General features: G+C 41.2%; 58 protein-coding genes (2 of these 58 cut by a window edge). 23 read left to right on the forward strand and 35 right to left on the reverse strand.

The features are described from left to right. Positions 1-317: the 3' portion of a hypothetical protein gene (locus tag Q0993_RS06400; RefSeq protein WP_299530911.1), read on the forward strand. Its footprint begins 79 nt before the window's first position; the window shows 317 of its 396 coding nt (coding positions 80-396); the start codon falls outside the window, past its left edge; it ends in the stop codon at positions 315-317. 17 nt (positions 318-334) lie between these two features. Next, positions 335-724, forward strand: a complete 390-nt coding sequence (locus Q0993_RS06405) for a hypothetical protein (protein WP_299530913.1) — start codon at positions 335-337, stop codon at positions 722-724. A gap of 194 nt (positions 725-918) precedes the next feature. Here the strand turns inward: Q0993_RS06405 and Q0993_RS06410 are convergent, their stop codons facing one another. Then, entirely contained in the window at positions 919-1,842 is a 924-nt protein-coding gene (locus Q0993_RS06410; protein WP_299530914.1) for a LysR family transcriptional regulator, read from the reverse strand. Positions 1,843-1,961: 119 nt separating this feature from the next. Between Q0993_RS06410 and Q0993_RS06415 the strand changes: the two genes are divergently transcribed. From Q0993_RS06415 to Q0993_RS06440, 6 genes are read left to right on the forward strand one after another with little or no spacing between them, the layout of a single operon-like run. Further along, entirely contained in the window at positions 1,962-3,395 is a 1,434-nt protein-coding gene (locus Q0993_RS06415) for an NADP-dependent isocitrate dehydrogenase (protein WP_299530915.1), read from the forward strand. After that, entirely contained in the window at positions 3,358-3,720 is a 363-nt protein-coding gene (locus Q0993_RS06420) for a hypothetical protein (protein ID WP_299530917.1), read from the forward strand. The genes Q0993_RS06415 and Q0993_RS06420 overlap by 38 nt, the downstream gene beginning before the upstream one ends. 46 nt (positions 3,721-3,766) lie before the next feature. Beyond that, positions 3,767-4,729, forward strand: a complete 963-nt coding sequence (locus Q0993_RS06425; RefSeq protein WP_299530919.1) for a sodium-dependent bicarbonate transport family permease — start codon at positions 3,767-3,769, stop codon at positions 4,727-4,729. A 35-nt stretch (positions 4,730-4,764) separates the two neighbouring features. Then, positions 4,765-5,328: a DNA-3-methyladenine glycosylase I gene (locus Q0993_RS06430; protein ID WP_299530921.1), complete on the forward strand. Its 564-nt coding sequence runs from the start codon at positions 4,765-4,767 to the stop codon at positions 5,326-5,328. Continuing rightward, positions 5,318-5,902, forward strand: coding sequence for a hypothetical protein (locus Q0993_RS06435; RefSeq protein ID WP_299530923.1), 585 nt, complete (start codon positions 5,318-5,320; stop codon positions 5,900-5,902). The genes Q0993_RS06430 and Q0993_RS06435 overlap by 11 nt, the downstream gene beginning before the upstream one ends. Then, positions 5,883-6,569: a DUF2490 domain-containing protein gene (locus tag Q0993_RS06440; RefSeq protein ID WP_299530925.1), complete on the forward strand. Its 687-nt coding sequence runs from the start codon at positions 5,883-5,885 to the stop codon at positions 6,567-6,569. The genes Q0993_RS06435 and Q0993_RS06440 overlap by 20 nt, the downstream gene beginning before the upstream one ends. Here the strand turns inward: Q0993_RS06440 and aat are convergent. From aat to Q0993_RS06465, 5 genes are all read right to left on the reverse strand, one after another. Beyond that, entirely contained in the window at positions 6,540-7,220 is a 681-nt protein-coding gene (gene aat, locus Q0993_RS06445; RefSeq protein ID WP_299530928.1) for a leucyl/phenylalanyl-tRNA--protein transferase, read from the reverse strand. The genes Q0993_RS06440 and aat overlap by 30 nt on opposite strands. Positions 7,221-7,239: 19 nt before the next feature. Further along, positions 7,240-8,619: a TIGR00366 family protein gene (locus Q0993_RS06450; RefSeq protein ID WP_299530931.1), complete on the reverse strand. Its 1,380-nt coding sequence runs from the start codon at positions 8,617-8,619 to the stop codon at positions 7,240-7,242. A gap of 86 nt (positions 8,620-8,705) precedes the next feature. Next, positions 8,706-9,083 (reverse strand): DUF3127 domain-containing protein, encoded by a 378-nt coding sequence (locus tag Q0993_RS06455; RefSeq protein ID WP_299530933.1) that lies wholly within the window; start codon positions 9,081-9,083, stop codon positions 8,706-8,708. Between the two features lie 37 nt (positions 9,084-9,120). Further along, the gene (locus Q0993_RS06460; RefSeq protein WP_299530935.1) at positions 9,121-9,924 is read right to left on the reverse strand and encodes a hypothetical protein; all 804 of its coding nucleotides are present in this window, start codon (positions 9,922-9,924) and stop codon (positions 9,121-9,123) included. Continuing rightward, a complete protein-coding gene (locus Q0993_RS06465) occupies positions 9,921-10,802 on the reverse strand; it encodes a flavin reductase family protein (protein ID WP_299530937.1) in 882 nt (293 codons plus the stop codon). The genes Q0993_RS06460 and Q0993_RS06465 overlap by 4 nt, the downstream gene beginning before the upstream one ends. Before the next feature lie 109 nt (positions 10,803-10,911). Here Q0993_RS06465 and Q0993_RS06470 point away from each other — a divergent pair, with 109 nt between their 5' ends. Both Q0993_RS06470 and Q0993_RS06475 read left to right on the forward strand, forming a co-directional pair. Continuing rightward, positions 10,912-12,060, forward strand: coding sequence for a PAS domain-containing sensor histidine kinase (locus Q0993_RS06470; protein WP_299530939.1), 1,149 nt, complete (start codon positions 10,912-10,914; stop codon positions 12,058-12,060). Between the two features lie 3 nt (positions 12,061-12,063). Then, positions 12,064-12,420, forward strand: coding sequence for a hypothetical protein (locus Q0993_RS06475; protein WP_299530941.1), 357 nt, complete (start codon positions 12,064-12,066; stop codon positions 12,418-12,420). Here the strand turns inward: Q0993_RS06475 and Q0993_RS06480 are convergent. Both Q0993_RS06480 and greA read right to left on the reverse strand, forming a co-directional pair. Beyond that, the gene (locus Q0993_RS06480; RefSeq protein WP_299530942.1) at positions 12,410-12,799 is read right to left on the reverse strand and encodes an HIT family protein; all 390 of its coding nucleotides are present in this window, start codon (positions 12,797-12,799) and stop codon (positions 12,410-12,412) included. The two genes, Q0993_RS06475 and Q0993_RS06480, sit on opposite strands and share 11 nt — an antisense overlap. 38 nt (positions 12,800-12,837) lie before the next feature. Then, on the reverse strand, positions 12,838-13,314 hold the full coding sequence (gene greA / locus Q0993_RS06485) for a transcription elongation factor GreA (protein WP_299530945.1): 477 nt from the start codon (positions 13,312-13,314) through the stop codon (positions 12,838-12,840). A gap of 135 nt (positions 13,315-13,449) precedes the next feature. Here greA and Q0993_RS06490 point away from each other — a divergent pair, with 135 nt between their 5' ends. Further along, on the forward strand, positions 13,450-13,887 hold the full coding sequence (locus tag Q0993_RS06490; RefSeq protein WP_299530947.1) for a hypothetical protein: 438 nt from the start codon (positions 13,450-13,452) through the stop codon (positions 13,885-13,887). A 9-nt stretch (positions 13,888-13,896) separates the two neighbouring features. Here the strand turns inward: Q0993_RS06490 and Q0993_RS06495 are convergent, their stop codons facing one another. After that, a complete protein-coding gene (locus Q0993_RS06495) occupies positions 13,897-14,871 on the reverse strand; it encodes a Gfo/Idh/MocA family oxidoreductase (RefSeq protein ID WP_299530949.1) in 975 nt (324 codons plus the stop codon). A gap of 42 nt (positions 14,872-14,913) precedes the next feature. After that, a complete protein-coding gene (locus Q0993_RS06500; protein ID WP_299531136.1) occupies positions 14,914-17,079 on the reverse strand; it encodes a TonB-dependent receptor in 2,166 nt (721 codons plus the stop codon). Between the two features lie 423 nt (positions 17,080-17,502). Between Q0993_RS06500 and Q0993_RS06505 the strand changes: the two genes are divergently transcribed. Next, on the forward strand, positions 17,503-19,974 hold the full coding sequence (locus tag Q0993_RS06505; protein ID WP_299530951.1) for an ATP-binding protein: 2,472 nt from the start codon (positions 17,503-17,505) through the stop codon (positions 19,972-19,974). On the opposite strand, the gene Q0993_RS06510 is transcribed toward Q0993_RS06505, so the two are convergent. The 8 genes from Q0993_RS06510 to Q0993_RS06545 all read right to left on the reverse strand — a co-directional run bounded on the left by Q0993_RS06510 (position 19,949) and on the right by Q0993_RS06545 (position 26,669). After that, positions 19,949-21,322: a sigma-54 dependent transcriptional regulator gene (locus tag Q0993_RS06510; RefSeq protein ID WP_299530953.1), complete on the reverse strand. Its 1,374-nt coding sequence runs from the start codon at positions 21,320-21,322 to the stop codon at positions 19,949-19,951. The two genes, Q0993_RS06505 and Q0993_RS06510, sit on opposite strands and share 26 nt — an antisense overlap. Before the next feature lie 451 nt (positions 21,323-21,773). Next, complete coding sequence (locus tag Q0993_RS06515) at positions 21,774-22,076, reverse strand: hypothetical protein (protein ID WP_299530955.1); 303 nt, start codon at positions 22,074-22,076, stop codon at positions 21,774-21,776. A 431-nt stretch (positions 22,077-22,507) separates the two neighbouring features. Beyond that, complete coding sequence (locus tag Q0993_RS06520; RefSeq protein WP_299530957.1) at positions 22,508-22,828, reverse strand: hypothetical protein; 321 nt, start codon at positions 22,826-22,828, stop codon at positions 22,508-22,510. 218 nt (positions 22,829-23,046) lie between these two features. After that, positions 23,047-24,597 carry a DUF4301 family protein gene (locus Q0993_RS06525; RefSeq protein ID WP_299530959.1) on the reverse strand — a complete coding sequence of 517 codons (1,551 nt, stop codon included), beginning with the start codon at positions 24,595-24,597 and terminating at the stop codon, positions 23,047-23,049. Then, positions 24,594-25,157, reverse strand: a complete 564-nt coding sequence (locus Q0993_RS06530; protein WP_299530962.1) for an ATP-binding protein — start codon at positions 25,155-25,157, stop codon at positions 24,594-24,596. Before Q0993_RS06530 ends, Q0993_RS06525 begins: the two co-directional genes overlap by 4 nt. Then, positions 25,112-25,750 carry a nicotinamide riboside transporter PnuC gene (gene pnuC / locus Q0993_RS06535; RefSeq protein ID WP_299530965.1) on the reverse strand — a complete coding sequence of 213 codons (639 nt, stop codon included), beginning with the start codon at positions 25,748-25,750 and terminating at the stop codon, positions 25,112-25,114. Before pnuC ends, Q0993_RS06530 begins: the two co-directional genes overlap by 46 nt. Beyond that, on the reverse strand, positions 25,734-25,994 hold the full coding sequence (locus tag Q0993_RS06540; protein ID WP_299530968.1) for a thiamine-binding protein: 261 nt from the start codon (positions 25,992-25,994) through the stop codon (positions 25,734-25,736). The genes pnuC and Q0993_RS06540 overlap by 17 nt, the downstream gene beginning before the upstream one ends. A 45-nt stretch (positions 25,995-26,039) precedes the next feature. Then, a complete protein-coding gene (locus Q0993_RS06545; RefSeq protein ID WP_299530970.1) occupies positions 26,040-26,669 on the reverse strand; it encodes a 4'-phosphopantetheinyl transferase superfamily protein in 630 nt (209 codons plus the stop codon). Between the two features lie 83 nt (positions 26,670-26,752). Between Q0993_RS06545 and ahcY the strand changes: the two genes are divergently transcribed. Beyond that, complete coding sequence (gene ahcY, locus Q0993_RS06550; RefSeq protein ID WP_299530972.1) at positions 26,753-28,069, forward strand: adenosylhomocysteinase; 1,317 nt, start codon at positions 26,753-26,755, stop codon at positions 28,067-28,069. Between the two features lie 186 nt (positions 28,070-28,255). On the opposite strand, the gene Q0993_RS06555 is transcribed toward ahcY, so the two are convergent. The 3 genes from Q0993_RS06555 to Q0993_RS06565 form a co-directional block, all read right to left on the reverse strand. Further along, positions 28,256-28,789, reverse strand: a complete 534-nt coding sequence (locus tag Q0993_RS06555; RefSeq protein WP_299530974.1) for a lipid-binding SYLF domain-containing protein — start codon at positions 28,787-28,789, stop codon at positions 28,256-28,258. Positions 28,790-28,890: 101 nt separating this feature from the next. Next, a complete protein-coding gene (locus tag Q0993_RS06560) occupies positions 28,891-29,646 on the reverse strand; it encodes a LytTR family DNA-binding domain-containing protein (RefSeq protein WP_299530976.1) in 756 nt (251 codons plus the stop codon). Between the two features lies 1 nt (position 29,647). Beyond that, positions 29,648-30,724, reverse strand: a complete 1,077-nt coding sequence (locus tag Q0993_RS06565) for a sensor histidine kinase (protein ID WP_299530978.1) — start codon at positions 30,722-30,724, stop codon at positions 29,648-29,650. Positions 30,725-30,970: 246 nt separating this feature from the next. Between Q0993_RS06565 and Q0993_RS06570 the strand changes: the two genes are divergently transcribed. Beyond that, entirely contained in the window at positions 30,971-33,355 is a 2,385-nt protein-coding gene (locus Q0993_RS06570) for a TonB-dependent receptor (protein ID WP_299530980.1), read from the forward strand. A gap of 162 nt (positions 33,356-33,517) precedes the next feature. Then, the gene (locus tag Q0993_RS06575) at positions 33,518-34,357 is read left to right on the forward strand and encodes an SDR family oxidoreductase (protein WP_299530982.1); all 840 of its coding nucleotides are present in this window, start codon (positions 33,518-33,520) and stop codon (positions 34,355-34,357) included. Here Q0993_RS06575 and Q0993_RS06580 read toward each other — a convergent pair. The 6 genes from Q0993_RS06580 to Q0993_RS06605 form a co-directional block, all read right to left on the reverse strand. Then, entirely contained in the window at positions 34,343-35,353 is a 1,011-nt protein-coding gene (locus Q0993_RS06580; RefSeq protein ID WP_299530984.1) for a phytase, read from the reverse strand. The two genes, Q0993_RS06575 and Q0993_RS06580, sit on opposite strands and share 15 nt — an antisense overlap. Positions 35,354-35,429: 76 nt before the next feature. After that, positions 35,430-38,294: a TonB-dependent receptor gene (locus Q0993_RS06585; RefSeq protein ID WP_299530986.1), complete on the reverse strand. Its 2,865-nt coding sequence runs from the start codon at positions 38,292-38,294 to the stop codon at positions 35,430-35,432. A 167-nt stretch (positions 38,295-38,461) separates the two neighbouring features. After that, a complete protein-coding gene (locus Q0993_RS06590; RefSeq protein ID WP_299530988.1) occupies positions 38,462-40,057 on the reverse strand; it encodes a tetratricopeptide repeat protein in 1,596 nt (531 codons plus the stop codon). Between the two features lie 132 nt (positions 40,058-40,189). Continuing rightward, positions 40,190-40,450, reverse strand: a complete 261-nt coding sequence (gene rpmA, locus Q0993_RS06595) for a 50S ribosomal protein L27 (protein ID WP_299530989.1) — start codon at positions 40,448-40,450, stop codon at positions 40,190-40,192. A gap of 24 nt (positions 40,451-40,474) precedes the next feature. Next, positions 40,475-41,035, reverse strand: a complete 561-nt coding sequence (gene rplU / locus Q0993_RS06600) for a 50S ribosomal protein L21 (protein WP_299530991.1) — start codon at positions 41,033-41,035, stop codon at positions 40,475-40,477. Between the two features lie 133 nt (positions 41,036-41,168). Beyond that, the gene (locus tag Q0993_RS06605; protein ID WP_299530993.1) at positions 41,169-41,624 is read right to left on the reverse strand and encodes a DUF4199 domain-containing protein; all 456 of its coding nucleotides are present in this window, start codon (positions 41,622-41,624) and stop codon (positions 41,169-41,171) included. Positions 41,625-41,799: 175 nt separating this feature from the next. Here Q0993_RS06605 and Q0993_RS06610 point away from each other — a divergent pair, with 175 nt between their 5' ends. Next, a complete protein-coding gene (locus tag Q0993_RS06610; RefSeq protein ID WP_299530995.1) occupies positions 41,800-43,119 on the forward strand; it encodes a pitrilysin family protein in 1,320 nt (439 codons plus the stop codon). 1 nt (position 43,120) lies between these two features. After that, the gene (locus Q0993_RS06615; protein ID WP_299530997.1) at positions 43,121-45,184 is read left to right on the forward strand and encodes a pitrilysin family protein; all 2,064 of its coding nucleotides are present in this window, start codon (positions 43,121-43,123) and stop codon (positions 45,182-45,184) included. A 55-nt stretch (positions 45,185-45,239) separates the two neighbouring features. On the opposite strand, the gene Q0993_RS06620 is transcribed toward Q0993_RS06615, so the two are convergent. Beyond that, positions 45,240-45,992, reverse strand: coding sequence for a head GIN domain-containing protein (locus tag Q0993_RS06620; protein WP_299530999.1), 753 nt, complete (start codon positions 45,990-45,992; stop codon positions 45,240-45,242). A 167-nt stretch (positions 45,993-46,159) separates the two neighbouring features. Between Q0993_RS06620 and Q0993_RS06625 the strand changes: the two genes are divergently transcribed. From Q0993_RS06625 to Q0993_RS06635, 3 genes are all read left to right on the forward strand, one after another. Continuing rightward, a complete protein-coding gene (locus Q0993_RS06625; RefSeq protein ID WP_299531001.1) occupies positions 46,160-46,534 on the forward strand; it encodes a hypothetical protein in 375 nt (124 codons plus the stop codon). An 83-nt stretch (positions 46,535-46,617) separates the two neighbouring features. Beyond that, entirely contained in the window at positions 46,618-47,643 is a 1,026-nt protein-coding gene (locus Q0993_RS06630; protein WP_299531003.1) for a transporter, read from the forward strand. A 91-nt stretch (positions 47,644-47,734) separates the two neighbouring features. Then, positions 47,735-48,127 carry a hypothetical protein gene (locus tag Q0993_RS06635; protein ID WP_299531005.1) on the forward strand — a complete coding sequence of 131 codons (393 nt, stop codon included), beginning with the start codon at positions 47,735-47,737 and terminating at the stop codon, positions 48,125-48,127. Positions 48,128-48,154: 27 nt separating this feature from the next. Here Q0993_RS06635 and gldD read toward each other — a convergent pair whose 3' ends face one another. The 4 genes from gldD to mutY are packed head-to-tail and all read right to left on the reverse strand — an operon-like array spanning position 48,155 to position 51,585. Continuing rightward, positions 48,155-48,709 carry a gliding motility lipoprotein GldD gene (gene gldD / locus Q0993_RS06640; protein WP_299531007.1) on the reverse strand — a complete coding sequence of 185 codons (555 nt, stop codon included), beginning with the start codon at positions 48,707-48,709 and terminating at the stop codon, positions 48,155-48,157. After that, entirely contained in the window at positions 48,699-50,027 is a 1,329-nt protein-coding gene (locus Q0993_RS06645) for a gliding motility-associated protein GldE (protein ID WP_299531010.1), read from the reverse strand. Before Q0993_RS06645 ends, gldD begins: the two co-directional genes overlap by 11 nt. 25 nt (positions 50,028-50,052) lie before the next feature. Then, positions 50,053-50,523 carry a single-stranded DNA-binding protein gene (locus tag Q0993_RS06650; protein ID WP_299531012.1) on the reverse strand — a complete coding sequence of 157 codons (471 nt, stop codon included), beginning with the start codon at positions 50,521-50,523 and terminating at the stop codon, positions 50,053-50,055. A gap of 27 nt (positions 50,524-50,550) precedes the next feature. After that, entirely contained in the window at positions 50,551-51,585 is a 1,035-nt protein-coding gene (gene mutY / locus Q0993_RS06655; RefSeq protein ID WP_299531014.1) for an A/G-specific adenine glycosylase, read from the reverse strand. 127 nt (positions 51,586-51,712) lie between these two features. On the opposite strand from mutY, the gene Q0993_RS06660 reads away from it, so the two are divergent. The 3 genes from Q0993_RS06660 to Q0993_RS06670 all read left to right on the forward strand — a co-directional run bounded on the left by Q0993_RS06660 (position 51,713) and on the right by Q0993_RS06670 (position 54,343). Continuing rightward, positions 51,713-52,003 (forward strand): HU family DNA-binding protein, encoded by a 291-nt coding sequence (locus Q0993_RS06660; RefSeq protein ID WP_120710341.1) that lies wholly within the window; start codon positions 51,713-51,715, stop codon positions 52,001-52,003. 256 nt (positions 52,004-52,259) lie between these two features. Then, positions 52,260-53,807 carry a ribonuclease E/G gene (locus Q0993_RS06665; protein WP_299531017.1) on the forward strand — a complete coding sequence of 516 codons (1,548 nt, stop codon included), beginning with the start codon at positions 52,260-52,262 and terminating at the stop codon, positions 53,805-53,807. Between the two features lie 50 nt (positions 53,808-53,857). Beyond that, entirely contained in the window at positions 53,858-54,343 is a 486-nt protein-coding gene (locus tag Q0993_RS06670; protein WP_299531019.1) for a regulatory protein RecX, read from the forward strand. A 60-nt stretch (positions 54,344-54,403) separates the two neighbouring features. Here the strand turns inward: Q0993_RS06670 and Q0993_RS06675 are convergent, their stop codons facing one another. From Q0993_RS06675 to Q0993_RS06685, 3 genes are all read right to left on the reverse strand, one after another. Further along, the gene (locus Q0993_RS06675) at positions 54,404-55,264 is read right to left on the reverse strand and encodes a cupin-like domain-containing protein (RefSeq protein ID WP_299531022.1); all 861 of its coding nucleotides are present in this window, start codon (positions 55,262-55,264) and stop codon (positions 54,404-54,406) included. 78 nt (positions 55,265-55,342) lie between these two features. Beyond that, positions 55,343-56,437, reverse strand: a complete 1,095-nt coding sequence (bioB, locus tag Q0993_RS06680; RefSeq protein WP_299531024.1) for a biotin synthase BioB — start codon at positions 56,435-56,437, stop codon at positions 55,343-55,345. A gap of 100 nt (positions 56,438-56,537) precedes the next feature. After that, a protein-coding gene (locus Q0993_RS06685) for a beta-ketoacyl synthase N-terminal-like domain-containing protein (RefSeq protein ID WP_299531026.1) crosses the window boundary here: on the reverse strand, positions 56,538-57,671 show its 3' portion. 45 nt of this gene lie beyond the right edge of the window; only the last 1,134 of its 1,179 coding nucleotides appear in the window; its start codon lies beyond the right edge, outside the window — the gene reads right to left on this strand; the stop codon is at positions 56,538-56,540.

The following is a 57,671-nucleotide window of genomic DNA, read 5'->3' on the forward strand; positions in this document are numbered from 1 at the left end:
TGGACGACTACCAAAAAATTGAGACCTCCTATGCCTCTACCATACATGAAATACAACTTCCCGCAGAAGAGGTGATGGCCATAATGGGCGGTTTGAACGATTGGGACGGAATGAACAACTATTTTAACATATTTGGGAGTAAACTAATTGTTGAGCGTATGGATATAAACAGTGATGGATCCAAACAACTTACGCTAAGACGTGAAGATGGTAGGGATTTTTATAATCTATTCCAGACTATCACCGCAAAATTAATTCCTATTGCAGTAGAAACCAATTCGGACAATATAGACCTCAAGACCTATAATACGCAATAACCTAAATTCAATATAATATGAAAGCAGTAGTATTTTCCCTAGTATTTATGCTCGCAGGTTTTACGGCCATGGCACAGGACACTAGCGATTTGGTCGAAATTGGCGATGTTATGAGCATTAACGTTCCAGAAAATGGAAATTTTGAACACATTCATTTTCCTCGAAAAAATGTTATAATTAAAAGAGGTGCCATAGCTGATATGAAAAGTGTTCATGGAAACGAGGTATTGGTTACCAACATCAAGATAAAAAGTAACGGAAATACCGTAGTTACCTTAAAACGCAAAAATGGTCGAAAATTTTTCAAACATTTCCCGTCCGTAAAAGCTGATTTGGAAAATGCATTGACCAAAGGCGAACTAAAAATTGACGATTCTTCCGAAAAGGATGAAATTGCCAGAAGATAGATAGCACTTAATTTTGTTCTCTCAGAGCACCGGCCCACTCACAATCGTATTCGCTAGACGGTTTTGGTCCCAAGGCCGGTGCTTCTATTTACAAAGGTTTCCAAAATCATGGAAATATTTTCTTTATTATCCTTATACCGCTTTATGCCAGACGGAATGTCTTGGTATATTCAATATGTCAGAAAAAGGAAATGCTAATATTCTCCAAACCAATTAAATTTTTTCTCAATTATTTTTGTTTTGGTCTCTTCAATATGTTCCAAAAAAGCCTTTGCCACCGGAGATAGTTTTTTAGAACTTAACCAAACCAAATTCCATGTTGTTATTATGGGAAGCCCTTTCACGGGAATAATCTGAAGGTCTCCATTGCTCAGCTCGTTCTTAATTCCAATCAAGGGCATTATGGAACTTCCCAAACCGGCAAGTACGGCCTGCTTTACCGCCTCATTGGATGTAAGTTCCATCTTCTTACGTATAGAAAATCGATTCTGGGTAATAAAATTTTCCATAGCGCCCCTAGTGGCCGAACCCGGTTCCCTAAAAATCAAGGGGATTTCCTCAAAAAGTTTTTTTCCTTGCCCATGATTTTGTGAGATCATTCCAGATGAGCTAACAAAAAACAGCTTGTTCTCCATAAGTTCCACACGATCTATTTTTAATTTTTTGGGGAGAACGGATACCAAGGCAAAATCTACCTCGTTTTGCTCCAGGCTTTCAACCACTTTGGTTTTGTTGGTTACATCCATTATCAAATCGATTCCCGGATGTTTTTTCATGAATTCCGAAAGAAAGTAGGGGATAACATATTTTCCGGTAGACACTACTGAAATTTTCATACGACCGGCTAGTTGTCCTTCGTAAAATAAGGTTTTATAGTTTATGGCATATACTTCGTTCAGAATTTTCTCTGCCGCTTCGGCTATTTCCTTACCGAAATCCGTGATAAACAATTTACGTCCAACTACTTCGGTAAGGGGAAGTGAAAACTGGTCTTGAAAATTCTTAAGCTGAATGGAAACCGCGGGTTGCGTAAGGTGCAGTTCCTCGGAAGCCTTGGTAATACTTTGTGTTTCAGATATTTTAAGAAATATTTTAAGTTGATGCAGCGTATAGTTCATAATAAAAATTAATATAATTCATAATAAATATAAATATTAATTTATCAATAATGGTGTTATTTTTGCTGCCAATAAATACAATTTAAATATTTAAAAATCTCGAAATCCTTAAAAAACGTATGGACAAAATTACAGTAGCAAAAGGTGATGGTATTGGACCGGAAATTATGGACGCAACCTTGGATATACTCATAAACGCGGGCGCACAGCTGGAGATAGATGAAATAGAAATCGGGGAACAGGTATATCTTGCTGGAAATACCGCTGGAATTGCCCCAGAATCTTGGGAAAGTATTCGTAAAAACAAGGTTTTTCTAAAGGCACCAATAACTACTCCCCAGGGCGGAGGATATAAAAGCCTCAATGTAACCACTAGAAAATCCTTGGGACTATATGCCAATGTGCGCCCCTGTAAGAGCTTACATCCGTTTATCAGCACCAAACATCCCGATATGGATGTAGTTATTATTCGAGAGAATGAAGAGGACCTTTATGCCGGTATAGAGCATCAACAAACGGATGAGGTAGTTCAATGCCTTAAACTGATAAGCCGCCCAGGATGTGAAAAAATAGTACGCTATGCCTTTGAATTTGCAAAAAAGTACCATCGAAAAAAGGTCACTTGTTTTACCAAGGACAATATTATGAAACAAACGGATGGTCTGTTTCATAAAGTTTTCGATGAAATCGCCGCTGAATATCCGGAAATAGAGAACGAACATTGGATCGTAGATATAGGTGCCGCTAAAATGGCGGATACACCGGAGTTGTTCGATGTAATCGTAATGCCGAATCTTTACGGGGATGTCCTCTCCGACGTTGCGGCCCAAATAACAGGTTCCGTAGGTTTGGCAGGTTCTGCCAATATAGGCGAGGAGTGCGCCATGTTCGAAGCCATCCACGGTTCGGCACCACGTAGGGCAGGTCAAAACCTAGCCAATCCGTCTGGGTTATTACAGGGAGCCATAATGATGTTAAACCACTTGGGACAAACGGATATAGCCGAGAAGGTTCAAAATGCTTGGCTATGTACCATGGAAGAAGGCATTCATACCTATGACATATACAAAGAAGGAATAAGTACAAAAAAAGTAGGCACCAAAGAGTTTGCAAAAGCGGTAATCGCCAATCTGGGCAAGACGCCCAAAACATTGGCCAAGGTAAGCTATGAAAAAGGGTCGCCTTTAAATCTACCCAAATACGAGCGTAAACCTCTTGCGGATAAGGTCTTGGTAGGGGTAGACCTATTTGTGCATTGGCCCGGTTTCGACGCCAACGAAATTGGGCAAATATTGCAGAAGTTAGATAATGAAAAAGTAAAATTGACCATGATTACCAATAGGGGCATAAAAGTGTGGCCCCGTGGGTTTAAAGAGACTTTTTGTACCGATCACTGGAGATGCAGGTTCTCCGCAGAGTCCGACCAAATGGAAAAGGATGAAATTGTTAGGCTTATGGGCGATGCCGTAAAGCATAATATCGATGTCATCAAAACTGAAAACCTTTATCAATTTGATGGAAAGCAAGCTTTTTCGTTGGGCCAAGGGCAATAGTAGCAAATATGGCAAACCCAATCCTCGGGAAGAAGAATGTGTTCCCCCCGAGGATGAGGGTGCCATAAAACTGGTACAAGGTGTTTTCTCACCTGTGGAGGCGGCCGATGTGCTTTTATCATTGATTAATGATAAAATCAAGTTTCACACCGTCCAAGCACTCAACCTGCAAAAAGGCTATCAAGAAGACATCTCGCATTCCGAAGAACGCATCAAGGAATTAAAGGAAGCAAAAAACATGGTAAAGAATCTTGTGGTAAAAGCCCATAAGGAGGGTATGAAATTGGAAATAAGCAGCCCCATAAAAATCAGCCTTACCAAGTAATTCCCGTAAACCTTATTTTTGCGCTTAATAATCAACGACCACCTAAATGGATTTACATCTATTGGTAGATAATCTTACCAATCCCGCACTTCTTTTTTTCTTTTTAGGCATTATTGCCGTACAGCTCAAAAGCGATTTGGAAATTCCACCTAATTCCTCAAAATTCATTTCGCTCTATCTCATGTTCTCCATTGGCTTCAAAGGCGGACTCGAGCTTTCGCATAGTGATTTGGATATGGAAATATTGTGGTCCCTGCTTTTTGGGGTATTTCTGGCCCTTTTCGTCCCTATATATGCTTATTTCATCCTACGTCGAAAATTCAATGTCGCCAATTCGGGAGCCATAGCAGCGGCCTATGGTTCCGTCAGCGCAGTGACTTTCGTAACGGCCGTTTCCTTTTTGGAAATCGAACAAATAGGGTTCGGGGGGCATATGGTGGCGGTAATGGCCCTAATGGAGGCGCCTTCAATTATTATTGGGGTCTTGCTAATGGCGTACTTTCAAAAGGACAAAAAAAGTGCGGTGAAGCTTAACGGTGTGCTACATCATTCGTTGACCAATGGTAGCGTACTTCTTATTTTGGGAAGTTTGGTTATTGGTTTTTTGGCCAGTGATCAGCAGGCCAGGGGCATAGAGCCTTTTACCACGGATATTTTTAAAGGATTCTTGGCGGTATTCTTATTGGATATGGGCATAAGTAGTGGAAAAAAACTAAACGATTTTCTTAAAAAGGGATGGTTTGCTTTTTTCTTTGCCATCATAATTCCCCTAATAAATGGATGTATTGTAGCTGTAGTCAGTTCAACTTTTACCGAAAGTGTGGGCAATCGGTTTTTATTCGCTATTTTGGCAGCAAGTGCCTCTTACATAGCGGTACCGGCGGCAATGCGTTTAGCTGCACCCCAAGCCAATCCTAGTCTCTATCTACCTATGGCACTTGCCATTACCTTCCCCTTTAACATCACCTTGGGTATGCCCCTTTACCTTTACATTGTCCAAACGTTTTGATCTAATACCTATCTTTGGTTGAAAGTTGAACCCCTATGGAAAAACACAGATGCGGCTGGTGCCTGGGAGATGACCTATACGAAGCCTATCACGACTACGAATGGGGCGTTCCTGTAAAGGACGATGACACCTTATTCGAGTTTCTGATATTGGAATCCTTTCAAGCCGGTCTCAGCTGGATTACCATCCTTAGGAAACGCGAAAACTTTAGAAAGGCCTTCGATAATTTCGATTACAAGAAAATAGCTGCATATGACCAAAATAAAATCAATGCCCTTCTACAAGATTCCGGTATCGTAAGAAACAAACTAAAGATACATGCCACGATTACCAATGCCCAAGCCTTTATGGAAGTACGGCGAGAATTTGGAACTTTCAGTGATTACATTTGGGGTTTTGTAGATGGAAAGCCTATTAAAAACACCTTTAAAAGTTATAGGGAGGCCCCAGCTAATACAGCACTTTCCGATGCCATTAGCAAAGATTTGAAGAAAAGGGGCTTTAAATTTGTAGGTAGTACCGTGGTCTACGCCCATATGCAGGCAACAGGCATGGTAAATGATCACGAAACCCAATGTTTTAGGTATCATGAGGTATAACATCCTTTTCTTGTTGGTCTTTATTATGGGTCTTTCACCATGTTTTGGGCAGGCCAAATACGAACGGGAGTTCCGTATCTTGAAAAAACAATTCCCTGAAAAAGCCCTGAACTATATCTCCGAAGAAATACAAGGGGCGAAAAGGGTGCGGTTTTACAAGGAAATAGATAGCGCCAAAATCAGTTTTGAGGCCAAGTTCAAAAAAGACAAACTCAACTATAGTATTGAGTTTGATGAAAATGGAAAACTTGAGGATATAGAAATTACCATACAACAGATAGACATTCCCAATTCGAGCTGGGCAAACATCCAAGAATACCTTAGTACAGGTTTTAAAAAATCAAAAATCAGAAAAATACAGCAGCAATATCCCTTACTAGATGGGGAATCCCCTGAAACTACCATCAAGAATGCATTTCAAAATCTATTGCTTCCTTCCATAAACTATGAATTGATCGTAAATGCAAAAAAAGAAAAGGAATATGAACAATTCGAAATTCTCTTTGACGCAAAAGGAAATCTGCTGAAACTAAGAAAGTCGCTGCCACCAAATTATGACCACGTACTCTATTAAACCAATATGTGGAGGCCTTGCATTGCTATTTTTTCAATCTATAGCTGCACAGAATTTTACCGGTTATTGGAAGCCGGAAGTAGCGATCAATTATAAAGTCGCCACCAATTATTCCCATAACTTTTCACTTGATGTTCGCAATTATACATACCGCAACGACAATCTTCAGCTACGTTCCCGTCATTTGGATATCGCCCATTTTTCCAAATTGGACATTGGTAATAGCCAAAGTTTGGCTGTTGGGATACAATATAGATTTAGAAATGTTTTTGAAGACCAGGAGCAAAATGAACTTCGGTTTACCCAGCAATACAATATTACCCACCAGCGTGGTACTGTAAGATTTGGAGATCGATTACGAACGGAACAACGAATAACACCAGCTAGGACCATATACCGATTTAGATACCGATTTGCCCTGGATTTTGCGTTACAAGGTGAGAAGTTGGATATCGGCGAACCCTACTTTGTTGCTTCCACCGAAAGCTTGCTTAGTGTAACCCGAGGAAGTGGACCGGAATGGGACCAAAGGATTACTACCAATATTGGTTGGTTGTTGAGTGCCCATACCAAATTTCAGACAGGTTTGGAATACCGACTGGAAAACTATACGCAAAACACGGAAAATGTGCTTTTTCTATTCTCTTCCCTGATTTTTTCCTTGTAAAATCCTAATAAAATCCGTGCGGGACATTTCTTCGGCACCTAAACTTTCCAAATGATCCGTATGTAGTTGACAATCGATTAGATGGTAATTTTTTGAATGGAGCTCCTGTGCCAAATGTATAAACGCAAATTTGGAAGCGTTATCCACGACACTGAACATGCTTTCACCACAAAAAACGTGTCCTAGATCCACACCATATAATCCGCCTACAAGGGTACCCTTTTCCCAAACCTCATAAGACTTGGCATACCCTTTTTTATGAAGTTCCGTATAGGCGGTTCTCATATCGTTGGTTATCCAGGTACCTTGTTGATTTGCCCGTCTTACCGTTGCACATTGGTGAAGTACATCTTCGAAGCAGGTATTTTTGGTCAATTGAAACCTATCGCTGTTCAACACCTTACGCATGCTTTTGGAAATCCTTATCTTCTCCGGGAAAAGTACCATTCTTGGATCTGGGCTCCACCATAAAATCAAGGAATCTTCATTAAACCACGGGAAGATTCCACTTTGGTAGGCCAGTAAGAGCCGTCCAGGGGACAAATCACCCCCTACGGCCAGCAATCCCTCTGAATTGGCGTGCTCAACCGAAGGAAATTCCAGTCGCTCCGTCAGAAAGAACAAGGGGTTATGCTCCCTATCCTTTTGCATAACTCATTTTATTTCAAATTTACGCAAAAATGAGTAGTCCCAAAACATAGATACAGCTTCCTACCAACATAAAAATAACGGTATAGGGCAATATTTCCTTAGCCTTAAGCTTAGTTATACCCAGTAAGGGCAAGGCCCAGAAGGGCTGCAGCATATTGGTAATCTGATCGCCATAGGCCAAGGCCATGATCGCTTTAGGCAAAGGTACGTTTAGATGCAATGCGGATTCAAGGACCAAAGGCCCCTGTACAGCCCATTGTCCTCCACCACTAGGAACAAAAATATTGACCAGACCTGCACTGAAAAAAGTAAAGATAGGAAGTGTTGTTCCATTGGAAATGGATACGAAAAAGTCCGAAATCCCGTGTATCATTCCACTACCGGCCATAATGCCCATGATACCAAAATACAAAGGAAACTGAATAAGGATCCCCGTTATATCCCCAATGGCCGACTGTAGTGCATGCAGAAAACTGTGGAAACTACCGTGCAAAATCAATGCAAGGCCCAGCATAAAAAAATTGAGCATATTCGGTGTTATGTTCAGGGTCTTGAGCAATGGTGTATACTGAACAGTGAAGGCAACCAGAATCAATACTCCAAAGGCTATTGACAGCCATTTGGCATAATCAAGTCTCTCAGCTCCCTTTGGTTTCCTATCCGGTTCCATTGGGAAGTGATATACGGGCAAGTCCAAATTTGTAGGCTTCGTGATCCTACCCATCCTAAAGGCAATAAGGGAAATAGCAACGACTACGATCATAAAAACAATAAGGTTCCAGCTACTGAAAATAGTTTGGGATGTGGAGAGGGTATCGGGTAATTCTGAAAGAGCCCGTGAATTCAATATATTCTCCATCAAACTCCGTAAATGTCCAGCCTCGGATACCTTTATCGGTGCGGAGCCGCTGATTCCTCCATGCCAAACCATTAGACCAACATAACCACATGCCCCAATCAACGGATAATTTATAGGGATACGGTTCCGCTGGGCGTGCTCTCCTACTTTTCGGGCCAAAATTGCTCCAAAGATGAGCCCAAGACCCCAATTGAAAAAAGAAACCAACATGGTTGGTAATGCTACCCATAAAGCTGCATTGGATGGGTTCGTAACAAAACTTGTTAATCGAAGAATAAGCTGTTCCATAGGTTTACTTAACACCAAAACATGCCCAAGGACCAAAATCAACATCATCTGATAGGCAAATACCAAGAGTCCGTTATTCCAAACACCACTTTCCCAATACCTAAGTATCGTAACCCAATGTTTTTGATCAGAGGTACTTTCCGTAAACAATAAAGCCATTAAAATGGTGAAAAGGGTAAGCAAAACGGCAATCGTAAAAGGAGATGGGAGGTATTTTCGAAAGACACGTTCAATGATACCAGTAAAGCTCATTAGCTGAAAGTAAGTAAAATGAAGGGAAAATAAAAGACCGGCCTAATTTTGAAAACCTGGCCGGTCCTAGAAATAAGATTTGATCTTTAAAAGGGCAAATCGTCGTGATCTTCCTCATTGAGATTGTCCACTGGTTCAAACGCCTCTACAGGAGGTACAGGGGGCATTTCAGGGTTATTTTCATCAGATTGTAAACTTTCTATACGCCATCCCTGTATGGAATTAAAATATTTTACTTCGCCTTGGGGGTTGGTCCACTCCCTTCCCCTAATATTAATACTTATCCTTACCGGTTGCCCAACATTAAAACTGTTCAACAAATCGGTCTTATCCTGTATGAACTCTACCAAAATATGTTGGGGATATTGTTCTTCGGTGGTTACCACTACTTCCCTTTTCCTAAAACCGTTATTGCCAAAGGTCTTTGTTTCACCCACCATTTTAATTTTTCCTTGTATTTCCATAATTCCTATTGTTTTTATAGTGTTACTTTACTAGAGCCTATTTTGGAATTCCCATAAGATAGGTCCCCTTCTTTTTGCCTTTTTTAGTTTTGGCATATCCTTTTTCCCAAATGTAATTCTCTTTTTTTAACCCCTCAAGTAATTTATCCAAATCTGCTAAGGTATACATTCTTGGAAGCGAAGCCTGTCCATCCCATGCATAACATATTGGAATAATCGGTATTATATATGTAAACACAAGCTGCCTCCAAGTGAGAGGTTTTACAAAGGGGGTCATAAAAAGAACCATAACCACAAGGATAATGAGACCAATGGGTAAAAATACCCACCAAACTAATAGCGGAATATTATTTTCCCCCAACTCATAAATCAATAAAGGTTGGTGGTTTTCTTGGGCAGACTCCAATATTTTTCTGGCCTCCTTGGGTGGCATGTGGTGAAAACTATTGACCATAGTTTTAAGTCCTTCCGGAGCTGTGGCAATGTCAGTGGCATCTACCGAATGTTCATAATAACTGATTCCTGTTTTAGGAGTGTTATTGAATCTTTGGATAAACTCTTTGTTGGGGTATAAATCAGTCATCATCAATTCTACATGTTCCAAACCTTCTTTTGTATGTAAAATTTTTAATACTTCGGGCATGGCTCCTCCCGAACCTGAACCCATATCTACTATGCGCCATATTTTTTTGTCATGAATTATACGGGCAATCAAGCTGGCCAAGGCCTCCGAAGTCCCCATCATCCTCTGCAACACCACTATCAAATTGGTCATACAGTTCCTAAGCCAATTCGGAAACCAGCTAAAATCTTCAAATTCAAATAGTTGGATTCTTTTCATAGGGCCAATAAGATTTTCCATGCGGAAAGCACATCATTCTTGTTCAAATACCCCTGCGCCATTGTATGTAGTTTGTTAATATCTTGATTATCCACAATGGATTGCAACTCTACATGGCCCTGCTTAAAAGCCACCACTTCCTCAAAAGATGGAATTTGTTGCACGTTCCCCAACTTCCCTAAATCATTTCCGGTAAGTATTTTACTAAACCGGATATTCTCCGGAATTTGGTCCACACCCATACCCAAGGTTGATAGGGGTTTTGGAACCTCAAAAAGTCCCGTTACCGCTCTAGTGTACCAATTGCCTCCCATACGCGCTACCTGATCTATCTTATACGGATCTATATTTTCATTTTCATCCAAAACGGAGGAATCTATATGGATTTTTACGACTTCCGAGAAAATCAGATTTCCAGCACCGCCATCCCTACCCAAGGGTTCTACTTTCTTTACCTTACACTCAAATTGTACCGGTGATTCAGCCACTCGATAAGGCCCTACCAGATCGGATTCCAACATCGTAAGACCGGCCTTGACGAACTCGTTCTCCCCTTCGGCATATTCTGTACTTGCCAAGGACATTTGGTGCACGGTGTTATAATTCACAATGTTGATGACCACCTCCTTTACCTTTAAAACATTTTCCAAGGTATGCTTGGTGGTATTGTCCCTGACCCTGCGGGCCGGCGAAAAAATCAAGATTGGAGGATTGGCGCTAAATACATTAAAAAAACTGAACGGCGACAAATTTGGTCTTCCTTCATTATCTTTTGTACTGGCAAAGGCAATAGGCCTAGGGCCTACAGCCCCTAATAAATAACCATGTAATCGATTTGTAGAAACCTCTCCTGGAAGTATGGAAACTATTTCCGCCATTGTTGTACAAATGTAGCCAATTTACGACCCACTTAAAACACACGCATAAAGTCTTTGCACACCATAGTTTGCCAAATTGCGTTATCTTTAAAGATAATAAGCCCGTTGGATGAATTTTAATCCGAAAAAGAGAACGCCCAACCTCATTTTATTGATTTCTGCCTTTGTAATCGTAAGCCTTATCCTGTGGAATACCAATAGTTTTTTCAAAAAATTTAAGGAAGAGGAACGATCAAAGATGGAAATCTGGGCCACCGCTCAATCCGAGCTTTTACAGTCCTCGGAAAATATGGATTTGGGCAACCTCACCATTAAAGTGTTGCAAAACAACTCTTCAACACCTATGATCTTGGTGAACAAGGACGGTTCTATAAAAACGAACAATATGCCCGAGGACATGGTCAAGGACTCCTTATACCTAAGGGGAAAGATAAAAAAGTTTGAGAATGAGAACACTCCAATTCTCATAGACCAACAAGGGGAACATCTCGCGACCCTGTATTATGGAAATTCAGAAGTATTGAATAAATTGAAATATTATCCCATAGCCTTACTGCTAATTATCTTTTTGTTTGCAGCGGTCATATTCTTTTTCTTTAAAACGAACAAAGCCTCGGAACAAAATAAGCTCTGGGCGGGTATGGCCAAGGAAACGGCACATCAGATAGGCACGCCCCTTTCCTCCCTCTTGGGATGGAACGAATTGTTGAAGAATGAAAGTATAAACCCCGATATCCCCCTAGAAATTGAAAAGGACATATCCAGATTGGAAACCATCACGGAACGTTTTTCCAAAATAGGTTCCCTACCAGAATTAAAACCCCATGATATTGTTAAAGAGACCAGGGACGCTTTTGAGTATTTAAAACGAAGAAGCTCCAAACTCATCCATTTTTCCTTCAATACTAAAGTAGATACGATATCCGTTCTGCTAAACCCTTCACTCTATAATTGGACCATTGAGAATCTGGTAAAGAATGGAATCGATGCCATGAAGGGTCGAGGGAATATTGCCTTGGAGATAATACCTGATGGCAAATACGTAAACATATTGGTTGCGGATACGGGCCATGGCATTCCAAAAAGTGATTACCAAACCATTTTTAATCCAGGTGTAACCTCCAAAAAGAGAGGATGGGGCCTAGGTCTATCACTTGTAAAAAGAATTGTGGAAGAATATCACCAGGGGAAAATAAAAGTCCTTTCTTCCAATAAAGAGGGCACAATAATGCAGATATCTTTAAGAGTAAATCAATAGATTATGCCAAAAGAAAAGTTAGTGACCATAAAGGAAGCGGACATAACCAACAATTGTCCTGAATGTTTTAGTCAGGATATGAAAATTACCTTTTTTCAAAAGCATACCTACGGTAGATTAATCCATAGAACCACCAATGAAGTTACCCACCAAATTAAATGTAAAAAATGTAGTTCCATAATCTATCCGGTGAGTTGGACGGATGATATTGAAAAAATTTTCGATTATTATCAAAAAATGGCTACACCGCATAAAGCCTCGATACGGTTTACTTCGTTATTCTATGTGCTTCTACTTGTTTTGGTTTTATTGGTGGGAGCAGGGATGTATTTATTTATGGAAGGAAGTATCACATTTTAGAACGAATGCTTTCCGCAGTGGCCTCAAATTCCTCCGGGGTCAATACTACCTTATTTTGAAAGGTGGCATCCTGCATTCCCTGCAAGGGAATCAAATGCACATGTACATGGGGTACTTCCAAACCAATTACGGTTAACCCCACTCTTTTACAATCTATGGCCGCTTCAATGGCTTTACCTACCCTTCTAGAAAACGCCATTAGGCCCATATAGGTTTCCTGATCCAAATCCATAATTCTGTCCACTTCCTTTTTGGGAACACAAAGCGTATGGCCTTTAGAGTTAGGGTTGATGTCCAAAAACGCAAAGTAGTTTTCGTCCTCGGCTATCTTGTAACAGGGAATTTCTGCATTGATAATCTTGGTGAAAATACTCGGCATATAGTTTATCTATAAGATTTTAAACCAAGCAGGTCTTATTAATCTCTGCTAATCTCTAAAATATCAAATTTTAAGGTGCCATTTGGAACATTAATCTCCGCAACATCACCCACTTCCTTGCCCAACAATCCTTTTCCAATGGGTGAACTTACGGATATCTTTCCCGATTTCAGATCCGCCTCGCTTTCGGCAACCAAGGTATATTTCATTTCCATACCATTCGCCTGATTCTTCAATTTTACAGTGGACAGCACCAATACTTTTGAAGTATCCAGCTGCGATTCATCAATCAATCGGGCATTGGCCAAAGTCTCTTCCAGTTTAGATATCTTAAGTTCCAACAATCCTTGGGCCTCCTTTGCCGCATCGTATTCGGCATTTTCGGATAAATCTCCTTTATCCCTGGCTTCTGCAATGGCTTGTGATGCCTTAGGTCGTTCTATATCCTTAAGTTGACTCAGTTCTTCTCTTAATTTTTTAAGTCCTTCTGCTGTATAGTAAGATACGCTACTCATAACCTCATCTTTTATTAAATAAGAAAATCCTCTACTTAGACCGCGATGTACCCGGCTTTTTTTAGAGAGGATTTAACGCAAAGATACATAATTTTTGTTCAACTTTGCGTTCATTATATAAATAGGTCTTACGTTATGATGCGCATTTGGAGCATTGTTTTGATTATATTTCTACTATCCTGCGATAGCGATCCTACAAATAGGAATCCATTCCTGCAGGAGATAGGATTCCAGTTTGACATTAATCTGAACCTTCCCTTATACAGTCCACTAACCAATGTGGGAAACGCGGTTTATATTGGCACTGAGGGTGTAGGGATACGGGGCGTTTTCGTAATCAACGTGGGGTTTGACCAATTTAGGGCCTTTGAGGCCAATTGCCCCAATCATGCACCGGACAGTTGTTCTACGATGGAAATGGAAGGACAGACAGCTATTTGCCCTTGTAATGATTTCGAATACAGTTTGTTTACCGGGCAGCAATTAAATAGACCGGATGATGGCAATCGGTATTTTGACATGTTGGAATATCGTGCTTCCTTTAACGGCACTACCGTTATCATTTCCAACTAAGTGTCCAATTTATACCGCCCCAAGAATTTTATCCATAACCCAACTGGTATGTAGTCCGGAACTTCCCAAGGAGGGATGTACAGATTCCCCGAACAAATGACTCTTCATATAAGCGACGTGATATTTCTGAATATGCTTGGGGTTGTCAATTTCCAAGGTTTCCTTTCCTTGTACATTCTCCAATTCCAAAGGATTGTCCTGAAAGATAGAGAATGAAATCTTCCCTTCGTCTCCTATAATTTCAACCGAATCCTTATGGGCATAGCTTCCAAAATTCCAGTTCCCGTAGCCAGTTATACCACTTTCGTGTTCCCAACAGGCAGTGATGGCATCCTTGGCCGAGTATAACCCCTGCTGGTTCAAGGCCACTCCCTTGGCCTCCACAACCGGGCCCAATAGATGACAAAACAGATCCAAACCATGACTTGCCAAGTCATCGAAATAGCCTCCTGGGGCAATTTTAGCGTCGGTACGCCAATTGTAGCTGTTGCTCCTATCCAAATCAGAAGCAGGTTTTGAGAGTTGCCACTTTATGGTTCTTACCGCACCGATAAGGTGGCCATCCAACCAGTCCTTTACCTTTTCAAATCGTGGAAGCGACCTCCTGTAGTAGGCAATAAACAATGGAATGTCCTTCTTTTGGAAGGCCTCGTAAATGTCCAGACTATCCGAATAACAAGGTGCCATGGGCTTTTCTATACAACAAGGTTTTCCCACCTTGGCAACTTTTAGCGCATAGTACTTGTGCGAATCTGGAGGGGTAGCGATGTATACGGCATCAATTTTATCATCCAAAATAAGACTATCGGCATCCGGGTAAAACTTGGGCACGCCGTGTCGTTTGGCATAATCCTTGGCTTTTTCAACATCCCTGCGCATTACCGCAGCTAGTTCAAAGCCCTCCGTATTTTGGTATGCCGGTCCGCTTTTGACCTCTGTAACATCACCACAACCTATAATACCCCAACGAACACTTTTCATCATAGCTTATTGTTTGTAAAACAAAAGTACAGGTTTATAAAGAGTCTAAAAACGTGCCGTGGCCCCCAATAAAAAATTAATCCCTGCCTGTGGGTAGAATCCGGCACCCTCAATTGTGGTTGTGCTTCCCGAGGAGTCATCATCGAAAGTGAAAAAAAAGCCGTTGGAGACAATATCCTGATCAAAGATATTATTTACCAATCCTGAGAAGGTAATACTTTTAAGAAAGGTATTTATTTCCCATACGTATTGAACGTTCAAATCGGTCTGGGAATACGCTTCAAGTACTGAGGCGTCGCTATCTATATTGCCCATGTATTGTTTGCCGACATACTTTGTCAATGCAGAAATCAACCACCTTTCCGTAGGGGCAAAACCCAACTGATTTCCAATGACCAGGTTCGGCGAATAAGCAATATTGGTATTGCCCAAATCCCGGAGAACCCCATCTCTCTGAAATACAAAATCTAGGTTCTTATTGGTGCTTAAAGCTATGTTGGGCCTTAACCAAAATTTATCTCCCATTTGAACATTAGCGTCTATTTCCAATCCCAAACGATAGCTATCCCCTACGTTCGCACGCAAGGGGGCGCCTACGTCATTGAGTTCCCCGGTAAGCACCAATTGATCTTTATAGCGCATATAATAGACATTGGTATTTAACTGAACATTTGGTGAAACATAGCGCCAGCCCAGTTCAAAATCATTGAGTTTTTCAGGTCTGGGATTCCCATTTTCATAATCATTTCGATTAGGTTCCCTATTGGCCCTGGCATAGGAAAAATAGAAATTGTTATTTCTGTCCAAATCATAGGTCAATCCCACTTTGGGATTAAAAAAGTTAAAAGTATCATCAACAAGTCCAGTTTCCTCCCCATTGGCCTCATACCTAACTCTCCTGTATTGCATATCCCCAAAAAGGCTCCATTGTTGGTGTAGTTTGTAATTGGCTTTGGCAAAAACGTTAAAATCGGTTTTAATGGACGTATCGTCATAATACCGATCCCGAATTTCACTATTGGAAGCAAAACGGGCCCAAATGACCTCTCCAAAATGATCTCCCTCATATTTGTTCCATCCTCCCCCAAGGATTACATCCCACTTGTTCTTCTTATGGTTTACGGAAAATACGGTTCCATAAAAGTCGTTATCCAGCCAACGCCTCCGGATCAGGTCCGTCGTATTCACTTCTTCGCCATTGACCGTAAGCGGTTCAAATCCATAGGTGGCAAAATCATCGTCTTCCCGAAACTGTTCAAAGAATCCCCTTCCACGTGTATAATGCAAGGCAAGATTGGTACTCCAATGTTCCGAAATGCTTTCGTTCCATAGCAATTGCGCATGGTCTTGTTTATAGTTGTCCACTTCATTTTCATAAAATTGGGTAGTACCATCTTCATCGGTATACATCCCGGCCGGGTTAAATGTTCTATTGGTGCGTAATGTCTCGGCGTCGACACCGAACCACGATTGATAGGTTATTTCATGTCCTCCAAAAAGCAATGCCTTAATCAAAGTATTGTCATCTTTGAAGGCGCCCTGTAAAAAATAGGAATCAAGTTCCGAAGAGGCGCGATCCACATAGCCATCCGAGATAATTCTGGATAGGCGTGCAGAAATTTCAATTCTATTGTTCAACAATCCGGAGCTAAACTTAATGTTGTTCCGCAATGTGGCGAAGCTTCCTATTGAACTGGAAATTTGTCCATACGCTTCTTCAGAAAATCCATCGGTCAATAGGTTTAGGCTGGCCCCGAAGGCCCCGGCCCCATTAGTGGAGGTCCCCACACCCCTTTGCAATTGCAAACTTTCGGTAGAGGAAGCAAAATCCGGCATATTTACCCAAAAGGTTCCCTGCGATTCTGCATCGTTGTATGGAATTCCGTTAATGGTGACATTGACCCGGGTTGCATCACTCCCCCTAACACGTATTCCGGTATAGCCTATCCCGGCACCGGCGTCGGAAGTGGTGACCACAGAAGGAAGAAAGTTCATTAAAATGGGGATATCCTGCCCCAAATTTCTTGGTGCGACCTCCTCCTTGTTTAAATTGGAAAAAGTGACCGGCGTTTCCTTGGTTACACGAATCGCCGAAACAAAGACCTCGTCCAGTACTATCTTCTTTCCTTCCAAGGAATCTGTTGGGTTTTGCTGGGCCGAAACGACCCTACTAAGCCCAAAGAGGACAACTGTTGTGAATACAATTTTCATGCGATGCTTCCTATTATTTGTAAGGGATCGCATGTAACCGCTATTTTGGAAAGCGGCAGGTAAAAATTTAGAATAAAGCAGTTTCATCCGTACTAAAAAATTAGCGACGAATAAAAGGGGTTGTTATTCTGTGTTAAACTTGATTTTTGTTCAATTAAGAACGAAAGAAATTCCAAAAAAGCGACTCGCGCATTCCTTGGCAGCATTACCCGCCCAGGTTCATTGGGTATAATCTCAGCTTATCCTGAACTCTTAAAGGTTTCCCTTCTTAAAATTTTTCCAGGAGTTCGCACCCCTTTGAGATGGAACAAACTTACAACTCAAACCACACATATCATAATCTTTGGAACAATTAACGTGGTACAATAAACCCTTACCGGAATTTATACGTATTTATAGTCCCTAAGGGTGTTACGTTGCTATATGGACAAATCCAAGAATAGGTTTACGTTTAAGGTTGCCATCAGTTACTTGATGTTATGTGTACTTGCCTTGGTAGCAGGATACTTTATCTATTCTGAGATACAGGTTTTGATTAATGATGAAACCGCTGTTAAAAGTGATATCAAGTTATTAAGGACAGGGGCCTTGGTCACTCAAATTTATGAAGCGGAAAGCCTTTCCAAGTTAGCATTGCAGACCAAGACCCAACAGAATTTCAATGCATACGCCAAAAAAATCGATTCCGTTTTCCTTGAAATAGATTCCCTAAAACAACTAGCCTTTGATCCTTCCCAAAAAGCGAAATTGGATAGCGTAAAATTATTACTGAAACAGAAGGCAGCCAATAGTGATGAACTTCGTAGCTTAAAAGTAAAAAATGATAACAACCGCTCAATAGACAATGTAATCGAGGAGTTCAGGAAAATGGAGGCCTCTTTCGGAAAACTCACGGTGTACAATTTTGAGAAGCATCCTGAGAAACTCTCCCCGTATAAGCTGAAAGTATTGGAAGACTGGGTAGCCTACTTGAACGAAAACATTCCCGCGGACACGTCTTCCGTTCCCGACTCCGAAAGAATTGATTCGGTTCTCAATGCTTCCAAAGTTCTTTTGGCAGAGGCCAAAATGAAAGATGCAAAGACACAACGTTTCCTGGCCCAAAAGGAAAATGAAATTAATCGTACCGATATAGAGCTCTCCCAACAACTACGCAATATTGTTTCCGCTTTGGAGCAAGAAATAGTGATGAATACCTATAACGACGCTTTAAAAAAGCAATCCGCCTTGAGGAAGAGCATTCGCTTGGCCGGTTTAGCAGCCTTATTGGGCTTCATTGTTGTTGGGTTTTTCACTTTTTTGATCAATCGTGATTTTTGGAAGGTACAGACCTACAGGCAGAAATTGGAAAAAGAGAAAAAATATTCCGAGTCCTTGTTAAAAAGTAGGGAACAATTAATTTCCACAGTTAGCCATGATCTGCGAACCCCTTTGAACACCATACAAGGGTATGCTGAACTTATGGAAAATACGGAGTTAACCCAAAAACAAGAGGGGTATTTAAAAAATATAACCTCCTCTACCGGTTATGTAGGGAATTTGGTAAACGATCTTTTGGATTTTTCAAAATTGGAAGCGGGTAAGTTAAAGATTGAAAAAATCCCCTTTATGCCCGCATATCTTATCCAAGAAACCGCCGAAAACCTTCAGGCTCTTTATGCACATAAAAAGGTAGGGCTAAAGCTTGAAATAGATGCTTCACTAAAAAAAACGGTATTGGGCGATCCCTTCCGCCTGCGTCAAGTACTTACCAATCTTATTGCAAACGCCTTTAAGTTTACAGAAAAGGGTCATATACGGGTTAAGGCCCATACCTTTAAGGAAGGTAAGGAAATCATTATAGCGCAAATATCGGTCACGGATACCGGCATGGGGATTCCCAAGGAAAAGCAAGGGCTTATTTTTAAGGAATTTACGCAGGCCGATACCGATACCGAAAAAAAATTCGGCGGTTATGGCCTGGGACTTACCATATCCAAAAAGTTGACGGAATTGCTTGACGGTTCATTGAGTTTGGAAAGCAAGATAGGCCAAGGTAGTACATTTACCCTTAAGCTACCCCTGCAAATAACGCAGCAGAAATTAGGTTCTGCAGAGCAAAAAATTCCTGACTTGGCATCCAACCTCAGTATCTTGATAATCGACGACGATACCGCTCTTTTAGGTATGTTAGGTGAACTTATGGAAAGTATGGGAATCCATGCTCATACCTTTACCAACTTTCAATTCGTAAAAGAGGATTCCCCTTTGATTTATGATCTGGTTTTGACAGATATACAAATGCCCCGAACAAACGGTTTTGAAGTCTTAAACAGGTTAAGGTCCGGAAAATACAAACATTATAAGGGCCAACCCGTTATTGCCATGACGGGCAGAAGGGATTTTAAAATCGACACCTATACCTCTAAGGGGTTTGACCAAGTTCTACGAAAGCCTTTCTCCAAAGATGAACTTGTTACTGTCCTGAAATCAAAGGGTATGGACACTAAAAAAGCACCCGTTATAAATACTAAAAATCCTTCTGAAAAAGAAAAAACCGAAAATTATAGCTTAGCCACCATTCATTCTTTTTTGGGAAAAAATGAAGGTGCCATTTTTGAAGTATTGCAGACATTTTTAAATGACACACGAATCAACATGGGCCTATTGGACGAAACTATCAAAGAACGGGATTACACTCGTCTAAATCACGTTGCCCATCGTATGTTACCTATGTTCAGACAGCTTAAGGTGGACAAATGTGTGTCCTTGTTGGAGAAATTTGAAATGGCGACCCAAGATTCTATAAACATCAACGTCCTCCATAACGATTTCCTTTTGTTAGAGGAAAAAGTACGCCTATTGCTATATGAAATGGAGAATAAGTTGATTACAAGTCCAAGTTATAGTGGTTGATTTTGTTGTAAAGTGTTTTACGGGTAACCTGTAGCAATTTTGCGGCTTTTGACTTGTTGAAATTGGTCTTTTTCAATGCTTTGATGATACGGTCCTTCTCAAAATCGGATTTAGAAAAATTTTCGGCCTTTATCGAACTATTACGGGCAGGCCCTAAAACCTCTTTAGGCAAGGTTTCCATCCTTACCTCATCACCAACCGTTAAAAGTACCGCCCTTTTGACTACATTTTGAAGTTCCCTTAAATTTCCCGGCCAATGGTACTGTTGAAAGGCCTCCCACACTTGCGTTGAAAAGCCATGAACTTCCTTGTTCAAATTTTCATTGGCTTTGGCCAAAAAATGGTCCGCAAACAAAATCAAATCCTCAAACCGTTCTTCCAAGGACGGGATTTGAATGGAAAACTCGTTTAACCTGTGATACAGGTCTTCCCTAAAGTTTCCCTTTTGAACGGCAAGCGTCAAATCTTCATTTGTAGCTGTTATGATACGAACATCCACATGGGTTTCCTTGGTACTGCCTACCCGTCTTATCTTCCGCTCCTGTAGAGCTCTTAGTAGTTGGATTTGATTTTCATAAGAAAGGTTCCCTACCTCGTCCAAGAACAAAGTACCTCCGTTGGCTGCTTCAAAGTTTCCGATTTTGTCCTCAACGGCCCCAGTAAAACTTCCCTTGATATGACCAAAAAATTCACTTGTGGCCAGTTCCTTTGGAATGGCTCCACAATCCACGGCCACAAAGTTGTAATCCTTGCGCTTACTGGCATTATGTATCGCCCGGGCGGCGACCTCCTTACCCGTTCCACTGTCGCCCGTAATCAATACGGACATATCGGTGGGTGCCACCAGTTTAATATAATCATCCAACTTTTTTGAAGCATCACTGACTCCCAATATGGTCTTTTGATTTGAATTCCTCGACCTTTTGGACGATGTTTTTTTTTGACCGGGTTTTTGTGCACTTGAACCATCATACTCAACTATATGTGCTTTTGTCTTCAATGCATTCTCAATGACCATAATAATTTCCTCAGGAGTAAAGGGCTTGGAAATATAGTCATATGCACCCTGCTTCATGGCCTTTACCGCGGTGCCCACTTCCGCATAGCCCGTCATAAGAATTACAGGGATTTTGGGTTTTACTTTCTTAATATCGGCCAATAAATGTAGTCCATCAGAATCGGGCAAACGCAAATCCGTTAAAATAACATCAAAATCAGTGGATTTAAACTTTTTCTTGGCATCAGTGGCGTGGTAGCAAATTTCCACTTCATACCCTCTTTTGGTCAAAAACTTCTGTAGCATTTGGCAAAAGGCAGCATCGTCCTCGATGATCAAGATGTTTGGCATAAAAAAATTCTTGTATGCTATATGTACGTAAAAATAGCGTAAGAAAGCTGTTTGTCCTTTAAAATTATCATAAATTGATACAAGAATTTAGGGGGGAAATCAGCAGCTCGGCTTTGGTTTTGCTACTCTTTTGCAGCAATCTCTTTCATCGGCAGAATCCTTTCATTTAGAAGGTCAATCTATCAACTTCTATTTTTCATCCTGAGGAAAGAAATGTGGGAACTATTAGGTGTCTACAGGTAAATTAAGTTAAAGTTCTTTGAATATAATCCTCAAAAAAGGGCATTCTGAAGACCAAAATCAATTCTGTAGCAACCATTGGGGAACAGGGTACTTGAAGAAAAAATTTGCTGATTCCTAGAAACGGGTTGGCTCAAATAGAAAGGGGTCGTACAATGACGACCCCTTTCCGACCAAACCAACTTGATACAAAACAAATAACTCAAGTTATTTACATTTCGATCCAGTTACCACTTTCATCAGCATACAAAGTTCCTGAGGTTCCATCCTCCAAGGAAACTTCAAGCTTGTATTGTTTCGATTCGTTGACGTAAGCCTTGTCTATGGTAGCCGTTGGGTAATTTTTGGCTACTGCAGCGGTTACCGCCTCCGGTAATTCACTAGCTGCGATTTCCGAAAAATCATCCTGGGTTGCAACAGCCTCGGAAGTATCTATCTGGGCTTCGGCAGTATCCTGGGCAAAAGCTGTTAGACTTCCAAGAGACAATGCTAAAACAAAAACTAATTTTTTCATGATTTTCAAATTTTAGTGCTATTACTAATTAAACATGAATTATATAGGGAAAAAATGATACCAGAATCCAATTAAATATTTAAAATACTCACAATCAGTTAATTAAATAGAATTAGACCTAGCGAGCACTGTGTAATTTTGGGTATTCATTTTGTGAACCGTGTAAAACATACACGAGAGTTTCAATTTGTGAATGAAAAAATCTTAGGTTCAAAGTGGTTCTTGACAGTGTTTTTAATTTATTCGGAAGTTATGCGCCAAACTTCAATAAGATTCGGTCTTCTCATTGCATAAATACCCCTTTTTAAGGAAACGACTTACATGGTACAAGTATCAATACCCAACAAAAATCCCTAGCGATAAGGCTAGGGATTTTAAAACCAAACTAAGCGATATATTAATTAACTCTATGGATATAATACGTGCTTAAATTACATCTCTATCCAGTTGCCTTCGGCATCCGCATACAACTCAACTTGTTCACCGTCCTCTTTGGCTACCTCAAGTTTATACTGGGACTGATCGTTCATATAGGCCTTAACTACAGAAGCTCCGGGATGTGCAGCTTCCAAAGCTTGGGTGATAGCTTCCGGTAACTCTTCCAAAGCCACTTCATTAAAACCATCTTGGGCCTCAATAGCTTCTGTTGCAACTTCTTCCAAGTTTGTGGTTGCTTCTTCAATTACCTCTTCTTGTGCAAAAGCAGTCATGGTTCCAAAGGCCATTACTGCTACCAACATTACTTTTTTCATTTTCTTGTGTTTAGATTATGTATTTGTTTTGTTAACTGCCTATAGCAAAGAGAAAATAGTGCCAAGGTAGAGGGTAACCAAAAAAATGACACAACTATTTGAAAAACAGTATTTTGAAAAATATTACATCTCAACACAATTGTGTATCGGTGTATAAAAACTCAAGAAAAGTGTATAAGATTTACACACATTTTCCATTTTGGTTTTGTCGCTATGATTTAATGGGTTTGGTTTACTTGGTGTGAAGGTTTTAATAAATCGTTTACTGTTTTAACCGGGTTAAAGGTGGACAATGGCACTTCGACGAATATAGTATTCCAAAAGGCCATGGCCCCGTTCCATAGGCCTGGAAGTTCCAAGGCTTTTAATTCCCTGCCTTCCTTTGTCTTATTTGTAATAAATCCCTGTTTTGAGTCTACAAAATTCAGTAAATTATACTTTGTTCCCTTATGATCCTTAATACCACAGACTAAATCCACAGGGTTAAAATGAGTGGAGTTCCTAAAAATGGCTAATTGGTCACTGTTATTCATATCTACTTGGGCGGATTCAACAATTTGTAGAGAGACCGTATCGTATCTATCCCGAATCCAGAACGGACCTCCTCCCGGCTCTCCTTCATTTTTGACCATACCACAAACACGTATCGGTCGGTTTATTTTGTCCTTCAGTATCTTAACCTGACCGGTTACCTCCAAGCCTGAAAAATTATCGGAAAACCGAACGTTTAGCCGGCTGGTCAAAAAATCCTTTATTTCACCTAGTTTTTCTTTGTCATGTGGGTCTCCATCCAAAAATCTAGCATATTCAAATACCTTTTGTTGAACCTCCAATAAAACTCCTGCCAATGTTTTTTTGCTGTCCGATACTTCCTCCAAGGCTTCTGGAACAACCACGTTATCTATATTTTTAATGAAAATGATATCGGCATCCTGTTCGTTCAAATTTTCAATCAGTGCCCCATGTCCGCCAGGTCTGAATAACAACGAACCATCAGTATTACGAAATGGGTTATTTTCCATATCTACGGCTATGGTATCTGTAGAAGGCTTTTGATAGGAATATCCGACCTGAAAGGAAGTGTTTGTCTCAACCGATACCCTCTCCTTAACCGAACTGAATTCTTTTTTGAACATTTCCTCGTGCTGTGGGGAAATCGTAAAGTGTAGATTCGCGTTACGCTCGTTCCTGGCATAGTTGGCGGCTTCCGTCAAATGCTCCTCAAAAGGGGTAGCCACATATTCCCCGTAATTATGGAATGGCAAAAGCCCTTTGGGGTAAAAACCATAATTAAGGGTATTTTCGGACATCATTTCCCTAACGAATACGTATATTTCCTTCCCTTTGGTATTTGCCTTTTCTATTATTCTGTTTCGTACCAAATCATAAAACGGAAGGTCTTTTAAGCCTTCCGAAAACTTTTTAAGGTCGGTATCCTCGTTCCGCTCAAGATAAGCCTCCAAGTCTTCATGGCCAGGGTCATAGACATCCAAAAAATTGAACAAAGCCTTAAACATCCGGGAAGCCGCCCCTGAGGCAGGCACAAATTTCAATAAGGTAAGCACCTTGCTGTTCTCTTCAAAATAGCGAACCAGTCGGGTCTGCTCAGCTTCGGAAAATTTGGAAATCCCATCTCCTATTACAGCCGCCTTTTCCAAGCGAACAAAAGGAATTCCTTCCTTAAAAGTCTTAATCTGATCTACTACAGTTTCCTTTGTAATTCCTTTATTCTCCAGTTGTTCCCAGTCCTTTTCCGAAAGCTGTATCATTTATCCAATAAATTATCTATGTGTTGTATGGCGGTCGACAAACGTGTCTTCCTATCTCCTTTTAGAATCACAAAATTACGGTTATATTTTTCTAAAGTTTCCTTAAAATAAGCAAACATTCGTTCTCGTTCATTGGGCTTGTCCCTAAGGTCATCCCCAATCCAGGGGACATCGATATAGGTCAAGAAATAAAGATGGTAGGAGTTTTTTAATGCATACTTTTCGAGCAATGGATCACAATGCCCAACATAATAGGCTTCGGAATATACTTTGGTCTCCAACAAATCCGTATCACAAAGAAGAACTTTTGTCGCTTTTTTGGTCAGTTCGTTTTCAAGCTTCATTTGACCTTCGGCAATGGGCAACAAGTCCTTGGGTTCACAGGTCTTACGCTCCTTGTTCCACTTGTCCTGTAGATATTCCCGTGCATATTCGGGCACCCATACGGTATTATAGTGTCTTGCCAACTGTTCCGACATAGTTGTCTTTCCAGTAGATTCAGGGCCATACAGCACTACTTTAACAATGTCCGAGGGCTCTTGTTCAAGTTTTTCTTCCATGAGAAATATCCGAAAATGGCAATTATGGTTAAGATGAAAAACAGTATAGCACTAAAGATAAGTCCTTTGTACAAATAAAGCGGAACGGTAATGATGTCACCGATAATCAAATAGATCCAATTCTCCAACTTCTTTTTGGCCATAAGCCACATCCCTACAAAAAAAAAGGCCGTTGTAAGTATGTCCGTATAAGCCGTCCATGTATTGAACCTATCCGTTGCCGAATAGATAATAGCCACGAAAACAATAGTAGCTATGAATAGAAGTATGGACCATTTCTTCTCCCTTTTCGTTGTTAAGGTGACCGGTATAAAGTGAGTTTCATCCACTTTTCTGGTCCAGGCGAACCAACCTACAATGCTCATGGCAAAATAGTAGGCATTTATAAGCATATCACCCAAGAGACCATAAATCAACAATATATATACGGCTATCCCGGTGGCTATTATTCCGGTGGGAAAAACCAATATGTTTCCACGTTTGGAATAGATAACGCTTAGTAGTGCAAAAAAAGCGCTCACCAATTCCAGGACCACAACATGGGTGGGTGTGTCCTGATACTGCGAAAAAATCCAATCAAAAATGAGGTTCATACCCGCTCCTGTCGGATTTTACTATTTTCATATACATCAAACCCTTATCCATTGACTCAAAAGCTGTCTTGATTTCAGTATGAAGTACCGCCATTACGGTTTCATAGTCGCCATATACGTTGGTACTTAATGGATTTTCCACGATTTTGAGTCCAGAGGCCCTTAGCTTTTTAATAAAATTGATGATATGCTCCTCAAAATCGTCCTGTAACGGGGAAAAAGTAAGTTCTACCGAAATATGCATAATTCAGCGCTGGCTAAGTTTAGTGAAATATAAATCACAAACTTATCAACTTTTTAGCGCATAAACGCAGCAAAAACGTTCAAATTCCAAAAAATGGATATCATAGCATGATAGATTTCCGTGATACAAAACTTCGGCCGTTGTGGTATTATCCGCAAAAGAAAAATCCCTAACGTCTATGTGATGTAAAAAGCTGATTCCTGGATTAGAACATATTTTGTAAAGGGATTCCTTTGCCCCCCAGACGATGGTAAGTTTTCGCACCAAGGCATCCGTGTTGGCTATGGTACGATACTCCTCAATGGGTGTAAACTTATGGGCAATACGCAATATCTTGTCCCTTTGCCTTTCTATATCTATGCCTACCTCTGTTGTGTCGCTAACGATAATACCGGTAAAATGTCCGGAATGGGTAATGGAAATCTTTTTGCCGTCCACGAGATGAGGCTTCCCAGCAGTATCGTAGTATAAATCGGCATCCACATATCCGGCCTCCGCCATCAAATGCCGGATACTTAAAAATCCTCGTCGGTGCAATTCGGATTTCATACCGTCTATCCGTTTTTGACAATGGGGAGTCAATTGAATCCCTTCGGATAGCTCGGCTTCCGATTCCTCAATCTTCCAAATGTAAACTGAAATCGATGAATTTATACGTATGGTCTTATAAATCATGCTATTCTTAAGGATATTTGTAACTTTGCAATCGCAAAAAAAGAGGTTTTCCTATTTAATCTAAAATAATAAAAAAAGTCAGTATGAGTACCAAAACCGTTTCTTACGTACCCTATAAGGTAAAAGATATTTCACTTGCCGATTGGGGAAGGAAGGAGATTGAATTGGCCGAGGCCGAAATGCCAGGTCTTATGTCCCTTAGGGAAGAATATAAGGATGAACAACCTTTAAAAGGAGCAAGAATTGCAGGGTGTCTGCACATGACCATACAAACTGCGGTATTGATCGAAACTTTGGCTGCCTTGGGCGCCGAAGTCACTTGGAGTTCCTGTAATATTTTCTCTACGCAAGATCACGCCGCCGCGGCCATCGCAGCTGCAGGTATACCTGTTTATGCTTGGAAGGGTATGAATGAGGAAGAGTTTGATTGGTGTATAGAGCAAACCCTTTTCTTTGGTGAAGAAAGAAAGCCATTGAACATGATCTTAGATGACGGGGGCGACCTTACTAACATGGTGCTGGACCGATATCCGGAATTAACCGATGGTATCAAAGGTCTTTCCGAGGAGACTACAACGGGCGTACACCGATTATATGAGCGTTTCAAAAATGGGGTTTTACCCATGCCAGCTATCAATGTGAACGATTCCGTCACCAAATCCAAATTTGACAACAAGTATGGTTGTCGTGAAAGTGCCGTGGACGCCATACGCAGGGCTACGGATACCATGTTGGCAGGAAAACGTGTGGTCGTTGCGGGATACGGCGATGTGGGTAAAGGTACAGCCGCATCATTCAAAGGGGCCGGTTCCATAGTTACCGTTACAGAGATCGATCCGATTTGTGCCTTACAGGCCTGTATGGACGGTTTTGAAGTGAAGAAATTGGAGAACGTTGTTGGCAATGCCGATGTTGTCATTACCACCACAGGAAACAAGGACATTATTCGAGCGGAGCATTTTAAGGCTATGAAGGACAAGGCCATAGTTTGTAACATTGGCCACTTTGACAACGAAATAGATATGGCTTGGTTGAACAATAATTATGGAAATACCAAAGATGAAATTAAGCCGCAAGTAGATAAGTACGCTCTAGATGGCAAAGACATCATTGTTTTGGCCGAAGGTCGATTGGTAAACTTGGGCTGTGCTACCGGGCACCCTAGCTTTGTAATGAGTAATTCCTTTACCAACCAGACATTGGCGCAAATTGAGCTTTGGAACAATAGCGACAAGTACGAAAACCAAGTGTATATGCTGCCCAAGCATTTGGACGAAAAAGTGGCGGCCCTACATCTTTCACGTTTGGGAGCCGAGCTTACGGAGCTAAAACCTGATCAGGCAGAATATATTGGGGTCGAAGTACAAGGACCGTTTAAACCAGAGTATTATAGATATTAGATTTTAGACATTGGAAGATAGACCTAAGACCAATCAAAAGGTCTAGCTTTTAGAGTCAAGAAAAAGGGCCCTTGCAAATGCAAGGGCCCTTTTTTATAGTAACTTTATTTGATACTTCTAAAGTCCTTTAAGATATTTAAATCAACCGAAAGCAAAGGTTCATTACCCTCCCACTGTCTGAAAGGTCTAAAAAGGACTATATCCAAACTTTTGCCCTCCTACCGAAACGTCAGCCATAAGACCGGCTTTGGGTAAGGCAAAAACGGCTACCCCTTCCACATATTTTGCGTTTGCCGCAATACCGGATTTTAAGGCTACCGCGGAGGCCGAGGCTTCGAAAGCAAATTTACCTTCCTTAAATCGGTCCAAATCAACATCGGTTTCAAAGAAGATTACCTCTATGATAGATTGGCCACCTGCTTGAAAACCAACATTTATCTTTTTTAAATCGGCCATCCCAATGGCCTCACCGCCGTTTTCATAGACAACCCCGTTTCCGGAGGCCCCTCCAATAATGAAACCGCCCTTGCCCACATTTGGAAAAATAACATAGCCGGCGGAGTCATCAAAAAAGCGTTCTAGACCTGGACTTGTCTTTAATAGCGTTTTCTTGGCCTTAACAGCATCTTTCATTATTTTTTTGTCCTTTTTGTTCTGTGCTTCAAGATTGCCCACAAAAAAAAGGAAAACCACAACAGGAAATAATTTAAGTGTTCTCATATATCATACTACATTTGAGGCAGCAAGTTACCTCTTTTAAAAGGGACACCTTCCGGGATTAACAGAAAATTAAAACATAGAGCTGTAATGACGCAAGGAAACTACATATCCAACCATCGCTTAAATTTGGTAGTCCGCTCGCGGGAAACGATGACCTGTGCATCCTCTTTGGGTAATAATTTTAGCAACAATCTGCTGTTGAAATACGTATGAATTTCGACTACCGCTTTTACGGAAACCATAAACTTTCTGTTGATTCGAAAGAATTGGATAGGATTTAAAATCTCCTCGAGCTGGTCTATGGAATACTCAATAGGGTAGGATTGATTGGCATGGGTGTGTAAATAGATGAGCCCCTCATACGATTTAAAATAGGCTATTTCATCTACATTAAAAGAGCGAAACTGATTCCCTACTTTAACCATAAAACGATGTTTGTATTCTCTATGAAATAGTTGTTTCAGATGCTCTAAATGCGCTGTGGAGGATGTTCCGTTGCCAGTCAAATTTTTATTGAATTTTTCCAGTGCTTTTTTTAATTCATCCTTTACAATCGGTTTTAACAAATAATCGACCCCGTTATATTTAAAACCCCGAATGGCATATTCGTTATAGGCAGTGGTGAAAATCACAGGAGGGTGTTCCTCCAGATTGTCCAAAACGTCGAATCCATAGCCATCGTTCAATTGAATATCCAAGAAAATCAAATCGGGAAGGGCGTTTTCCGAGAACCATGAGATACTACTTTCCACTGATGTCAAGTTACCCACTATAGCCATCTCCGGAGATAGTTCCTGTATCAATTGCCCTAATCTTTTAGAGGCAAATTCCTCATCCTCTATGATAACCGCCCTCATTTTACGAAATCGAAATTAAGCTTGTTTCACTAACACTCTTGTCCAACAAGGGAATAATAACCTCAAAAAAGTCAGTTTCCTCCCTTACCAAAACTTGCTTATTGGTGTAATACGAATAGCGTTTTTTGATATTGTTTAGTCCCAATCGGGTCGTTTCTTCCTTTAACTCCCTTCTTCTTAAATTATTCTTCACCACAAGGGCATCATTTCCAATGTTTGATATTTGAATTTCCAAGGGTTTTTCCTTGCTGTAGTAGTTGTGCTTAAGCGAGTTCTCCACCAACATTTGCAAGGACAACGTAGGTATCCGATAGTTCTCAGGGGGAATCGTAATCTTCATTTTTATACTAACGGCATCCTTGTGACGAACGTTCATCATGAAAACAAAGGCATCCAAAAAATTCAACTCCTTTTGTAGACTCACCAAATCCTGTTCGCGATTGTCCAAAATATAACGGTAACTTGATGCCAATCGGGTAACAAAATCGGATGCCAGATCCCGGTCTTCATACATTAACGACGTAAGTGTATTAAGGCTGTTAAAGAGAAAGTGGGGACTAATTTGATTCTTTAACGAGGTGTATTTTGAAGCTATCATTTCGCGTTTTAGGTCTTCCATTTGTTTTTCCAATTCCTCTTTCCGTTTCATGGAAAAATAGAATAGGTTGATGAAAATAACCGCTAAACCTATCAACCCTGCCCTGAGGAAATCCCCTCTAAATTGTAGCAATGGGTCCTCACACCTAATACCTATAACTTCTCTAAATGGGAAAAGTGCCAAATAGTATATCGCTGCGCTTAAAGGCAATAGCAGCGCCATGGTCCTCAAAAAAATTCTGATACTATTCTTTAGATTAAGTCTCCCTTTTTTTAACTGTCTTTTTATCAACCAATCATTATACTCCCAAGTGACCATAAAGAACAAAAAGGCCGAACCGTAGTAGAAGAGGCTGGAAGGGGTAAAAAAAGCCTGCATCCCTCCCTGTTCATGTTCAACGGTAGTCTTTATCAATATAAAGACTATATTGACCACCATCCATCGGAAAAGAAACTTTATAATCGCCTTTCTACTGAACATTTTTGTACAAATTCAATTTTAAAGATACAGAAGTCCATCGTAATCCCTTTTACATCGAGATGCAATAGTCAAATTTCATCTTGAACCGTCTATATTTCACCTGAGCCGTAAAGTGGTCTTTTAAAAGCACTTTTTTCGATTCAAATATGGAATTCAACCCTACAAATGAAAAAATCGCAATATATCAAGTTTGGTTTGGGTCTGGTATGCGTGCTCGGACATCTTTGCGTAAAAAGTTAAAACGTCATGAAAAAACCTTTAGTAATTTTTCTCTTTTTCCTTATATGTTGCGCACACGCCCAAGTAGGTATCATCAAAGGAATTGTATTGGACAAACAGTCGGAAAATCCCTTGGTAGGAGCCACTGTAGAACTCTTGAATACTGAAATTGCCACTGGGGTCATTACCGATCTTGATGGCCGGTTTATCTTAAAGAGCGTACCTATAGGGCGACAAGTTCTGCGTATTAGTTATATCGGATATGAAAGCAATACGATCCCCAATGTTGAAGTGACCACAGGAAAGGATGTATTTCTTACGATTCCCCTTCTGGAATCCTTTAATCAATTGGATGAAGTCGTATTGACCTCGGATACCAATAAGGATAGGCCCTTGAACAAACTGGCCACTGTATCCGCAAGACAGTTTGGTGTGGAGGAAGTGACCCGATTTTCTGGGGGGCGTAGTGATGTAGGCCGGTTGGCGGCGAACTTTGCCGGGGTTTCCGCTCCTGACGATAGCCGTAACGACATCGTAATCCGAGGAAACTCGCCCACCGGACTACTTTGGCGCTTGGAAGGTGTTCCCATACCAAGCCCCAACCACTATTCCACCTTGGGTACGACTGGAGGGCCCGTTTCCGCATTGAATCCAAACCTTTTAAAAAATTCCGATTTCATTACTTCGGCCTTCCCTGCAGAGTATGGTAATGCGATTGGAGGCGTATTTGACCTGGGGTTTAGAAAGGGAAATGCGGATGATTATGAATATACTTTGCAGACCGGGATTTTTACGGGTGTGGAGGCCATGGCAGAAGGACCCATGGGAAAGAATACGGGTTCTTTTTTGGTAGCCGCGCGTTACTCCTTGGTTGGATTATTGGGTATAGGTGCAGGGGGAACTGCGGCTACACCGAACTACAATGATGTTTCGTTCAATCTCGATTTCGGCAGGGGAAAACTTGGTAATTTCTCACTTTTTGGTATCATCGGAAATTCCGATATCGAATTTTTAGGAGACGATATCGATGAGGACGACCTATTTGCCGCCGAGGATGAAAACACCTTTGTAGAATCCCGTTTCGGGGTCATGGGATTAAAGCACCGTTTAAGTCTGGGGAATAATTCCTTTCTCAGAACCATTGTATCAGGTTCTTATTCGGGCAATGATTTTAAGGTAGACCGATTCATTGAAAAGAATACGCCCCAAGAACGTCTCATCCGGTATACCGAGGCGGATAACACCGAGACGCGACTTACGTTTTCGACCCTTTTCAATTCAAAAGTGACCAACAAACTTACCTTGCGCACCGGAGTCCTCGTGGAAAATTATAGAATAGAGAGTTTGCTGTTGGACAGGAACGAACAAGCGGATAGTGATGGTGACGGTGACCCGGATCTGGTGAATTTTAGGGATATCGATGAAAATCTAAGTATACTGCAACCCTATCTTCAAGGACAACTTCGGCTTACAGAAAAATTAACTTTGAATGCTGGGCTACATTCTCAATACAGTACATTGAATGAGCAATTTGTGCTGGCTCCACGAGCCGCGGTCAACTATAATTTTCTTCCCCGCCATAATATCAATTTGGGGTATGGACTACATCACCAGCCCGTGCCATTGCCCTTGCTTTTTCTAAACGAGAACGTAGGTGGTGAACTGGTACAGACCAATAGAAATCTGGATTATGTACAAAGCAGCCATTATGTTTTGGGCTACAACGTAAAGCTATCCGATAGCTGGCGGGCAAAAGTAGAGGTCTATTACCAAGATATTGAAAAGGCTGCGGTAGAGGCTTTTCCATCTAGCTATTCTACCCTAACGGAGGGAGCGGATTTTGGATTTGACAATGATCGTGTATCCCTGGTCAATGAAGGTACAGGCTTTAACCAAGGTATTGAACTGACCTTGGAGAAATTCTTTAGTAGAGGATACTATGGATTGTTAACGGGGTCATTCTTTGATAGTAAATATGAAGGCAGTGATGGTATTGAACGTAATACGCCTTTCAACAACGGATATGTTGTCAACTTACTGGCAGGGAAGGAATTCAAGACAGGACCTTCCGGAAAAAATGTATGGTTCGTGGATACGAGATTAACAACTTCTGGAGGCCGTTATTTTACACCAGTGGACCTAGAAGCCTCTCAGCAAGCCGGTTTTGAAATCCTCCAGGAGGATATCGCTTTTAGTCAGCAATACGATGGTTACTTTCGATGGGATGTGAAATTTGGACTAAAAATAAATAGCCGGAACAAAAAGAGCTCGCATCAATTCTATTTTGACCTTCAAAATGTAACGGCCAACGAGAACATTTTTGTGCGTAGGTACAATCGTTTGACCAATCAGGTAGATCAAGTGGACCAAATTGGTTTCTTTCCTGATTTCGGATACAAGTTTCAATTCTAAAAGGTTCAGCTCCTAAACTAATACGCTCATCATGAAGAAAGAAAAAGATCATCGTGGAACCCCGATCAATAAGAAGTTGGAGCGACTTCTGGAAAACAAATCCATTTACAGGTTCCAAAAACTAATCTGGTGGGGGTGGGAAACCACATAATACAAGAAGATATGCGATTTTCAAATCATTTAAAACAACGTCTAATTGATAGATACGGCCCTTGGGCCCTAGTAACCGGGGCTTCGTCCGGTATTGGAAAAGAACTTGCAGAAAGATTGGCAGAAGCTGGATTAAATGTGGTACTTACGGGAAGGAATGAAGAAGTACTTCGGGACTTTGGTGATGCACTGGAAGAAAAATACAAAATAATTGCAGAAGTCATTGTTGCCGATGTCACATCTACCGCCGGTATTTATTCCCTAATAGAAGGGATAGGTAAGCTTCCCATTGGGCTTTTTGTGGCTTCTGCGGGTTTTGGCACTTCCGGACAATTTGTCCATTCCCCATTGGAGCAGGAAACGCGTATGCTAAAAGTGAACGCCTTGGCCCTAATGATGCTCACCCATTATTTTGCCCGCAAATTTGCTGAGCAAAAGAAAGGGGGCATTATTTTAATGAGTTCCATCGTCGGTTTCCAAGGTGTACCCAATGCCGCCCATTATGCTGCTACAAAAGCCTATGTCCAATCTATTGGTGAAGGACTCCATTATGAATTGAAACCTTATAATGTCGATGTACTTGCTGCAGCGCCCGGACCTGTAAACAGTGGATTTGCCGCGATTGCCCGTATGGAGCTGGGAAATGCCCTAAAACCTTCGGATATCGGAATTCCTATCTTAAAGGCTTTAGGCAGAAAATCAACGGTTTTTCCCGGTCGACTTACCAAAATCTTGATACTTGGTTTACGATCGGTACCTCGTTGGGGCAAAATACGAATCATGAAATTGGTAATGGCCGGGATGACAAAACATCAAACCTCAAAAGCAGGAAAACATTCATTTGTCAATTAATCGCCCTAAATCATAAAAGTAAAAATCCCTTTCCTCGTTCATAGCAACAAAAAGTCCGTTCGGGAACGTAGCATTCAGGGGTGCGGTCACCACATCGCACCCATCTGTTGCCACAGTGGTCAGATTTACTGCTTTTATAAAGGTATTATCCTTTCTGGAAAAAATATTGAATTCCCCCTGTTGCTGGTTGGAAACAATGAGATAACCCTTTCCATTGGCATAGGTGGCCAGGGCTATTCCTTCTATATCCTCTAAAAAATATTCACCCCCAAAACAATATAGTTCATCATCACCCCCATTAGGTTCTGCATAATACTTGCGAATGCATACACCTTCATCCGAATAGTAGACGAATCCATTTTCGTCGTCAACCGCAATAGCCTCAATTTCCTTTTGCCCGCTGAACTTTCCGAACTTCCGTACCAAGTTGGCGTTTACCCCCATACTGTCCGCTGATAATTCATATTGGTAGAGATACTTATCGGCGGGTCCTGTTTTCCTTCCGACTATGGCATATATAACGGAGTCTTTTGGGGACTTATAAAGCGCAATGCCCATAGGCAGTTTTCGCTCAAAATCGGATTCATCCTCAAAAACTGGGAACCCTCCCCCATCCAGCGGCGTCATGTCCGGTACAGAGAACAAACGAATTTGTTGCTTTTCCCTTTCCGTAAAAGCCAGAATGTCCACCTCTATCGAATCATTTAATCGAAATCCATATTCCACATCCACATTATTCGGTCTACGGATATTGCGAATGGTCTTGTCTTCGATGATTTTCCCATTCAGGTCGTAGGCATATATGGCTCCATTCGTCTCCTTGTCCGTTCCAAAAACAATACTTCTTGAAGTATCCTCCGGATTCACCCAAATTGCTGGATCATCAGTATCGTTTATAGCCTTTTCGGTAATTACGTCCGGTTTTATGGGCGGTAGGCTGCTTTGGTTACAGGCTACCAACAACAGACAAGGAAGTAGAAATACAATACTTTTCATTTTTTATAAAATTGAGATTGGTCAAAGACCGCCATTAAAGGCGGCCTTCATTTATTACTATTTTGCCTGGAAAGCTTTATTTCCTGAACAAGTCATACTTTAATCCAAAAGTAAATCGTAACCCATAGTACTCTACCTGTTGGGTGCGTTCACTTACCCCTTGGAAAAAACGCAAGGGCTGGTTGGTAATGTTGTTCAGATCTGCGTAAATCCGTAATCTGTTGTTGAAGGCATAACTGGAATTGAAATCCAGAAAAAATTGCTGGTCATAATACCGATCTTCAAAAGCGTTCCCTCCCAACTCATCCACATAGGAGTCGGAGAAATTGGCGGACAGCCGAGCACTAAAGCGTTTTCCGGCGTAACCCAGGGAAGCATTGAACATATTGGGTGCCGTATTGGGCAGATCCATATCGGTACGTTCATCCCCATCTTCGTTTCGGATACCATCCGCACTTGAAGTAAGGTGGGTGTAGTTTAGGAAAATATTAAAATTTCTGGCGAAGCCCGGCAAGAAATCCAACTGACGTTGAAATGAGAACTCTACACCAAAGATAGAGGCTTGGTCCCCGTTCAACGGCTGAAAAACATCAAAACCTTCTGTTCCAGGCCCAAAAGAATCGTCCGGTGCCTCAGAAATAAAGGTATATATGAAGTCGTCAATTCTCTTGTAGAACAATCCTCCAGAAATGATACCTATACTCTCCAAATAGTGTTCCGCCATCAAGTCGAAATTCATGGAAGTCGTAGGATCTAGATCCGCATTACCAAGGACAATCTCATCATCCGCATTCACAATTTCGGCCCTTGGGATAAGATCCTCATAATTGGCCCTGGCCAAAGTATTGCTCCATGCCAATCGTAAAATGGTGTTGTCCGTGAAATCATACTTAAAATGAACCCCCGGCAATACGTTGGTATACGAGTTTTCTCCACTTACTTCTTCCGAAATTATGTCGTCTTCATTGAAGGTTACACGAAAGCCATCGGACTCCAGTTGGGTGTTCTCTATACGTACCCCGGCCAAAACACTAAGCTTGTTGGATAGCTTTTGGTTCAACATTATATAGCCCGCTATGACATCCTCTCGAATGTCGAAATTACCTGGCAAGAACTCTTCTACAACGGATTCGCCATTATTTTCGTTCAAATCCAAACGGCCCAGCCATACGGGATCAGGATAAAGGCCGGCGGCATATTGCCCCCCGGCCAAAAAATCAGGATCTGTTTTGTTCACGACCGGAATATCGGACATAAATTCAAAGGTATCTCCCAAATCCCCATATTCAAAGAAGTTATTGTCACGGGTCTTGTTCTTGAACCTTCCCCTGGCACCGAACTTTAAGGTTCCATCACCTTTACCAAAGATATCCGCGGGCAACTCTATATTGAGAAAAAGGTTGATATCTTCCTCATCGGTGTACTGGGTCTCATTGGTAATCTCATCAAACTCAAAAATGGATCGATCGTTGGTGTTCGCAGCATCTTCTGCAGTCATAATCGGGAATTCAGGATCGGTGTTGTCATTATTTACGATGTACTCCGTTTTATACTGTGCATAGCGCTCGTCCAAGCGCTCTTCCGAGGCTTTGGCGTAGGAAGCCAACCAATCGATCTTTGCCTTGCCCCATAAATGATTCCCGCCCAGCGTATAGTTTTGCATTCGTTGGTCCTCTAACCGGGTATTCTGATTACGGTCATCATCTATACCTCCTTTGGTTTCGCGTGCCACTTCAGCGGGGAAGCGGGTAGGGGTATTGTTGGTCAGGGTAAAATCACCTTCTGGAACCTCGTCCCAATCCAATAGTTCCGTGGCGACTACGTAACGATTTTCTCGATCATCCCTCCAGTTGTACATCGTCTTTAGGTAAATGGAGTTATTCGAATCGAACTGGTAATCCAGATTAACGGAAAAACTGCGTCGTACGCGTTGTACCAAATAGGTACGTTGTTCAAAGACGTTGGTATAAGGGTTCACGTCTATCTCCTCTTCCTCGCCCAAAGCATTGCTAAAAGCAAATTCATTGTCCCATTCCGCTTCAACATTATCCGATCCAAAATCGTTATCCTGGATTACAGCACCTAACATCCATCCAAACTTTCCATTCTTGCTACGGTCACCTAAAAGGAAAGCGCCATTGAGGTTCCTTGTATTGGTAATAAAATTGATTCCCGAGCCCAAGGTCGTTGAAAGTCGAAACCCCTGCGGGGCGCTACGTGTTACCAAGTTTATGGAACCTCCAAGGGCATCGCCATCCATATCCGGTGTAACCGCTTTGTTTACCTCTATGGTCTGAATCATATCCGATGGTATCAAATCCATCTGTATGTTGCGGTTATCGCCTTCCGCAGAGGGTATGCGGCTACCGTTCAAGGTCACGGAATTGAGCTGTGGTGAGAGCCCCCGAACAATAACATCCCTAGCCTCACCTTGATCTACTTGCATGGTAATCCCCGGTATCCGCTTTACAGCATCACCAATGTTGGCATCTGGAAATTTCCCGATCTGGTCCGTAGAAACCACATTGGTAATATTTAGGTTGGTTCGTTGGGTGTTCAAGGCCTTGGCCTGCCCACTAAGCCCCTGTGCGGCAACTTCCACCTCGTCCAATTGATAGTTGGTAGGGGTCAGTTCCACTATGATACTCGCCGTTTCACCATCGGTAACTGCAACCTCTTGATCAACATCTGCATATCCGATATAGGTTATTTGTATATTGTAATTTCCTTCCGGGACATCGACAAGTGTAAATCTTCCGTCAAAATCGGATACAGTTCCTTTATTTAACGATACTATAAAAATGTTGGCACCAGATACATAAATACCGTTTTCATCAGAAATTGTGCCCTGAATATTCCCGGATTGTGCCTTGCCTTCCGCTACTCCCAAAAAGACAAATAGCGTTACAAAAAGTAGTTTTAATAAGTTGTTCGCCTTCATGATTTCTTGAATTAAGTTTTAATCCAAAGCTATAGCGATCAAGTGGTTAGCACTTGTTTTAAAGAGCAACAAAAGGGAAACAAAACGAATCCTTGGGGTAAACAAGAAGGCAACAATCATAATTTATTTACATTGCAATAACCATTGCCAAAACAAAGGGGTAAAATTCAAAGCTCGACCATGAAATTGACCAATTCTTCCTTTTGATCTATCGGCAATTTTTTACGTAGGCGATATCGGGCTACCCGAACACTGTCCGGGGTGACCCTTAGAATAGAGGCTATTTCCTTTGAAGTAAGGTTTAATCGTAACAACATACCCAGTCGCATTTCGGCCGGGGAAAGGTTGCTTTCCGAAAGTGAGGAAAGCTTCTTGATAAAGTCTGGATGAATCTCCTTAAAGAAATTCATGAACTCGTCCCATTCGTGTTCTTGTTGTAGATTAAAGTCGATTTCTTTTGCCAAATCCTTTATCTTAACACTGGAATCCATGTTTTTTCTAGATGCAATGTTCCGTAAGGTATTGGACAAATCGAGCAGGATTTTGTTCTTTTGGGATAAATGTAGACTGTATCTTGAGAGTGCCGCCGTCTTTAATTTAATCTCTCTTTGCAAATTTTTTTCTTCGTATTCCTTTTTTTCCAATTCTGCCTTAAGCGTTCGTTGTCTATATTCCTGTAACTTCAATTTGGCCTTTCGTTTTCTCCCTACATAGCTATATAGGATGGTCAAAATGGCCGCAAGGGCAAAAAGGGCTACCCATAATAGGTTTTGATTGGCCCGGTTTACCTTGTTCTGTTCTTTTAACAGTTGGATTTCTGCTTCCTTTTTGTTGGTTTCATAAATGGTCTGCAAGACGTTGAGTTGATTGGTGTTGTGAGCTTGAAGCCATGCCTGATTGTACTTTTCGGCCTCCATAAGATACCTGTGTGCCTCTTTATAATCCCCAATTAAAGCGAAGGCCTTGGATAAATCCTTGTGGGCACTTTCCAATTGATGGTTATCATGGATTCTATCTGCCACCAAAAGTGCCTTTTGCGTATAATCGATAGATTGGTTGTAGTCACCTTGCTTACGATATATGTCTCCCAAATTGTTGAGCACATTGGCCTCTTCGTGGGTTCCCTTGTCCTTTAAATATCCATAGGATTTGGCAAAATACTCGTAGGCCAGGTCATACCGGCCCAAATCTTCGTATATACTGCCAATATTTTCGTTTACCGTTGCTATGCCGTTGTCATTTTCCAATTTTGCAAATAATGCCAAGCTTTCTTTTTGGTAATCCAATGCCTGCAAATACTCTCCTTGTTTTTCATAACATGAACCTATTAGTCCTTTTGAAACAGCTTGTCCTTGGATATAACCCAAATTATTAGAACTCTGGAGGCCTTCATTGAAAAATTGTTTGGCCAATTTAAATTTGTTCAGGGAAAGGTGCACTTTTCCAATACTATTGTTTAGTAGAGCATATAGTGTATCGTTTGCTTTGGAATCTACAAATTCGATGGCCTTGTTGTATTGGTCCACAGCTTCCGAATACACTCCGGTCTGGCGATAGAATTCTCCTAGTTCAAGATGGGCCAAGGCAATTTTTTCCCGAGAAGACTCTTCTTTAACCTTTTCCAGATCCTCCTTAAGCCTAAAAAAAGTAGAATCTATTTGTCTATCATAGGGGGGGTAGCCCGTTTCCATCTGTCCCCTGCAAAGGGAAATCGATAGCAGTGATAGGGAAAGGCGAAAAAAAATACAAAAGGTCGGGGTCATTCTATAGCTTTTGAAAAGCCGAAGTATATCATTTATAAGGACTATGGCATTACTATAGCGTTATGAAAACTTTAAAATAAAAAACCCCCACTTCTCAGTGAGGGCCAATTTTATAATGTCTGGAAAAGGTTCCTAAGCCTTGAACGGCTCTATGGAAACATAGGATTTGCCTCCGGCTTTCTTTTCAAACTTTACCAAACCGTCTACTTTGGCATGTAGGGTATGATCCTTGCCAGCATACACATTTTCGCCGGGATTGTGTTTGGTACCACGTTGCCTAACGATAATATTTCCTGCAACGGCAACTTGGCCACCGAAAATCTTTACGCCCAAGCGTTTTGATTCCGATTCCCTACCATTTTTTGAACTACCTACACCTTTTTTATGTGCCATGATCTATCGTTTTTAGTTCGTTCTTTATTTTTCCAATGCTGCAATCAATTCAGCTTTTTTCATTGAGGAATAGCCTGTAATATCCTTGGCCTTGGCCATTTCTTTTAGTTCGGCCACGGTTTTCTTGCTTAAATCCTCGGCCGCCTTGGGTTCTGTCTTGGGCTTTGCCGTCTCCTTCGCGGGAGTAGTTTTTGGAGCCTCTTTTTGTACTTCAGCTTTCTTGGCAGCAGGCTTTTCCTCTTTTGTCTTTTCCGGAGCCGCTTTTTTGGCTCCTTTGGCAATAATACTTTCTACAACAATTTCGGTAAGGAATTGTCTGTGACCATTTTTCTTACGATATCCCTTGCGTCTTTTCTTTTTAAAGACAATCACTTTGTCACCTTTAAGGTGCTTGACGACTTTGGCCTCTACAGCGGCTCCGTCTATAGCCGGGGCGCCAACAGTTACATTCTTACCGTCATCCAAAAGAAGTACATTGTCAAAAGTTACTTTCTTACCTTCTTCAGTCTGTAAACGGTGAACATACACTTTTTGGTCTTTTGCAACTTTAAATTGCTGCCCTGCCATCTCTACAATTGCGTACATAGCGTGTATATTGATTTTAATTTATAATCCTTTAAATACCGGATTTCCTTGCCATGATAACCTTTTAGGTTTTTTATAGGCGGGTGCAAATATAGGGGTAATTCGCTAATCCACAAGTGATTTTAAGGAGTTTTTAAACTGATTTGTTTTTTGGATTATTACTGGTCTTGAAAAGCTGCATAAAAGAAAGTGTCAACACTAAGGAAGTCGCAAAACCCATTACGGCGACCGTAAGAAAAACTATTCCCTCAAAATTACGGTAGTCCTTGGCCCAAACAGTAGAAAGTTCGTTCAAAAATTCGATGTTGAGTTCAGTGGAATACACGGCGAAAAACAAGGTGAAAATTAAAGTAGCTACCCCTCCGGTAATCAACCCTGCGGTAAATCCTTTTCCGTAATTAAACCCTTCCTTATCCCTTAGCCTAAAAAATTTAATGGCCTCGTAAATTCCGAAACCCGTAATTACACCATTGAAAAGGCTATAAAATACATTGATATGCAAATTGAAGAGCGAAAGCATAAGGAAATAAGCAATGAGGCAACCACTTGTGGCCACACCAAATCGTATGGGCAAAGCAAATTCCTTCATTTCCTAAGGCTTTACATTGATATATAATTACTTAAATGTACAAAATATGATAGAAATTCTTGTTAAAGCGTAGCTGGGATCTTATTCAATTCTCCAAAAAAATTATATTCGTGTAACAATTGGTTCTCGATTACTACTTATTCCAAAGGATATATAGCTCTAATCTGCCCGAATTATGAAAAAAACACCTTTCTTTTTACTAGTATCTCTCCTGTATGTGATAAGCATAGGTGCCCAGGAGGTTTCTTTTGAAGAATATGATCTCGATAATGGATTACACGTAATCCTTCATCAGGACAATACGGCACCTCTTGTTGTGACCTCGGTGGTCTATCATGTTGGAGCCAAGGACGAAGACCCCGAACGCACAGGATTTGCACATTTTTTTGAGCATCTCCTTTTTGAAGGAACCGAAAACATCGCCCGCGGGGAATGGGATAAAATAGTTTCCTCCAAAGGGGGAATAAACAATGCCAACACTAACGATGACCGTACCTACTATTATGAGGTTTTCCCCTCCAATGCCTTGGAAACAGGTCTTTGGTTGGAGTCCGAACGGCTACTGCACCCTGTTATAGAACAGGTGGGCGTAGACACCCAGAACGAAGTGGTGAAAGAGGAAAAAAGATTACATTTAGATAATCGTCCTTATGGAAATCTACTTACGGCAATAAAGAAAAACCTTTTTATAGAGCATCCCTACCGTTGGACTACTATTGGCTCCATGGAACATCTGGATGCGGCCACCTTGGAAGAGTTTATCGCCTTCAACAACAAATTCTACATCCCGAACAATGCCGCTTTGATTGTGGCCGGTGATATCGATGTCCCATCAACGAAAAAAATGATACAGGATTATTTTGGCCCTATACCAAAAGGTGCCGAAATTGAACGCAGTTTCCCCAGGGAAAAACCGATTACACAAGAATTTAAGGCAACTGCATATGATGCCAATATCCAAATTCCGGCAATTGTCGCCTGTTATAGAACACCTTCCTTTACGACAAGGGATGCCAGGGTTCTGGATATGATATCCACGTATCTAAGTAATGGAAATAGTTCCAAATTGTACAAAAAACTGGTCGACGACAAAAAAATGGCCCTTGCCGTACAAGCCGTTAACTTAAGTCAGGAAGATTACGGTATTTATGCCATTTTGGCCCTCCCTCTTGGAGAAACTCCTTTGGATGCCCTAGTCGTGGAATTTGACCAGGAGATTCAAAAATTACAGACAGAACTCATATCGGAAAAGGACCATCAAAAACTGTTGAACCAATTTGAAAACCAGTTTGTAAACTCTAATGCTACTCTAGAAGGAATTGCGGCGTCCTTGGCGGAGTATCATTTGCTCTACGGGGATACCAATCTTATTAACACGGAACTAGATTTGTATCGTTCCATAACAAGGGAAGAAATAAGGGACATTGCCAAAAAATACCTAGGCTCAAATCAACGCTTATTACTGGAATATTTACCGAAAACGGAAAACCAATAAAATGAAAAAATCCATTTTATCACTGTTTTTACTGATTACATGTGCGCTAACAGCGCAACTGGACAGGAGCAAGGAACCAAAGATAGGACCTATTCCCGAAATCAATCTAGGGGTGCCCCATACTTTTAAGCTGGACAACGGTCTGCAGGTCATTATTGTAGAAAACCATAAACTTCCAAGGGTCTCCTATACATTGGCCATAGACAACCCTCCTTATGTCGAAGGCGAAATAGCCGGGGTAAGTCAGTTAACCGGCAGCTTATTGGGCAAAGGCTCTACCAATATTGATAAGGATGCTTACAATGAAGAAGTGGACTATATGGGAGCGACCATTAGTTTTAGCTCCGGTGGGGCCTCTGCTTCCGGTCTTTCAAAATACGCAGACAGGATTTTGGAACTACTTGCCGATGCAGCACTGAATCCCAATTTTACGAAGGAAGAACTGGAAAAGGAACGTAACATTCTGTTGGACGCCCTTAAATCAGGCGAAAAAAGTGTGGCCACGGCGGCAAGAAGGGTAGAGAGTGCATTGGCCTATGGCATAAACCATCCGTATGGGGAATTCATGACCGAAGAAAGTGTAAAACGGGTTACCCTTGAGCAGGTGGCATCCAACTACCGTAATTATTTTGTTCCCAAAAATGCTTACCTAGCCATAATAGGTGATGTAGATTTTGAAAAAACGAAGGAAAAAGTCACAGACCTTTTTCAATTATGGCGAAAGGCCAGTCCACCGGTTTTTACGCTCGCCGAACCAAAAAATGTACAGTACACCCAAATAAATTTTGTGGATATGCCCAATGCGGTACAATCCGAAATTGCAGTACAGAATGTGATAAACTTAAAAATGGGGGACGAAGACTACTTTCCCACCTTATTGGCCAACAATATCCTGGGTGGCGGTATGCGCAGCTATCTCAATGCCAGTCTTCGTGAGGACAAGGGGTACACCTATGGTGCGAGATCCAGTTTCGGAGCGGATAAGCACGCCTCTCGCTTTCGTGCCGGAGCAAGTGTTCGAAATGCGGTCACGGACAGTGCCGTAACGGTGTTCCTGGACCAACTGAAACGAATCAGAAATGAAAAAGTGGATCCCGAGGAAATCGAAATCTCCAAGGCCGAATACGTGGGGCGATTTGTCATGGCCTTGGAACGACCAGAGACCATTGCGCGTTATGCCCTTAATATTCTCACTGAAGATCTCCCAGAGGACTTCTACACAACCTATCTGGAAAAAATTAATGCAGTTACCGCGGAACAGATACAGCAGGCTGCCCAAAAGTTCATAGCCTTAAACAATTTTAGAATCGTTGTCACCGGAAAAGGAAGCGAAATTGCCGAGAATTTGGAAAAGATACCCTTTAAAGGAAAAACTATTCCAGTAAAGTATTTTGATAAATACGCAAACGCTACGGAAAAACCGGACTATGGTGCCGAAGTACCGGAAGGCATTACAGCCAATGATGTTCTCAATACATATATCAATGCCCTGGGCGGTAAGGAAAAATTGGAAGGGGTACAATCTTATGCCTTAATGGCGGAGGCTGAAATGCAGGGGATGAAATTAAACCTTGAACTAAAAAAAACAGCCAACAATCAGTTTATGCAGGATGTTAAGGTGATGGGCAATTCCATGAGCAAGCAGGTTCTGGATGGGAACATGGGCTATATGGTGATGCAAGGTCAACGCAAGGATTTGGGCGAAGAGGAATTAAAAAAGGTGAGGGAAGAATCCGCCCCCTTTCCCGAGCTCAACTATTTGAACAACAATGTTGTATTGGAGGGGGTTGAAACTGTAGACGGCAAAAAGGCGTATAAACTGAGAATAACCGATGAAAAATCAATTTTCTATGACATGGAAAGTGGCCTTAAGTTACAAGAGGTCAATACTACGGAAATGCAAGGACAGCAAATGCAGCAAACGTTGATTTATGACGATTACAAGGAAGTGTCCGGCATTCAGTTCCCTTTTAAATTGACTCAATCCATGGGACCACAAAGTATGGAGTTTTTGGTAAAGGAAATAAAAGTGAACGAAGGGGTTTCCGATTCCGATTTTGAATAGGAAATAGGCATGGACGGGGTTTACACCCCGCCCATGCCCCTCAATTAAATAAACACTAACCAATCTTGCGGATAGTAGCCTCGCCGATAACGATGCCCTTATCTATTTTTGGACTGCCTTCATAGGTGACGTGGGTTTCCCCATAACAGGTGACCTTGAGCCTATCGGCAACGTTAACCCTAAAATCGCTCTCGCCATAAGCCAATATTTTGGTGTCGGCATTATCAATTGCCAAGGTATTTACCTTACTTTCGCCATAGGCTGTAAATTTTTGATACCCTACTGTTCCATTTTCAACTTCAAGATAGCTATCCCCATAAATGGTGACCTTAAGTTTATCCAAGTCAACATCGGACAGGTATACTTGTGATTCCCCATAAATTCGCAACGTAAAGTCCTTTTGGTCTATTTTACTTTCGCATCGTATGGTCTCTTCGCCCCTAACGGATAAGGTTCTCAGACTTTTGTAGGTAATAATCGCCTTTACTTCGGCCCCTTCATAGTAGGCCCTACTCATATTATAACCGTTACCGCTTATCTTTTCATTTCTATCCAATGTTTTGGCACCATCCAGATAGACACGTAAAGTTTTGCCTTCGACCTCCACATTGATTTCCTCAGGGGACACATTGGCATATTCAAAATATACGGATTCCTTGTCGCCTTCCACTAAAGTTGCGCTGATATAGGGACTTAGGATAATCTTATCAAATGAGTCTACCCGCAGGGTCTTGGTCTGGGCATCCACTTGAAACCCGCCAAAGGTCAAAAAAATCAAGATCAAGGTGTAAAAGGTATTTTTTTTCATTTTCGTAGATTTTATTGTTGTTGTCTTCTAATGTATTAGAGACTAAGGGTGGAACCGTTTGTTACAGTTCTCAGCCAAAAAAAACAAATAGCCATTACGCCAATTTTTAGGATAAAAAAAACAGTCCAAAACTATTTCTTCGCCTAACTTTGCAAAAACCCATGGAATTGAAAGCTTTTTGGGCGTCATTTTTTGTTTTTCTGTATGTCCTGGCCATGTTGCGTCCCGTATTCCCTTTGTTTGAATATGTGATAGATCAAGACTACATTGCCGAATTCCTTTGTATCAATAGGGATAAGGTAGAAATGCAATGCAACGGAAAGTGCTACCTAATGCAAAAACTGAATGAACAGAACGAGGAGAAAAAACAGAATCTCCCCAAAATTGCCATGGAGGAATATCCCATTGGTTTTATTGATGTTCTCGCCATCCCTAGCCAAAAGACCGGAATCACCAAAGGTGCCCCAATCCTTAATTATAGCAATAACTACAGCTTTCTCTATAGCGATTCCAGCTTTCGTCCACCTGGCTTAAGCATTTAGTAGATCTTTTTTGCAGGTACAAGTCTAATCGAAGATAAAGGACCTGCCCACCATCTATTTCTAAAAATTTAAAAAACACACAAGTGAAACTATATATCTCTGCCATTTTAACAATGGCAACTATAATGCTTTGCGCTCAAGAAACGAATAGTACAAACAACGAAAAATGGTCTGCCGGCAGACCCGATGGACACGCTCCTATTTCAGTAATGGGAGATCACATGCATGGCAAAGGCGAGTGGATGTTCAGCTACCGATATATGTATATGAACATGGAGGATTTAAAACAAGGGGGCGATGATGCCTCTTTTGAAGATGCCCTGGCCAATTATGTGGTGACCCCTACCCAAATGCCAATGAACATGCACATGCTAGGTGCCATGTTTGCCCCAAGTGACAAACTTACGCTAATGGCCATGTTCAATTACCTGTCCATGGAAATGGACCATGTAACACGTATGGGCGGCACGTTCACTACCGAAGCTTCGGGATTGGGCGACATCCAAATTTCCGGACTCTACAAGTTTTTCAACAAAAACAGGCAGACGATGCATGCGCAAGTAGGATTTTCAATTCCTACTGGAAGCATCACGGAAAGTGACGTTACACCTGCATCTTCACCTAATGAGGTGGAACTGCCCTATCCTATGCAAATCGGAAGTGGAACTTTTGACACAAATTTGGCATTGACCTATTTGTGCCAGGGAAATGTTCTATCCTATGGAGGCCAATTGCGGGGTATTCTCCGTTTTGGGAAAAATGATAGGGACTACCGTTATGGAAACCGCTATAGCCTAAACAATTGGTTGGCTGCCAAAGCAACCGATTGGCTCAGTTTTTCTTTTCGCCTGGAAGGGGTGTCGGTCAGTAAAATAGAGGGAATGGATCCCAATTTGAACCCTATGATGGTCATAACCGCAGATACCGACAATTCCGGTGGAAACTATTTGAACTCCGGGATAGGGTTTAACACCTATGTGCCGAACGGTCCATTGAAAAACCTCAGAGTAGGTTTTGAATTCGCTTTCCCCTTGTACCAGGATCTGAATGGAATACAATTGCAGAACAGGGAAACAATGACCTTGGGATTGCAATATGCGTTTAAATAATTAAAGTTCAACCAATAATCCAAACCATTTCCGTTATGGCTTACCTATGGTCTCCATGATGGGAATGGTTTATATTTGTAAAAAACAAAAAATGAGAAAAATAATTCTTTTACTTACAGTTCTGGTGAGTGCAATATCGTGCAAAGAAGATAAAATGAAAAAAGTCATGGCCATTCATGATGAGGTTATGCCCAAAATGGGAACTATAAGTAAATTGGTGGCAGAGTTAAAACCTAAGGTCGATTCCACGGAAATAGGAATGGAATACGGAAAGGCAATGAAAGATTTACAGGCTTCGCATCAAAGCATGATGGACTGGATGAGAGGTTTTGGAGATCGTTTTGATTCCGAAGAAATCTTAAAGGGAAAGGCACTTACAAAGCAAAAGCAAAAATGGTTGGATGAGGAAGAAGTTAAGGTAAAGGCCCTACAGGAGGAAATCAATTCCAGCATAGAGCGCGCTGAAGCAATATTGAAAAAGTAGATAGGGCTGGTTTTAAGCTTTAGGCCGCTACTTCCATCTCAAAGTTTCCATAATTCTACGAATGTCCTTTTGTAAATACACAGCTGCGGGGTAAATGGAATCATAGTTGGGTTTGGCATAAAAATAAAGAGATCCGGTAACAAAATGTGAAGTACTGTCGGTTACATAAAACTGGGCTTGGGATGCCGCATTTCCAGTAACTTCATAAAACATTCCAAAAACCCTTTCCTCAGGATTCAAGAATTCATTGGCCTCTATACCATCCGCCTTAACCACGTGTTCATAGGACAGTTTTTGGGCATCCGAAAGCAACTTCTCCAAGTTGTCGTTTACCTCCTTATAGGTAATAAAAATGGAGCCCTTAATACCGGGATAATCCAATGTAAGTGAATTGTTCGCTTCATTTTTTAATCGGGCCATGGTATTATATCGGAACTGAAAATTTTTCGTTTCCAGATTCTCCGTTTTAAAATTTGGATACTCCAATCGTAACATGGCCTTGGGTTTGGGAATAACGCTCTCTTTACAACCCACAACCAGAAGAAACAATACAAATACCAAAAAAACGAATTTATTTCTCATGGGGAACCGTAACTTTTATTTGTTTCAACCGTTTTTTATCCAAGCTTTCGACCACAAATTGATATTCCTTAAAAAGAACCTTTTCTCCTTTTTTGGGAAAGCTTCCTGCTATTTCCAGTACAAAACCGGCAATGGTTTCGGATTCCCCTTTATTCTCTTCAAAAAGTTCTTCATCCGCTATTTTGATGACCCGATAAAAATCCTTTAAAGCGGTTTTGCCTTCAAAAACATAGTTGTAGTCGTCCAATTTGGAAAAAACCAAATCCTCATCGTCGAACTCATCGCTGATATCCCCAACAATTTCCTCAATGATATCCTCCAAGGTCACAATACCGGAAGTACCCCCATATTCATCCACAACAATGGCCAAATGATTTTTTTTATCTTGAAATTCCAACAAAAGGTCATCCAATTTTTTATTCTCTGGCACAAAATATGGTTCGCGAATAAGGGATACCCAGTTAAAACTTTTTCTATCTATATAAGGTAGGAGGTCCTTTACATAAAGTACCCCCAGGATATTGTCCATATGTTCCGAAAAAACAGGAATACGGGAATACCCATTTTTCTGTATTTCTTCAAGAACCTCGGGAAACTTCATCTCCTCGTCCAAGGCAAAAATATCGATACGTGGACGCATTACCTGTTTAGTATCGGTATTACCGAAAGACACAATGCCCTGCAATATTTTTTGCTCCTCTTTGGTCGTATCGCCCTCCGAGGTAAGTTCCAGCGCCTGGGAAAGATGGTCCACACTCAAATTGGACTTTTGCTTGCCCAATTTATTGTATAAAAAAATTGTACCAGATCGCATGGGAAGACTCAATGGAGAAAAAAGAAAATCGAGTGTTTTGAGCGGATACGCCATAAAATGTGAAAATTGCATCCGATTTCTATTGGCATAGACTTTTGGAAGGATTTCACCGAACATTAAGATCAGGAATGTAGCCACTATCACTTCCAATAAAAAGCGTACGGAAATGAACCCTAGCCAAACCTGATTTATGTTCGAAAAAAGTGTATCCCCAATACTATTAAACAAAAGCACAATCCCAATGTTTATTGTATTGTTGGCGATAAGAATAGTAGCCAATAATTTTTTGGGGCGTTCCAGTAATTCCACAATAATGGTCCCCTGGCCCGTTTTCCTTTCCGCTATTTCATTTATATCGGTTTGGGAAAGCCCAAAAAAGGCTACCTCAGCACCCGAAATGAGAGCCGAACAAGTCAACAAAATTATAAGAATACCAAAATTCAGTGCTAAGGCACTATCAAAACCGATAAAATTTAAGAATAAACTATGGGGGTCAGGATCCAACAGTCACGATTTTATTTTTGAGACCCTAAAAAGGTAGGTCGTCTTCTGGTTCCGGTTCACTTACATGAGCGGTATTTTCAATTGGCCTTGTTCCCAGGTTGGTGGAAACAGGTTTTTGTTCCTGAGTGATATTGGATTGTGCATTGGCCATACTCTCACTTTTCGTAGAAAGGAAGGTAAAATCCTGGACCTGTATTTCAGTGGAATAACGCGTATTGCCGTCTTCGCCTTGCCATTGACGTGTTTTTAAGCGGCCTTCCACATATATCTTATCTCCCTTGCTCAGGTATTTTTCACAAATCTCTGCGGCCTTGTTACGGACAACAATATTATGCCATTCCGTATTGGTAACCTTTTCACCGGTTTGCCTATTGGTATAGGTCTCATTGGTGGCAATTGGGAACCTCCCTATACAACCCCCTCCTTCAAAATAGTGCATTTTAACCTCATCGCCCAGATGGCCTATCAACATCACTTTGTTCAATGTTCCGCTCATGCCCTTATGTATATTTCTTGATTAAATTCAAAAATACGAATTTTTGAATGCTTTTATGAAATCAGCTATTAAAACCGGGACGGGATAACTTTCCAAATTTGCCCATGAAATACCATCCTCAAGCCGGGCTTTGCTCTCAATAATCCAAAATTTGGTGTACAGATGTTGGTGCGAGAGTTTATGTACTATTGGTGATTCATTGTACAAAGACAATCGGAAGGAAACATCACCGGATATCATTTTCTTTAATTCCTTGTCGTTTAATTCGTTTTCCGATTCCAAAAGGGGAAATTCCCAAAGATTTTGCCATATTCCCTTTCCTTTTCGCTGACTCAACTTTGTAGTATTATTTGGATCTACCCATACCAAATAGTTGAAATTTCTTCTTCTAATTTTAGTCCTGTTTTCCTTTACGGGCAGCGTATGTACCAAATTCTCCTTAAGCCCTATACAGCTTTCATTTAACGGACAAAGCAGGCAATAGGGCTTTTTAGGAGCACATTGTATGGCCCCAAATTCCATAATTCCTTGATTGTAATCCCTTATATTTTTTCGGTCCATGACCTCCACGGCCAATTGCTTAAAGTATCGTATCCCCTTTGTACTGTTAATAGGAATATCTATCCCAAAATAACGAGCTAGTACACGATATACGTTTCCGTCCACAACCGGCCGCGGCTCATCAAAACAAATAGAAGCTATGGCACTGGCCGTATAATCCCCTATCCCTTTGAGCTTCAAAAGTTCATCGTAGGAATTCGGAAAACGACCTCCATATTCCCTGACCACGGTCTTGGCGGTTGCATGTAGATTGCGGGCCCTGGAATAATAACCCAATCCCTGCCATAGTTTCAAAACCCTTTCCTCGGATGCCTTGGCCAAATCCTGAACAGTGGGAAAATTCTCAACAAATTTTAGATAATAGGGTTCGCCCTGTACAACGCGGGTCTGTTGAAGAATAACTTCCGAAAGCCAAATTTTGTAAGGATCTCTTGTGCTTCTCCAAGGCAAGCTTCGTTTATTTTCGGAATACCAATGAAGAATTTTTTGGGAAAAAAACATTTATGTAAATACTAATGCGCAAAAGTAGGTGTTTATATACTTAAAATTAGCTCGTTAAGGGGAAAGATTCAATTTAATTTATATATTTGCAAGCCGAAAAAACATACTGAAAATCTAATTTTTAAAGATGACGAAAGCGGAAATTGTAGCGAAAATCTCAGATAAACTGGGAATTGAAAAGGGAGATGTCCAAGCCACTGTAGAATCCTTTATGGAAGAAGTAAAATCCTCATTGGAAAGTGGGGACAATGTTTACTTGAGAGGTTTTGGGAGTTTTATTATCAAGACCAGAGCCGAAAAAACAGGCAGAAATATCTCCAAAAATACCACTATAAAAATACCGGCCCATAACATTCCGGCATTCAAGCCTGCTAAGGTTTTTGTAGAAGGGGTTAAAAGCAACGTTCAGGTTAAATAACATATTCAATTAAAAGGAGAATTTTATGCCGAGTGGTAAAAAACGAAAAAGACATAAGGTTGCTACCCATAAACGCAAAAAGCGTAGGAGAGCAAACCGACACAAGAAAAAGTAGTTTTTGCAACTACTTTTTCATTTTAATACGTTCATTGACATAGAAATTCCTAAAAGAATTTCGACGGGTTTGTACAACCTGTTTTAGTAATTGTTCAATCAGCACATCCACATTTCTGTGGATGGCTATAAATAAAATCAGGTGAATAGAGAATTAATCGTAAGATCTAGTTCCAATGCCGTCGATTTTGCCTTGTTAAAGGATGGAAAGCTGACCGAATTGCACAAGGAAGAGGACAATAACGATTTCTCCGTTGGAGATATCTTTTTGGCCAAGGTGCGTAAGCCTGTAACCGGTCTCAATGCCGCTTTTGTAAACGTGGGATATGAAAAGGATGCGTTTTTACATTATCATGACCTAGGGCCGCAGCTTTCTTCCATGCTAAAGTTTATCAAAAAGGTAAGCACCGGAAAACTACGGGACTACTCCCTAAAAAACTTTCCATTTGAAAAGGATATTGACAAACATGGTAGCATAAACGATGTTATTAAGGCCAATCAATCCTTGTTGGTACAAATAGTCAAGGAACCGATATCTACCAAAGGCCCAAGGATAAGTTCCGAGCTCTCCATAGCCGGACGATATCTGGTAATGGTACCTTTTTCAGATCGTGTTTCCGTCTCTCAAAAGATAGGGAGCAACGAAGAAAAAGACAGGCTTAAAAGACTTGTAAAAAGCATTAAGCCTAAAGGTTTCGGTGTCATAATCCGAACAGTGGCAGAAGGCAAAAAAGTGGCGGAACTGGACAAAGATTTAGAAAACTTGCTGAACAAATGGTCGGCAATGTGTAAAAAATTGTACAGAGCGCGAACACCCTCCAAAGTATTGGTGGAGCTCAATAGGGCTTCAAGCATACTGCGGGACGTTTTCAATGATTCCTTTACGGGAATCCATGTTGATGACGAAACGCTCTATGGACAAATTCAGGATTACGTACAGGAAATCGCATCAGGAAAGGAATCCATTGTAAAGCTTTATAATTCGTCCGTTCCCATTTTCGAAAAATTTGGAATAGAGCGACAAATTAAAACTTCCTTTGGCAGAACAGCTTCCATGAGTAAAGGAGCCTATTTGATCATAGAGCATACAGAGGCCTTGCACGTCATTGACGTGAATAGTGGCAACCGATCTAACAAAGCCAAAAATCAAGAGGATACGGCCTTGGAAGTAAACCTTCTAGCAGCCTCGGAAATTGCAAGACAACTGCGTTTGCGGGATATGGGCGGCATTATTGTGGTCGATTTTATCGATATGGTAAAGGCACCGCATAGACGTAAGCTTTTTGATCATCTTAGGGATGAGATGAAGGACGACCGTGCCAAACATAAGATTTTGCCCCCTAGTAAATTTGGTCTTGTTCAAATCACACGACAACGGGTGAGACCGGAAATGAATATCAAAACCACGGAGGAAAATCCAAATGGTAACGGTCAAGAAGTGGAAGCCCCAATAGTCCTAATAGATCGGATAAATTCCGATTTGGAAAAACTTTTAAAAGGCCCCGCCAAGGACAACAGCATTACGCTGAATATCCATCCATTTATTGCGGCATACCTTTCCAAAGGTTTTCCGTCCATACGTACCAAGTGGTTCTTGGAACACAAAAAATGGATAAAAATACAACCAAGAGATGCCTATACGTATCTAGAATATCGTTTTAAAAATAAAGATGGTAAGACCATTTATTAAAAAAAGCGACCCTAAATTGGGGTCGCTTTTTTGTTTATTATTTTTGTCGAATGCCTTTTAACCCAAGCTATACACTCCCTGAAGCCATTAAAAAAATAGAGCGCTATTGTGCCTATAGGGAGCGTTGCCATAAAGAGACCTTATCCAAATTAAAAGAAATGCGCATGATTCCAGAGGCCGTAGACCAAATTATGGCACACTTGATTTTAGAGGGTTACCTCAATGAAGAGCGTTTTGCCAAAAGCTTTGCCCGAGGGAAGTTCGCCATAAAAAAATGGGGAAGAAATCGTATCATAAATGAGCTAAGACAACGAAATATTTCAAAGCATAATATACAAACGGCACTCCAGGAAATTAATGAAGAGGACTATCAAAGGACACTGGACACCCTGGCAAGAAAAAGAGTGAACCAATTAACCGGTAGAAGTCTTCCCGAAAAGCGCAGAAAACTGGCAGATTATCTCTTCTATAGAGGTTGGGAAAGCCATCTCGTTTATGATAAAATCGAAGATTTATTAAAAGGTTACGACACTTGACCGTATCTTTAAAAATTCTTGGAATCCCATTCCAACCTTTTCGAAAAAACTTATTGGTCACTATACTTCAACGCGTTTGTTGGTCTCCTGAATCGCTTCTTCATTCTTCCAATCTATCCATTTTTGGCCCTTAAGTCTGCGCATTAGGCCATCATAATGGCGCATTATTAGAATATTATAGATTGCTCTTGTAACGTTTCTGGGATTATGGGCCATAGCTCTAAGGCTCATGGAAAATCCAGGGGTAAGATATTTCATATAATGCCAATATCCTTCTGGCATATAAAGTACCTCACCATGGTTTAGATGCGTCCTATAACCCTTAGCATGTTTTAAGGCCGGCCATTTTTCAAAATCCGGGTTGGAAAAATCAATGCTTTCATGGGTAATTAAGGAATGTGGTATTTTATATAGATATTTTGTCTCTTTCCTAGAAAAAAGGATGCATTCTTTTTGACCTTCAAAGTGAAAGTGGAAAATATTGGCCAAATCTATATCGTAATGCATAAAGGTATGGGAATTCCTCCCTCCAAAAAAGAGCATCGGCAACCCTTTCATAAATCGCAAACCTAGGTCAGGATAATCAAAGTCTTTCTGGAGTTCAGGAACCTCCTTAAGGATATTCCAAAGAAAAATGCGGTAACGGGTCGGTGCAGTCCTTAATAGGTCAATATAATCCGACATCTTCATTTGTGCATGTGGCTCATTGAAGCCATCTTCATGATGCACAGGTCTATCATCGTACAAAGGAACTATTTTGTCTCCCGCTACTTCCCGCATGTATTCAAGGTTCCATTTGGAATACGCGGGCCAGTGAAGCGTACATTCCTCGATTATTACGGGTCTTTGGGGCTTAAAAAAAGAATCAATAAACTCTTTTTTTGTAAGAGTTTTGACTCTGGGGATGTTTTTTAATTCCAATGGTGTTCAGGTTATTTAAACATCAAAGGTAAAAAACCTTACAAAATGCTTTCCTAAAATTAACCTTTGGTTAAGAGACTACCCCGCTATTTTTGACTTTGCCTTTGCGGCTTCATTACGTTCAATACTATGTCCGGGACGGGTCCATTTCGGCTTTTCGCCCAAGTCCTGTAACACGGAATCAGAAGCCTCAACGGTCTTAGGTTGGGCGTGCTTTTCAAAGGGTTTCTGACTATTGAGCCCAAGGAGTGCAAACATTTCCATATCCTCGTTTACGTCCGGGTTGGGAGTGGTCAACAATTTGTCACCGGCAAAAATTGAATTGGCTCCGGCAAAGAAACAAAGCGCCTGCCCTTCCCTACTCATTTGCGTACGGCCAGCGGAAAGACGTACTTGGGTCTCTGGCATTACAATACGGGTGGCAGCTACCATACGTATCATATCCCAAATGGCCACAGGTTCAATATCCTCCATGGGAGTACCTTCCACAGCCACCAATGCATTTATAGGGACGGATTCAGGCTGAGGGTTCAAAGAAGATAGGGCTACAAGCATACCTGCCCGATCCTCCAGTTTTTCACCCATGCCAATAATACCTCCACTACATACCGTGACATTACTTTTCCTAACATTGTCTATGGTCTCCAAACGGTCTTCAAAAGCACGAGTGGAAATAACATCTTTGTAGTAATCCTCGGAAGTATCCAAATTGTGATTATAGGCATAGAGTCCGGCTTCGGCCAAACGTTTGGCTTGATTTTCCGTTAGCATGCCCAGTGTGCAACAAACTTCCATATCCAATTTGTTGATGGTACGTACCATTTCCAAAACCTGATCAAACTCGGGGCCATCCTTTACGTTTCGCCATGCAGCTCCCATACAAACTCTTGAGCTTCCAGATTGCTTGGCTCTTAATGCCTGGGCCTTAACATGCGAAACCGACATAAGATCATTTTTTTCTATATCGGTATGATATCGGGCCGCTTGGGGACAATATCCGCAATCCTCTGAACACCCCCCTGTCTTAATGGATAATAAAGTGGAAACTTGTACTGTATTAGGGTCATGATGCTTTCGGTGCACTGTCGCCGCTTCATACAGCAATTCCATCAAAGGTTTATTATATATATTTAGAACCTCCTCCTTGGTCCAGTTATGTCTAGTATAGCTCATAGAATTGAATTATATCCAAATTAAAATTAACCAAATAAAAATTAGCAGCTAAGGAACGACTTTGCGAATGGCTAAAATATGATATTTGTTTGTTTTTTGGTTATACTTTCCCCAAAACAACACTAACGGCATTGCCTCCAAACCCCACTGCATTGATTAGTATTTTGGTAATTTTTTTTGGTTTTCTTTTATGTGTAACGAAGGGTATCGTTATAAATTCTTGGTGTTGCAACATTAAGATGGCCAATTCCAAACTTAGCATTCCGGAGGCCCCGAAAGCATGTCCTATTTTCCACTTATTTGTGGTTACGGCCGGTAAATGATCCCCAAATACTTCTTGGATGGCCCTATACTCCGAAATATCCCCTTTTAGGGTACCCGGTGCATGCATTACAATCACGTCAATAGCGTCATATGGAATGTTCCCTAGTGCCATTTCCATGGATCTTTGAAAACAATTTGCATCACTCGAGATGGAAACATAATGCTCTAAAGGTTCGGTTGCATATCCGATACCTTCTACAATTGCCAACGAACTTTTCTGAACACCTTTTTCGAGACAGGCGACGGAGGCCCCTTCTCCCAGCACCATTGAATTTTTGTTTTTTTCAAAATCCAGGGCCTTACATGGGTAACTCAATGTATCTACCGAAAGCTGTTGGCAATGGGCATATATCTTTAACGCTTTCATTTGGGCCAAGGTAAAGGAAGTCAGTGGTGCCTCACTACCGCCTACCAAAAACCTATCGGCCATACCACTTTTGATCCATGCCATTCCGTTCAACAAGGCATGCAAGGCAGTGGAGCAAGTTATGGAGTGTGATATTTCCGGACCCTTGGTCTTTAGGTCATGGGCTATCCAAGAGGAAATATTGCCTAAAGTCGTTGTTGGGGAGGAGAGTGGGGATGCTTTACCGGTTATCTTAAAGTCATCATAATATTTTTCAAAAAGACCCGTTGCCCCTCTGGACGACCCTATATTGATACCAAAGTTGGTTCCTTCTTTCCATCCCGCTTTTTGTATGGCTTGTCTAGAGGCATAGAGAGCATAAAGCACCGTATTATCCAAGTTTTTGTATTTGGCATTGGACTCCTTTAGGGCGGTAATAGCAAGCTTTGTTTTTTGTGACAATGGAGCCACCCAATCCTCTTGGTCGCCCAAACTTCTTTTTTCAAAAAGATGGTTTTCCTGTTGATAATTCTTCCAAACTTCCTCGATGGATTTTCCCAATGA

The organism is Ulvibacterium sp. (genome assembly GCF_028285715.1).
Taxonomy (GTDB): domain Bacteria; phylum Bacteroidota; class Bacteroidia; order Flavobacteriales; family Flavobacteriaceae; genus Ulvibacterium.

Coding starts and splice junctions, on each gene's coding strand:
- Q0993_RS06405 (WP_299530913.1), top strand. CDS start 335: ATGAAAGCAGTAGTATTTTCCCTAGTATTTATGCTCGCAGGTTTTACG.
- Q0993_RS06410 (WP_299530914.1), bottom strand. CDS start 1,842: ATGAACTATACGCTGCATCAACTTAAAATATTTCTTAAAATATCTGAA.
- Q0993_RS06415 (WP_299530915.1), top strand. CDS start 1,962: ATGGACAAAATTACAGTAGCAAAAGGTGATGGTATTGGACCGGAAATT.
- Q0993_RS06420 (WP_299530917.1), top strand. CDS start 3,358: ATGGAAAGCAAGCTTTTTCGTTGGGCCAAGGGCAATAGTAGCAAATAT.
- Q0993_RS06425 (WP_299530919.1), top strand. CDS start 3,767: ATGGATTTACATCTATTGGTAGATAATCTTACCAATCCCGCACTTCTT.
- Q0993_RS06430 (WP_299530921.1), top strand. CDS start 4,765: ATGGAAAAACACAGATGCGGCTGGTGCCTGGGAGATGACCTATACGAA.
- Q0993_RS06435 (WP_299530923.1), top strand. CDS start 5,318: ATGAGGTATAACATCCTTTTCTTGTTGGTCTTTATTATGGGTCTTTCA.
- Q0993_RS06440 (WP_299530925.1), top strand. CDS start 5,883: ATGACCACGTACTCTATTAAACCAATATGTGGAGGCCTTGCATTGCTA.
- aat (WP_299530928.1), bottom strand. CDS start 7,220: ATGCAAAAGGATAGGGAGCATAACCCCTTGTTCTTTCTGACGGAGCGA.
- Q0993_RS06450 (WP_299530931.1), bottom strand. CDS start 8,619: ATGAGCTTTACTGGTATCATTGAACGTGTCTTTCGAAAATACCTCCCA.
- Q0993_RS06455 (WP_299530933.1), bottom strand. CDS start 9,083: ATGGAAATACAAGGAAAAATTAAAATGGTGGGTGAAACAAAGACCTTT.
- Q0993_RS06460 (WP_299530935.1), bottom strand. CDS start 9,924: ATGAAAAGAATCCAACTATTTGAATTTGAAGATTTTAGCTGGTTTCCG.
- Q0993_RS06465 (WP_299530937.1), bottom strand. CDS start 10,802: ATGGCGGAAATAGTTTCCATACTTCCAGGAGAGGTTTCTACAAATCGA.
- Q0993_RS06470 (WP_299530939.1), top strand. CDS start 10,912: ATGAATTTTAATCCGAAAAAGAGAACGCCCAACCTCATTTTATTGATT.
- Q0993_RS06475 (WP_299530941.1), top strand. CDS start 12,064: ATGCCAAAAGAAAAGTTAGTGACCATAAAGGAAGCGGACATAACCAAC.
- Q0993_RS06480 (WP_299530942.1), bottom strand. CDS start 12,799: ATGCCGAGTATTTTCACCAAGATTATCAATGCAGAAATTCCCTGTTAC.
- greA (WP_299530945.1), bottom strand. CDS start 13,314: ATGAGTAGCGTATCTTACTATACAGCAGAAGGACTTAAAAAATTAAGA.
- Q0993_RS06490 (WP_299530947.1), top strand. CDS start 13,450: ATGATGCGCATTTGGAGCATTGTTTTGATTATATTTCTACTATCCTGC.
- Q0993_RS06495 (WP_299530949.1), bottom strand. CDS start 14,871: ATGATGAAAAGTGTTCGTTGGGGTATTATAGGTTGTGGTGATGTTACA.
- Q0993_RS06500 (WP_299531136.1), bottom strand. CDS start 17,079: ATGAAAATTGTATTCACAACAGTTGTCCTCTTTGGGCTTAGTAGGGTC.
- Q0993_RS06505 (WP_299530951.1), top strand. CDS start 17,503: ATGGACAAATCCAAGAATAGGTTTACGTTTAAGGTTGCCATCAGTTAC.
- Q0993_RS06510 (WP_299530953.1), bottom strand. CDS start 21,322: ATGCCAAACATCTTGATCATCGAGGACGATGCTGCCTTTTGCCAAATG.
- Q0993_RS06515 (WP_299530955.1), bottom strand. CDS start 22,076: ATGAAAAAATTAGTTTTTGTTTTAGCATTGTCTCTTGGAAGTCTAACA.
- Q0993_RS06520 (WP_299530957.1), bottom strand. CDS start 22,828: ATGAAAAAAGTAATGTTGGTAGCAGTAATGGCCTTTGGAACCATGACT.
- Q0993_RS06525 (WP_299530959.1), bottom strand. CDS start 24,597: ATGATACAGCTTTCGGAAAAGGACTGGGAACAACTGGAGAATAAAGGA.
- Q0993_RS06530 (WP_299530962.1), bottom strand. CDS start 25,157: ATGGAAGAAAAACTTGAACAAGAGCCCTCGGACATTGTTAAAGTAGTG.
- pnuC (WP_299530965.1), bottom strand. CDS start 25,750: ATGAACCTCATTTTTGATTGGATTTTTTCGCAGTATCAGGACACACCC.
- Q0993_RS06540 (WP_299530968.1), bottom strand. CDS start 25,994: ATGCATATTTCGGTAGAACTTACTTTTTCCCCGTTACAGGACGATTTT.
- Q0993_RS06545 (WP_299530970.1), bottom strand. CDS start 26,669: ATGATTTATAAGACCATACGTATAAATTCATCGATTTCAGTTTACATT.
- ahcY (WP_299530972.1), top strand. CDS start 26,753: ATGAGTACCAAAACCGTTTCTTACGTACCCTATAAGGTAAAAGATATT.
- Q0993_RS06555 (WP_299530974.1), bottom strand. CDS start 28,789: ATGAGAACACTTAAATTATTTCCTGTTGTGGTTTTCCTTTTTTTTGTG.
- Q0993_RS06560 (WP_299530976.1), bottom strand. CDS start 29,646: ATGAGGGCGGTTATCATAGAGGATGAGGAATTTGCCTCTAAAAGATTA.
- Q0993_RS06565 (WP_299530978.1), bottom strand. CDS start 30,724: ATGTTCAGTAGAAAGGCGATTATAAAGTTTCTTTTCCGATGGATGGTG.
- Q0993_RS06570 (WP_299530980.1), top strand. CDS start 30,971: ATGAAAAAACCTTTAGTAATTTTTCTCTTTTTCCTTATATGTTGCGCA.
- Q0993_RS06575 (WP_299530982.1), top strand. CDS start 33,518: ATGCGATTTTCAAATCATTTAAAACAACGTCTAATTGATAGATACGGC.
- Q0993_RS06580 (WP_299530984.1), bottom strand. CDS start 35,353: ATGAAAAGTATTGTATTTCTACTTCCTTGTCTGTTGTTGGTAGCCTGT.
- Q0993_RS06585 (WP_299530986.1), bottom strand. CDS start 38,294: ATGAAGGCGAACAACTTATTAAAACTACTTTTTGTAACGCTATTTGTC.
- Q0993_RS06590 (WP_299530988.1), bottom strand. CDS start 40,057: ATGACCCCGACCTTTTGTATTTTTTTTCGCCTTTCCCTATCACTGCTA.
- rpmA (WP_299530989.1), bottom strand. CDS start 40,450: ATGGCACATAAAAAAGGTGTAGGTAGTTCAAAAAATGGTAGGGAATCG.
- rplU (WP_299530991.1), bottom strand. CDS start 41,035: ATGTACGCAATTGTAGAGATGGCAGGGCAGCAATTTAAAGTTGCAAAA.
- Q0993_RS06605 (WP_299530993.1), bottom strand. CDS start 41,624: ATGAAGGAATTTGCTTTGCCCATACGATTTGGTGTGGCCACAAGTGGT.
- Q0993_RS06610 (WP_299530995.1), top strand. CDS start 41,800: ATGAAAAAAACACCTTTCTTTTTACTAGTATCTCTCCTGTATGTGATA.
- Q0993_RS06615 (WP_299530997.1), top strand. CDS start 43,121: ATGAAAAAATCCATTTTATCACTGTTTTTACTGATTACATGTGCGCTA.
- Q0993_RS06620 (WP_299530999.1), bottom strand. CDS start 45,992: ATGAAAAAAAATACCTTTTACACCTTGATCTTGATTTTTTTGACCTTT.
- Q0993_RS06635 (WP_299531005.1), top strand. CDS start 47,735: ATGAGAAAAATAATTCTTTTACTTACAGTTCTGGTGAGTGCAATATCG.
- gldD (WP_299531007.1), bottom strand. CDS start 48,709: ATGAGAAATAAATTCGTTTTTTTGGTATTTGTATTGTTTCTTCTGGTT.
- Q0993_RS06650 (WP_299531012.1), bottom strand. CDS start 50,523: ATGAGCGGAACATTGAACAAAGTGATGTTGATAGGCCATCTGGGCGAT.
- mutY (WP_299531014.1), bottom strand. CDS start 51,585: ATGTTTTTTTCCCAAAAAATTCTTCATTGGTATTCCGAAAATAAACGA.
- Q0993_RS06660 (WP_120710341.1), top strand. CDS start 51,713: ATGACGAAAGCGGAAATTGTAGCGAAAATCTCAGATAAACTGGGAATT.
- Q0993_RS06670 (WP_299531019.1), top strand. CDS start 53,858: ATGCCTTTTAACCCAAGCTATACACTCCCTGAAGCCATTAAAAAAATA.
- bioB (WP_299531024.1), bottom strand. CDS start 56,437: ATGAGCTATACTAGACATAACTGGACCAAGGAGGAGGTTCTAAATATA.